The sequence below is a fragment of the Tsuneonella sediminis genome (assembly GCF_051912845.1).
Classification (GTDB): Bacteria; Pseudomonadota; Alphaproteobacteria; order Sphingomonadales; family Sphingomonadaceae; genus Tsuneonella; species Tsuneonella sediminis.
On record NZ_JBNCBU010000004.1, the window covers coordinates 1 to 57,671 of the forward strand.

Here is a 57,671-nt window from a genome sequence, read left to right on the forward strand (position 1 = left end):
TGAGCTCGAGCCCGAACGTCACGAACTGGCCGTCGAGCGTCCTCAGCTGCGTGTCGTAACCCGCAAGGTCGACCAGCGCCACCGAGCCCAGCAGGTCCGCCGGCACGTCGTCGCCGTAGTCCACCACCACCGACCCGGTCAGGTCGCTCGCGCTGCCCGTCCCGGTCACCTCCGCAGGATCGGTCTGCCCGTCGTCCGCGTTCGCCCCCGCAAGCCCGTCCTCGTCGACCGCAAGGCCCGTCGGCGTCCCCGCCACCGGCACCGAGTCCGGCTGCAGCGTCACGTTCACCGTCTTGGTCACGCTGTCGCCGTCCGCGTCGGTCACCGTGAACGTGAAGCTGTCGCTCGTGTTGCCGTCGCTCCCCGCCCCCGAGGCCGGCGTGTAGGTGAAGGTAGTGCCGTTCAGCACGACCGACCCTTGCGACGGCTGGGTGAAGGTGATCGAAGCCAGTCCGTCCGCGCCGGCATCGAACTGACCTGCCAGCGGAATATCGAACGCGGCGTTCTCCGATCCCTGCGTCGCGCTCACCGCGCTCGCGGTCGGCGTGTCATCGTCGAAGTCGATCGTGAGGATGCCGGTGTCGCTGTCGGCCGCCGGGTCGCTGTCGCTCACGGTGAAGGTGAGCGCGACCGAGACGTTGTTCTCGGTGTCGTCGCCCGCGTCGCCGTCGAGGGACGGATGCCTGATCGGGTTGACGAGCGTGACCGTATAGGCGCCTGAATTCACGTCGGTGATCGTGACGGTGAATAGGACCGTTCCCGCCCGCGCCTCGCCCGCCGCGACGGTCGCGGTCAGGGTGTGCGACATTTCGTCGTAGGTGAATTCGACCGCCTCGGTGCCGACCGTCCCGCTGCCCGCGGCCGATGCCAGCGTGAAGGTCAGCGGCGTGTCGTTCGCCCCCGCCTGAACCGCGAGCGAACCGGTCCATACCGCCTCGCTCGCAATACCCGCACCTGCTTCGCCGGTGTTCTGGTCGTCGTCGGTTCCCGCCGGGTTGCTCGCCGCGTTGCCGGCCGGCAGACCATCATCGTCGATGCGCGCGAACGCGTCGATCGCGACCGGGGCGGAATCGGGCTGAAGGGTGATCGAAACGGTCGCCGTTGCAGTGTCGCCATCCCCGTCGACCACGGTGAAAGTGAAGCTGTCGCCAACGCTGTCGCTGCCAGCGCCCGCGTTGGGCGTATAGGTGAAATGGCCCGCGCCGTCGTACGTGACCGTGCCCTGCGCGGGCTGGGTCCAGGTAACCTTGGAAAGGTCGACGCCGTCGGCGCCCGCCGCGTAGCTTCCCGTGATGTCCACCATGAACGCCGCGTTCTCGGTCGCCTGGGTGACCGACACCGCTGAAGCGGTGGGCGCGTCGTCGTCGAACGTGATCGCGAGCGTCGCGCTGGCGGTCGATCCGTCGCCGTCGGTGACGGTGAATGCGATCGAGGCGACCGCGTCGGCTCCGACCGGGTTTTCCTCGTTGGGGCCGCCCGCGTGAAGGACGTTGTTCACCAGGGTGACGAGGTATGTCCCCGTGTTGGCATCGGTAATCTGTACTGTGAACAGGGCCAGCCCGGCGCGGTCCTGCGCGGCGCCTCCCGCGTCCTGCGGGGCGACGGTTGCCGTGAGCGTGTCGCCCGAAACCGTATACTGCACGCGCTCGGTGCCGATGACTGCGAACGATCCGTCGACCCCCGCCGCGAAGGTGATCGTCGCCGGAGCGTCGCCACCGTCGGCGAAGGCCAGCGTGCCGGCGAATGTCGTCTCGTCGTTATCGGCGAGTGCATCTCCCGCATCGGTCGCCAGGTCGAACGTGGTCGAAGCCGGATTGCCGCCCGTGAGCCCATCGTCGTCGAGCGCCGCCTGGGCAGTGCCGCCGGTGGGCGCGTTGGCATCGGTGACCGTGAAGGTGATGGCGGCGCTCGCAGAATCGCCATCGCGGTCGGTGACGGTGAAGGTGGCGGTGGCGACCACGGGGTTTGCGAGCGGGTCCGCTGCCGTGAACGAGTAGGTGCCGTCCGCCTTGACCCGGATCGTTCCGACCGGGATCGTGTCGGTCGCGTCGAAAAGCGTCACGGCCTGGCTGAAACCGTCCGTGCCGAAAACGAGCGGGGTACCGTCGATCGCCGTCACCGTGGCGCCATCGGCGCCGGCGACGAAATCCAGCGTGCCGCTTACGGTAGACCCTTCGGCCAGGCTCCCGCCAGCTTCGTCGAGCGCCGAGGGCACGTCGTCGCTCACCGAGACGGAGAAAGTGCCCGTGGCGCTGTCCCCGTCGAGATCGGTCACGCGGAACGTCACCCCGGCCAGCGTGACGGAATCCTCGCTGCCCGCGACAGCGTGCTGGACTGGTTGCGACAGCTGCGTCGAATAGGTGTAGATCACCTGGCCCGGATTGGGACCTGCGGCCGCGCCAGTGACCGTTACGCGAATGACTTCCGCGCCGGCGCTGTCGCGGCCTATCAACGCCCCGCCCTCGATCGCAAAGGTGACAGGGTCCCCGTCCAGCGTTCGCAGCTGGCCATCGTATGCTGGATCGTCGAGCAGGACGATCGAGGCCGCGAGATCCACAGGCACGTCGCCGCCGAAATCGACGGTCACGGTACCGCTGTCGCCCGGGTTGTCCCCTGCTGCGGTCTCTGCCGGATCAGCCTGGAGCGGGACCGCATCCGCGTTCGCGCCCGGAAGGCCATCCTCGTCCACCGACAGGTTTGCCCCTTCGCCGACGACCGGCGACGAATCCGGAACGAGAACGATGGTAACGGTCGCTGTCGACACGTCGCCATCGCCGTCGGTGATCGAATAATCGAACGTGACCGGTCCGTTCTCGCCCGGTGCAGGAGCATAGGTAAACGTGCCGTCGCCGTTGTTGGAAAGGGTCCCCGTACCGCTGAGCGAACCCGGAACGAGCTGGACGGTCGATGGCTGGACACTGTCGGCGCCCGGAACGTCGTTGGCCAGCACGTTGACGGTGACCGGGGCGTTCTCGACCGCCTGAGTGGCCGAATCCGCCGCGGCCTGCGGGGTATCGTCGCGGATCGCGATCACAAACGTGCCCGGCGCGCTGTCGCCATCGACGTCGGTCACGACGACAGTGAACGTGGCGCTGGTGTTGTCTCCCGAGGTGTTGTCGGCAAGCGTGAACGAATAGGTCAGCACGCCCGTGGCCGGGTTGAAGGTGTTGACGGTCAGCGTGCCGACGCCGGGAATCGTGACGACCGCCCCAGGCGCGGCGGTTACGCCGTTGATCGTTGCGCTCAGGGGGCCGTCCCCCCCGGTGAACGTGATCGAGCCGCTAGTGGTTTCGGTGGGCGCCGCGGCGTTCGAGCCGGGAGCCTCGCCAGGCCGCGCGGGCAGACCCGCTTCGAATACCAGCGTGCCGGACTCGAACGATCCGGCGGGCGGAAGCGTCGTGATTGTCGGGCTGGCATCGGCGATGTTGATCGTGAGAGTCGCGGTCGAGGTCGATCCATCGGCGTCGGTCAGCGTGTAGGTAAACGCGTCCGCCACCCCGCCCGGAGTGCCCGCCGCGCGTGTATACACGTAGCTCCCGTCTGCCTTGATCAGCAGCGTGCCGTACTGCCCGCTCACCTGCAGGTTGCCGGATGCGTCGAAGGTCGTGTCCGTGTTGGCCGGAACGTTGTTGCTGGCGATTCGCGACACCGCCGCGCCATCAGCCCCGGGCGTGTCCGCGCCGCTCGGGCCGCTCGTCGTCCCTGCGGCGGTGACGACATTTCCGCTTTCGGCGGCATAGCTGCCTGCCGCGACCGCATCGGTGTCGTTACGCGCGATCGGGGCGTCGTCCGAGGCGCTGACCGTCAGGGTTGCCGTGGCCACGTCGCCGTCGGTGTCGGTGACGGACACCGTGAACTCGTCGGCCACCGTCCCGCCGACGAGGTTGTCGGTGAGCGTATAGGTAAAGCCGATCGTTCCTGCGACCGGATCGAAGCTGGTGATCAGAAGATCGCCGCGCGGACTGGAAATGACCTGGCCTACCCCGGTGAACGGCACGCCGTTGATAGTGATCGAGGCAACGCCGTCAGGGGACGCAAACACGATCGTGCCGCTGGTGATCTCGGTCGGCGCGGCGGCGTTCGTGCCCGCCGGTTCGCCGCCGCGCGCGGGGAGCCCGGACTCCGCAACGGTCGCAGTCGCCGATTGCGCGCCAACGGGCTGGTCGACGGTGATAATCGTAATCGTCGGCTCGCGGTCGGCGGCGGCGGGGATGATCTCGCGCTCTTCGGGCTGCGGGAAGTTCAGTTCGGTATAGGGCAGCAGATCGCCGAGGCCGTATGCCGCCTGGATCGGACCTACCGCGCTCGCGAAGTTTCCGCCCGAGCTTTGCGGGTTGCCCGCTGCGGGTTGCGGTTCGTTGCCGACGAGGAGCGCCGCAAGGTTGAGCGGCGGGATCGCAACGTCATCGATGACAAGCTGCGGGACGATGATCGCGCCATCGGGGATGACATAGCGCACCCCGTCAGCTCCAACGATGACCAGATCGCGCCCCTCGATCCGGATGTCGCCAAGCTCCGTGCCGGCGGGAAGCATGACGGTGCCCGCCTCATCGGGCGACAGGACCCGGGTTACCGCTACCTGCGAGCCCGCACCCGCCGGAGCCGCCGGGCCTGCATTCTGGCTGTCCTGCAGCTCGTTCGCATCGTGGGCGCCGAACTTTCCGGGTTCGCTGTTGTGCAGTTCCATTTCGTACCAACCTCGCGTTGCGGGCGCGTGTTCGCCACACGGCAAGATTGGCGGGATGCAAAGACCTGACGGGACGCGCGAGCGCCCGTTGACCCCTAAAGTCCAATCTTGCGGCCCTGGTTGCAGGTCGCTGGGGGGCGTTAATCCGCCTCACACTTGCGACGAGTCGTTCGTTAGATGAAACAGAACAGGAATCTTACATCCTTTCAAGGAAATTAACCATCGGTAGGGGGGCGGAGCCAAACACCTGCTTTTAATGGGGTTCTGCCGGTGAAACCGGGCGGCTTCCCAAAATGGGACGCATTCGGGATCGGTCGACGACGAGTGTCTTTGCCGGCCGGCATTGCATGAGGGGATCGTTCGTCCGACCTTGCGCACCGGCGCGCAATGCCAGGTACCGCGGGAGAAATGCGGCATGGACGAGAGCCGGTCCCGACGGGGGAAGACCGCAAGGCTGGTCGCCCTCGCCGCCATTGTCACGCTCGGGCTCGCATGGGCCGTTCACTATGGAAAAATCATGGTCGGGACGGAAAAGACCGGCGCCGGTTCGACCGTCATCGGGGCGGATCCTGCCTATCCGCTGAAGATCGCCCTGCCGCCTTCCGCCCCCCCTGCAAGGCCCCCGGAGATGGATAGCACCTTCGCTCCAACACCTGCACCGGAGGCTTCTCCCGCCAGGTCCGAAGAAACCGGCGCGGCGCCGCAGATATCCCGGATTCGCGAGCCATCGGTTTCCTCGGCTGGACAACCGGGGCAGGCGCGAATTCCACCCGGCTTCGACATCCGGAACTTCGGAAGCGGCGGCGCCGCCGAGGGCGGCATCGTAGCGCGGACGACGAAGCCGGTGTTCCTGGGCGGACGCTCGCTGGGCGCGATCGAACTCGCCGTGGGCCAGGGCGCCTCGATATCCGTGGACCGGCGCGCGTTGTCGGCGCTTCTTGCGGACCGGGCGCCGACGCTCAGCGCCGCGCTCGAGCGCGAGACATCGGATATGGTGACGCTCGATGCCCTGCGCACGCGCGACGTGGCAATACGGTACGACCCGCTTCGGGATGCATTGCTGATCGACACGCGCTCGTGAGCAAACGGTCCGGTCAGGCGCGCACGCGCAAGGGAAGGCTCGTATTTCCGGCCCTCCGCTCGACCGACACGCCGAACCGGTCGATGTACCCGCTCAGCCGTTCGTAGACCTCGTCGAGGTCGAGACCGAATTCCGCCAAGCTGTAGCGATGCGGCTTGCGCTTGAGCGCGCGGCTGCGTTCCACGTAGCGCTCCATCCCCGACACTGCGCTGTCCATCTCGAGGTCGAGGAAGCGATAGACACGTCCCATGGTCCCCCGCCAGTCGCGGTCCATGTCGTCGTAATGAACATCGATCATGCGCGAAGGGGGTATTGCCTTGCGGGCCTCCATCATCCGGGCTGTCATGACCTCGGTCTTCCGCAGCCATTCACGGCCGACGCCGACCGGGTCCGCGTGATCCGAATAGATGATCGTCTGGTTCCAGGCGAGCGACGCCGCGCTTCCGACCACCTGCTTGGGATCGCGATGGGTAAAGATCAGGCGCGCATCCGGGAAGACTTTCAGAAGCGCTGGAAGATCAAGCATGTGTTGCGGGGTCTTGAGAATCCATGGCCGCAACGAACTTTCCTGCTGCGACCATCCCGCGAGACGCAGGAGGTTGGCCATGTGCCGGTAGGCCGGCGTCGCGTCCTCCCCCTCGCACCAGCGGCCATAGCTCGGGACCGTCCATTGGGCCTCGTGCTTCATGCCCCACATGCTTGCGACGAGCAGGCCCAGTTCCTCCTCCGGCTCGTAAGGGCCGGTGGGGTGGATCGAAAGCGTTCTCGGGTTGGCAAGGCGCGCGACCTTCAGAATGCGGCGCGCGAGCTTGGGGCGGAAGTCCTCTGCGCGCCCGGCCAGCACCTCTTCGAACCCCGGTCGCGGCACCGGGCTGATCGTCTCGAAACTGCGCAGGTGCGCGAACCGGCGGTCGGCTGCGAGCAGGCGATGGAGGCGCGTGGTCCCCGATCGCATCGGTCCGACGATGACCACGGGATGGCGGATCGGCCGGGCCAGGATCTCGGGATGCCGGTCGAACCACATCTGCGCGTAGAGCCGGTCGCGCAGGACGTGGTGGAACTGCTTCTCCGCGGCAAGCATGCCCGCGTCGTTGAGCCGGGCCTCCTCACGGACCGCCTCGAGCAGGACCTCCATGGGCCGTTCGAACCACGGGTCGCCGAAATCGTCGAGTCCGGTCGCATCCCGCGCCTGGTCGAGCAGTTCGCCCCTGGTCAATTTCGCCGGGGCGATCGCGCCGACGCGCCTGCCGAAGCGCAGAACCCGATCGAGGATGTCGATGAACGGCGTGCGCCGCGGCGGGATGATGGTTGACTGTTCCAGTTTTGGCCCCTGACATGCGGTGCTTGCGCTTCACGGGATTACCTTTTGATAAGGCGCTGGTTCCCGGATTGCCCTTGCCACAACGGTCGGGCATAGGCCGCCGCCATGCACGACATCCGGCTCATTCGTGACGATCCTGCGGCTTTCGACGCCGCCCTTGCCCGCCGCGGCGTGGAGCCGGTGGCGGCTAAAATCCTCGCCCTCGACGAGACCCGCCGCGCGGCGGCCACCCGGGCGCAGGACCTGCTCGCCCGGCGCAACGACGCCTCGAAGGCGATCGGCGCGGCGATGGGCCGGGGCGAACGCGATGCTGCCGAGGCGCTCAAGGCGGAGGTGTCGCGGATCAAGGCCGACCTCCCCGCAATCGAGGAGGAGGAGCGCGCCGCCGCTCTCGCGCAGGACGACCTGCTCGCCGCCCTGCCGAACCTGCCCGCGCCCGACGTGCCCGACGGCGAAGACGAGGCAGGCAACCTCGAGGTTTCGATCTGGGGCGAACGCCGCGATTTCGCTTTCCAACCGCGCGAACACGCCGACATCGGCCCCGCGCTCGGCCTTGATTTCGAAACCGGAGCAGCGATCGCGGGCGCGCGGTTCACGTTCCTGCGGGGTCAGATGGCCCGGCTTCAGCGCGCGATCGCGCAGATGATGCTCGACGTGCAGACCGGCGAGCGCGGCTACATCGAATGCGCCACGCCCCTCCTGGTGCGCGAGGAGGCGATGTTCGGCACCGGACAGCTACCCAAGTTCGCCGAGGATTCGTTCGCGACTACCGACGGGCGCTGGCTCATCCCGACCAGCGAGGTCAGCCTGACGAACTCGGTGCGCGAGAAGATCGTCGATCTCGACGGGCCGCTGCGGCTGACCGCGCTTACCCCCTGCTTCCGCTCCGAGGCCGGATCAGCGGGACGCGATACGCGCGGCTACATCCGGCAGCACCAGTTCGACAAGGTCGAGCTCGTCTCGATCTGCAGGCCAGAGGACGCCGCGGAGGAGCACGACCACATGCTCCGCAGCGCGCAGGCGATCCTCGAACGGCTCGAACTGCCCTACCGCACGATGCTGCTGTGCGCGGGCGACATGGGCTTCGGCGCCAAGAAAACCTTCGACCTCGAGGCGTGGCTGCCCGGCCAGGGTGCCTACCGCGAGATCAGCTCGGTGAGCTGGTGCGGCGACTTCCAGGCCAGGCGGATGAATGCGCGCTACCGCGACGCCAACGGCAAGGCCGCGTTCGTTCACACGCTCAACGGATCGGGTCTCGCGGTGGGGCGCACGCTCGTCGCCGTGCTCGAGAACTACCAGCAGGAGGACGGCTCGGTGACCGTGCCCGACGCACTGCGGCCCTGGGCCGGAGGCCTCGACCGGCTGGAGCCCGCCGCCTGATGCGCATCCTCCTTACCAACGACGACGGCATCCACGCCCCCGGCCTCGAGGTCCTCGAGGAAATCGCCCGCGCATTCACCGACGACATCTGGATCTGCGCGCCGAGCGAGGAACAATCGGGCGCGGGCCACTCGCTCACCCTCACCCGTCCGGTGCGGCTGCGCAAGCACGGCGAGCGCCGCTTCTCGGTAACCGGCACGCCGACCGACGCGGTCACGCTGGGACTGCGGCGAGTCATCGACGGGGCGCCGGACGTGATCCTGTCGGGCGTCAACCGCGGCGCCAACCTCGGCGACGACGTCACGTACTCGGGCACCGTGTCGGCCGCGGTCGAAGGCGCGCTCGCCGGCATCCGCTCGATCGCGCTAAGCCAGGTCTATGCCGTGGAGGGCATGGGCGATGCCGTTCCGTTCGACGCCGCGCGGGCGTGGGGCGCGAAAGTGCTCGCGCCGCTGCTCGAAGCACCGCTTCCCAGGCGCACGCTCGTGAACGTCAATTTCCCGGCTATGGTAGCAGAAAAAGTAAAGGGAATCCGCGTCGTACGGCAGGGATTTCACGATTATTCGAGGGGCAGCGTGGTCGAGGGGCGCGACCCCCGCGGCTATCCGTACTACTGGTTCGGGCTCGAGGCGATCGAGCACACGCTCGACCATGGGACCGACCTCGAGGCGATCGACGACGGCTACGTATCGGTGACCCCGCTCCAGCTCGACCTCACGCACCATTCCTCCCTCGGCGCGCTGGCGGAGCGCTACGACTGATGGCGCGGCGGGTGGCACTCGCGCTGGCAGCGCTCGCGCTGGCGACCGGCGCAAGCGACCCGAAGACCGCCAGCGTTCATGTCGTGGACGAAGGGGAAACACTCACGGGGATAGCGGGGCGCGCGGACGTGCCCGCCTCGGTGATCGCCGAGGCCAACGGCCTGCGCGAACCCTACCACGTTCGGGCGGGCCAGAAACTCGTGATCCCGCGCCAGCGGATCCACACGGTCAAGGCCGGAGAGACGGGCTACGCCATCGCGAAAAAGCACGGCGTCCCGTTCGCCCAGGTCGCCATCGCAAACGGGCTCGACGACAAGGCGACCATACGCCCCGGTCAGAAGCTCATCATTCCCGCGGTCGTAGCTGCGCCCGACCCCACCACCCTGACGCCATCGCCCCCCGGGCAGCCCTATTTCCGGCGTCCGCACGACGGCAGGGTCCTGCTGGGCTTCGGGGTCCGGGCCGACGGGAAGGGGCATGACGGAATCGACTATGCCGCCGCCCCGCTCGACATGGTCCGCGCCGCCGCCAGCGGCACCGTCAGCGGCATCTCGCACTACCACCCGCGCCTTGGCCGGATGGTGACGATCGATCATGGTCAAGGCTGGAAGTCCGCTTACGGACATCTTGCGAGGATCACGGTGAAGATGGGAGACGTGGTCAAGACTGGAGAGCGCATCGGGCTCGCCGGCAGTCCGTCCGGCACCCGCGAGGCCGAGGTTCACTTCACCATCCGCCGCGACGAAAGGCCCGTCGATCCGGCAAGCGTTCTTGCGCGGTGACCCAGGGCGCGAAAGGACCGCGCCGCAATCGTGGCGGCTCGCGCTTTCAGCCGCTGCGCCGGGCGGTGAAGGTCCCGGTCTGGGCCGACCTGGGCATCCGCCTCGGTCTCGCGCTCGGGCTCGTGTTCCTCGTCGTACTGATCCACTGGTTTGACCGCGATGGGCTGGTCGACAACCTCGACGGGCATATAACCTTTCTCGACGTCGTCTACTTCACGATGATCTCGATAACGACCACCGGGTTCGGCGACATCGCGCCGATCTCCGACCGGGCGCGGCTGGTGGAAGCGGTGATCGTCACCCCGATCCGGTTTGCCGTGCTGTTCATTTTCGTGGGCGCGGCCTACGATTTCGTCATTCGCAGAAGCTGGGAGAAGTGGCGCATGAAGCGCATTCAGGAACGCCTGAAGGACCACATCGTGGTGCTCGGCTTCGGGATTTCCGGCTCGGAGGCGGTGCACGAACTGATCGAGCGCGGAACCGACCCGTCGTGCATCGTCGTGATGGACCCTTCGGCCGAACGGCTTGCCGAGGCCGAGGCGCTGGGCTGCAACGTGATCGAGGCCGATGCTTCGCGCGACGACAATCTCAATGCGGTCCGGATCACCGAGGCCGCGACCGTGCTCGTCTCGGCCGGGCGCGACGACAGTTCGATCCTCATCGTGCTCACCGTGCGCCACCTCGCCCCGAAGGTTCCCATCAGCGTGGTCGTCCGCGCCGCCGACAACGAGCTGCTCGCGCGCCAGGCGGGTGCCGACAACGTGATCAACCCCGTTCGCTTCACGGGTCTGCTGCTTGCCGGCAGCGCACAGGGCACCCACATCGCCGACTACATGGCAGACCTTGCATCGTATGGCGGGCGGGTTCAGCTCGTCGAACGTCAGGTCATGCCCGAGGAGATCGGCAAGTCGATCGACGAACTCGCCGGAGGCGGCAGGGGCCTCAGGGTTTACCGCGGCGACGTCGCGTGCGGCTATTGGGAATGCGGGCCCCTGCAGGAAGGGGACATCATCGTCGAAATCGTGCCGACCGCCGCGACCGAAAACTAGGCGAGCAGGAAAAAGACGAGCCCCATCGCCAGATAGGCGGTCAGCCAGTACCCCGCGTCGATCAGCGCGACCCGGGTCGGTACCCGGATATGGCTGAAACTGACCCACAGCGCGGGGATGACGAAGGCGACAGCCAGACCCCCGCTCATCATGAAATAGAGCCATGGCTTTGCCGCCAGCGTTGCCGCCCCCACCCGCGCGAACATGTGGCCCAGCATCGCCGCGGTGACCAGCAGAAGCACCGCCGACAGTACCGCGATCCGTTCGGGACGCGACCGGACCATGACCCGGTTGCCAACGACCTTGCGCTTCTTTTCCCGCCCGAACAGCGGCCCGAACCAGGCCAGCGCAAGACCTCCCGCGACGAAGGCGGCGACGAATACGGCTATCCAGTTGACCGGTCCCACGCGGGCGACCTCTCCCATGCGACGTGTTATCTTCGTGCGGTGTAGCGCAATCGGCGAATGAGGTGTAGGGGCGCGCCCGCCATGACCCCCTCAGCTACCGGCCCCGCCACCACCACGATCCCCGACCAGAAGAAGGTCGGGATGGTCAGCCTCGGCTGTCCCAAGGCGCTCGTCGATTCCGAGCGCATCCTGACCTCGCTTCGCGCCGACGGCTACGCGATGAGCGCCGATTACGCGGGAGCCGACGTGGTGCTGGTCAACACCTGCGGATTCCTCGACAGCGCCAAGGAGGAAAGCCTCGAGGCGATCGGCGAGGCGATCGCCGAGAACGGGCGGGTGATCGTAACCGGCTGCATGGGCGAGGAGGCCGACGTCATCCGCGCCCGTTTCCCGCAGGTCCTCGCGGTCACCGGCGCGCACCAGTACGAGGCTGTGGTGGAGGCGGTGCGCGAAGCTGCGCCGCCGAGCCAGGGACCGTTCGTCGACCTGGTTCCGCAGCCCGACGTCAAGCTGACCCCGCGTCACTACAGTTACCTCAAGATTTCCGAGGGCTGTAACCACTCCTGCGCGTTCTGCATCATTCCCCAACTGCGCGGCAGGCTCGCCAGCCGGCGGATCGACGCGGTGCTGCGCGAAGCGGAGAAGCTGGTCGCCGCCGGCACGAAGGAATTGCTGGTCATCAGCCAGGACACGAGCGCCTACGGTGTCGACACCCGGCACGAGCCGCGCAACTGGCATGGCCGCGAGGTGCGGGCCCACATGACCGATCTCGCGCGCGAACTCGGAACGCTGCGAACGCCCGAAGGCGAAATCCCCTGGACCCGGCTCCACTACGTCTATCCCTACCCGCACGTCGACGCGGTGATACCGCTGATGGCCGAGGGGCTGCTGACGCCCTATCTCGACATTCCGTTCCAGCATGCCAGCCCCAAGGTGCTGCGCGCCATGAAGCGTCCTGCGAACGAAGCGAGGGTGCTGGAACGCATCAAGGCATGGCGCGCGATCGCGCCCGACCTTACTATCCGCTCAAGTTTCGTCGTCGGCTTCCCCGGCGAAACCGAGGAGGATTTCACCTACCTGCTCGAATGGCTGGAGGAGGCCCAGCTTGACCGGGTGGGAGCGTTCCGCTTCGAACCCGTGGCCGGCGCACAGGCGAACGACCTGCCCGACCCGGTGCCGGAGGCGATCAAGGAAGAGCGCTACGCCCGCCTGATGGAAGTCACCGAACGCATCAGCGCCGCAAAGCTTGCCGCCAAGGTTGGTCGGACCCTTCCGGTGATCATCGACGAGATCGGCGAGCCGGACGAGGACGGCGATATCGGCGCGACCGCGCGTAGCCAGGCCGATGCCCCCGAGATCGACGGGCAGGTATTCCTGCGCAACGTTCCGTCATCGCTGAAGCAGGGCGATTTCGCGCAAGTTCTCGTCGAGGATGCCGATGCGCACGACCTCTACGGGGTCGTGACAGACTAGGCGCGCATAGTCCGCAGCGTCACGCTGCGCCGGGTAACCTCCATCGGCGCGATCGAGTGTTCCCAGCTTTCGCGCGCTTCGCCGGTGAGCAGGTAGAGCGAGCGCCGGGGCAATTTCGCGCGGCGCCGTTCGAAACCGCCGCCGGGCAACCTGCGGCGCAGCCGCAACACGGCGGGGGCCGACAGCGACAATCCCATGACCTCACCGTATTGCGGGCGGTCGCGATGCCAGCCGATTCCGGCGCCCGGATCGTACCGGATTACCAGCCCCTGGACGAATGGCGCCGGATCCCGGCCGACCTGAGGGGCCAGCTCGTCACGCAGGTCCCTGAGCCACCCCGGAAGTGGATCCGCCGGAACCGGGCGGGCACGCTGGTAGTCGTAGCCTGAACCAAAATTGGCCGTCAGTCTCTTGCCTTCCCACTGACCGAACTGGAACGGGGCGAGCGGCGCGGCATCGATCTCGGCTTCGATCGTTCGTTCCGTCACGGCGTCGATCGCGTTCTCGACGAACACGAGACCGGGAACCACCGGGGACGAGGCGAAGAGGCTCGGCTGGGCGACCATTCTGCCGGTGCATTTGGGGACGCCCGCCTCCTTCGCCAGCGCCAGCTCGCTTACGCCGGATCGGCGCTTTCCGCCGGCCCGGCCTGCTCGATCGCGCGCCCTTCCCCGTCGCGCAGGCGGCGCGGCTCGCGCACCGCGGTCGTCTCGATCAGGTCAAGTGCGCGCTGGGCCCGCTTGTAGCGGCGCGCATCGGCGAGCCATTGGGCGGCGCTCTCGGCGCCAGGCAGCTGCTCGACTTCGCCGATCGCCTTGTCGACCCGTCCGCTTTCCAGGAACATCCGTGCACGCTCGAGCCGCCGCGACGGTTGCGGCGAAGGAGTCGTCTCGCGGCGAATCACGAACAGGCTGGACAGCTCGTTCCTCAGCCGCGCGAAGGTGGGCTGCTTGCTGGTCGCCTTGAGTTCGGGCCCGAGCCCGTCGAGCCGGGCGAGGAGGACGTCGAGCGTGACCGGGTCGCGGGCGAACTCGATCACCGTCTGGACCGAATTGGGCTGGGCATCGCCGAAGCGCAGGCGGAGCTGGTCGCCGAGATAGCCGAGTTCGGCTCCCCGCTCGATCGCCCGTCGCGTCGCGAAGGCGATCAGGAGTCCTTCGGCCCGCGCCGCATTGCCCGCGGCGGCCTGTGCCTGGAGGTCGAGCCGGGCGATACGCTGCTCGGCGGCGGCAAGACGCTGGTCGATCCCGCCCTGGGTCTGTTCGACCCGTTCGACCGCGGCGGCAGCCCTGGCGGATTCGCTCGCGCTGGGGGTCGGGCTGGGCTCCGGCGCGGCACTTTCCAGCCCGACCGGATCGCCTGCGAAATCAATCTCGACGGGGTCGTCCTGTGCGAAAAAGCCCTTCCACGAAAGGTACCCGACCACCGATGCGCCCAGCAGGAACGACGCGAGCACCGCGAACAGGACCGGTTTGACGGATGGGCGGCCCCGCCCCGTGGACATTCTTTCTACCATTCGCTTCCCGTTTTCGGACCGGTCGTTCCGGCACGCCCCGGCCGGTCAATGGCACATGTCGGCGGCCAAGGCCAGAAGGGCGGAATCGGTCGTCTCGGCTGCGGTGCGGACCTCGCTCCACCCCGGCCCGGCCGCATGCGCGATGCGCACACCGAGTGCGGCGATGGCGATCCGTTCGCGGGCAATCGAGAGTCGTTCGCATTCGCGCGCGAAGTGCCGTGCCGCCTCGGCTGAATGGAGGAGCACCACGGCGCCCCTGCCCAGTGTGTCCACGGCCGCGTCGTCCAGAAGACAGGGCACGGCTCGATAGACGACCCGTTCGATCACCGTGACATCCGCGCCGGGGGCGAGGTCAACGCGCATTTCTCCGGCCAGACGCAGCAGCGTCGTCCCCCGTTCGGCCCGCTCGACGAGGCTCTGCAGCCCTCCCTGCCCGGTGCGAACGACACTGAACCCCGCTTCGCGCGCTGCGGCGGCCGTCCGCTCCCCCACTGCCCACACCGGCAGGTGGCGCACCGCGTCCAGACCCGAGCCGCCATGGCGAAATGCGTTCGCGCTGCCGACGAGCAGTGCATCGGCAGAAACCGGTCCATCCCCGTCCCACGGGACCGGCTCGATCGCGAACAATGGGGCCCCGACGGCTTCAAGGCCGCGCTCGCGCGCTGCTTCCAGCGTTTCCGAACACCCTGGCTCGGGCCGCAGGACGATCAAGGGCCGGCTCATGCGCTCCCGGCGAACAGCGCGCAGATGCCCGGCGTGGCGCGCGCCAACAGGTCCGCCGCGAGCCGGGGCGGCGCCTCGACATCTTCCGGCGTGAAGGTGGCGGTGCCTTCGACCTTCTCAGCCCCGTCGGCGCTGTAGAGCGCAGCGGTCAGCGCGATTGCCGCGCCCTGGTTGCGGGTGAGGACGGCGACGGGCGAATGGCACGTACCCCCCAGCGCGGCGAGCAACGCCCTCTCCGCTTCGACTGCCGCACGGCTGGGCGCGTGGTCGAGCGCGCGGAGGAAAGCCCGGCTCCGGTCGTCGTCGGAGCGGCACTCGATCGCGATCGCGCCCTGCGACGGCGCAGGAAGCCATTCGTCGAGTTCGAGCGGCGTGCCGACGCCCGTTTCGCCGAGCCGTTCCAGCCCTGCCGCGGCGAGCAGCGTGATGTCGGCTTCGCCCGCCGCCAGCTTGGCGATGCGGGTTGCGACGTTGCCGCGAAACGGCACGATGGTGACGTCGGGGCGGCGATGGAGCATCTGCGCGGCCCGCCGCGGCGCACTGGTTCCGACCCGCGCTCCGCGCGGTATCCCCGAAATGCTCGATGCGCCCACCAGCACGTCGCGCACGTCCGCCCGCGGAAGGACGGCAGCGACAACCAGCGATTGAGGACGGAGCGTCTCGACGTCCTTGAGCGAGTGGACTGCACCGTCGATTTGCCCCTCGTCAAGCCAGGCGTCGAGTTCCCTGGTCCAGAGCGCCTTGCCGCCAATCTCCGCAAGCGGACGATCCTGGATGCGATCGCCGCTGGCGATCACAGGGACCAGCTCGACATCGTCCTCGCGCCACCCGTGCGCGGCGCAGAGTCTGGCGCGCGCCTCGTTGGCCTGCGCCATGGCAAGCGGCGAACGGCGGGTGCCGAGGCGGAGTTTAGGGGCGGAAGTCATCGGGCGGCGCTTGCCGTAGCCAAGCAAATGCCTAAGGGAAAGCGCGATGGGCGTGGTCCTGGGCATTGAATCAAGCTGCGACGAAACCGCGGCCGCGCTCGTCGCCGGCGATCGCACGATCCTTGCGCAGCGCATTGCCAGCCAGGACGAAGCGCACGCGCCCTTTGGCGGTGTGGTGCCCGAAATCGCCGCGCGCGCGCACGTCGAACGCCTTGCCCCGATGATTGCCGCGGTACTCGGCGACGCGGGCGTCGCGCTGTCGGACCTGGATGCCGTGGCCGCCACCGCCGGCCCCGGCCTCATCGGCGGAGTCATGGTGGGCCTCGTCAGCGCAAAGGCTCTGGCGATGGCCGCCGATGTCCCTCTGCTCGCGATCAACCACCTCGAAGGGCACGCGCTTTCGCCGCGGCTGGCCGATCCGGCGCTCGAGTTTCCCTACGCGCTTCTGCTCGTCTCGGGCGGACATTGCCAGATCCTGCGTATCGACGGCGTAGGCCGCTATCGGCGGCTCGCGACGACCATCGACGACGCGCTTGGGGAAGCGTTCGACAAGACCGCCAAGATCCTCGGTCTCGGCTTTCCCGGGGGGCCGGCGGTCGAACGGCTTGCTCACAACGGTGACGCGGCCGCCGTTCCGCTGCCACGCCCCCTCTTCGGCAGCGCCGAGCCGCATTTCAGCTTCGCCGGGCTCAAGAGCGCGGTCGTGCGCGCGCACGAGAGCGGCCGATACGCGCCGGCGGACATCGCGGCGAGTTTCCAGCAGGCCGCGATCGACTGCATCGTCGATCGCCTGGAGCGGGCGCTCGACGGGATCGAGCCGGTCGGCTCGCTCGTCGTCGCGGGCGGGGTCGCCGCCAATGCGTCCGTCCGCGCGGCGCTCGAAACCGTGGCGGCCGGCCGTTCGCTCGCCTTCTCGGCGCCGCCGCCCTCGCTGTGCACCGACAACGCGGCGATGATCGCCTGGGCAGGCCACGAGCGGCTCGCGGTCGGCATGGCCGCCGATCCGCTCGACGTCGCGGCCCGGCCTCGCTGGCCGCTCGACCCGTCAGCCGAGCCGGTGCGCGGCGCGGGAGTGAAGGCATGAGGCTCGGCGTGCTGGGAGCCGGTGCGTGGGGCACTGCGCTTGCCCAGATGCTTGCCTCGGACGGCCGCGAGGTCCTGCTTTGGGCTCGCGAGGCCGAACTGGTCGAAGAGATAAATACGGCGCGCTCCAACAGCCTGTTCCTGCCCTCTGCGAAGCTCGCGCCCTCGATCCGCGCGACGGGCGACCTTGCCGACATGGCGCCGCTCGATGGCCTTCTCGTCGTGACCCCCGCCCAGCACATGGCGGCGGTGCTCGGAGCCATGCCGGCCCATCCGCGCGACCTCGTGCTCTGCTCCAAGGGGATCGAGGCGGGGACCGGACGTCTGATGAACCATGTAGCGCGCGAGGCCGCGCCGGCGTCCGAGATCGCGGTGCTGTCCGGACCGACGTTCGCGCACGAGGTTGCCGACGGCCTGCCGACCGCCGTGACGCTCGCCTGCGGCGGGGGCGAGGCGCAATGGGACCGCCTTTCGGAAGCGATCGCGCGGCCAGCCTTTCGTCCATACTATTCCGACGACGTCACTGGCGCGGAAATCGGCGGAGCGGTCAAGAATGTGCTGGCGATCGCCTGCGGGGTGGTCGACGGACTCCGGCTCGGCCAGAACGCCCGCGCCGCGCTGATCGCCCGAGGCTATGCCGAGATGATGCGTTTCGGCGAAGCGCTGGGCGCCGAGCGCGATACGCTGGCGGGCCTGTGCGGGCTTGGCGACCTCGTGCTCACCTGCACCTCGACCTCGAGCCGCAACTTCAGCCTCGGCAAGGCTTTGGGTGAAGGCGGCGACCCGGCGGCGCTGATGGCCGACCGGCGCACCGTGGCCGAGGGGGCACACACCGCCCCCATCCTGACCGAACTCGCCGCGCGGCACGGCGTCGCGATGCCCATCGTCACCGCCGTCTATCGCCTTCTGCACGGCGCTCCGGCGCGCGAGATCGTCGCCGAACTGCTTGCCCGCCCGCTTGCCGCGGAAAGCGACGCGTGAACCCCGCAGCTCCGCGGTCCGACCAGGGCGACATTGCCGCGCTCGCCAAGGGCGGCCGGACGAACTTCCTGGGCTTCCTCATTCGCCTCGCAGGGATGCTGCCATTCCTGTTCATCGCCGGCCGCCTATACGGTGCGGCAGCGCTGGGACGCTACGCCTCGGCGCTGGTCGTGGTCGAGATCATCGGCCTCGTGTGCTCGATGGGCGAGAAGCGTGGCCTAGCGCAGCGACTGACCGACGCGCCTGACGTCCATCCCGCCAACGTCGTGTTCGACGGTATGATCGTCGCCGTCCTTGCGGGGCTGGCTGCGGCGGCGTTCTTCTGGCTCGTGCCGGCGCCGATGTTCCCGAGCGGGCAGTACACCGACCTCGACCTTCTCATCGTGCTGGCGATCCCCGGCTACGCGCTGACCGAGATCGTACTGGCGGCGCAGGCCTATCGCTTCGACATCGGGACCACGGTGCGCGCGCGCTCGATCGTGTTGCCGTGGACCCTCTCGCTATCGGCGTTGGCGTTCTATTTCATCATTCCCGAATCGGGCCTTTCGATGGCCTATCTCGCGTCGATCTACGCGGGTCTGGCAACAGGCCTTTGGTCGTTCCTCAGGACCTATGGGCTGCCCCGGCATTGGCGTCCCGACCTCGGGACGATGAGCCGCCTGACCGTACGCGCGATGCCGCTGGCGACCGCTGACGCGATCGAGTGGGGCACGCGGCGGCTCGACATCTTCATCCTCGGCCTGTTCGCCGTGCCAAGCGCGGTGGGCGTGTATTACGTCGCCCAGCAGGTCGCCTCGTTGCCGCAGAAGCTCAAGACCAGTTTCGAGCCGATCCTCGGCCCGGTCATCACCCGCAACCTCAAGGACAAGAACTACCCCGCCATCGCACGGCAGGTGTGCCAGGTCGGATTCTGGATCGTCGCCGCGCAGGCGGGTATCGCCCTCGCGCTCGGCATTCCCGGCGAAGCCGTGATGGGTCTTGTGGGCCCCAATTTCGTCGGGGGTACCGGCGCTCTCGCGTTCCTGCTGGCGGCCGAAGTTGTCGCCGCGACCGCCGTCGTGTCGGAGGCAGCGTTGATCTACGTTGCGCGGGTCAGGAACCTCGTCATCTCGGTCGCCACGATCGCGCTTCAGGGTTTGCTCACGGTTGCCGCGATGATCGCGATCGATCGGCTGGGTCTTGGCGAGAACTACAAGGCGGCGGCGGCCGCGGCCGCCCTGATGCTCGCGCTGGGCACCGCTTCGATCGTCAAGTCCCGCCTTCTGTCAGGCATCCTCGGTGAACGGATCAACAACTGGCGCTGGGCGCTGGTCTGGGCCGCAGCGCCCGCGATTCTCGTGGGTTGGGTCGCGGTGCGCCTCCCGGAGTGGGCCGAGCTCGCGTTCGGAATTCCCGCGATACTGCTCGCCTACGGCGCGGTAATCTGGCGTTACGGCTTTGGACCCGAGGACCGCGTGCTGTTCCGCCGCAACCTCGAACACCCGCCCGAATCCTCCGCAACTCCCAACACGAAGGATCTCCGCTCATGAACGAATTCGTTTCCGCCAACTGGCCATTGATCGTGATCGGCGCGGTGATCGCGCTGGCCGTGCTGTGGTGGGTCCTGATGGCGACGCGCCGCACCCGGGTGGCTGTCGACCGCCGCGACACGCTCGACGAGGGCGCGGCGCGCGCCGCGCGAAACGAGGCGCTGATCGATGCCGCGCCAGCGGCGACGGGGTCGGCCGCACCCATTCCGCCCGCGACGCCCGCGGCAGTGGGAGGCGCAGGCGTGGCGGTAGCGACCGCCGCCGAGGACGCGCAGATGGCCGCTGCCGAGGGCGACGACCTCACCCGGATCAAGGGACTGGGACCCAAGCTCGCCGCCACGCTCGGCGATCTCGGCGTGACCCGGTTCGCGCAGATCGCCGCGTGGAGCGATGCCGACATCGATCGCATCGACGCCCGGCTGGGCCGGTTCCAGGGACGCATACGGCGCGATTCCTGGGTCGAGCAGGCAAGGCTTCTCGCCGCCGGCGATGTCGACGCGTTCCAGCAGCGGTTCGGTGCCCGCTAGTCGAGAGGGGAACCTTTCACCTTCGCATAAGTTAATCTCCGTCGATTTCTATCTCACGCGGAGGTTAGCCCATGTCCCAGCGCGTTCTTGTTGCCGAAGATGAGCTGATCATCGGATTCGACCTGCGCGATACGGTCGAGGAAGCGGGTTTCGAGGTCGAAGGGCCCTACGACACGACGCAATCGGCAATAGACGCGATCGACCGGCGCAGGCCCGACCTTGCGATCCTCGACATCAAGCTCGAGGACGGCGAAGTATATCCCCTCGCCGAAAAGCTGATGGCAGCGAACGTGCCGGTGATCTTTCACTCCGGCAACGTCGGGCCGGACGAGGTATCGGAGCGGTTCCCCAAGGCTCTGGCTCTGGCCAAGCCGTGCCCTCCCGACCGGATTATCGCAACCATGCAGGAAGCTCTCGCCGCCGCCTGACGGCAAGCCGCGCGAAGGGCGGGCTTGCGTAGCGCGCGTGTCGCTGCGAAGGCAGCGGGCATGACATCTTTCGACTGGCAGGATCCGCTCGCCCTCGACGCTCAGCTCAGTGAAGAGGAGCGCATGATCCGCGACGCCGCGCACGCGTTTGCGCAGGACGAACTCCAGCCGCGCGTGATCGAGGCCTTCGCCCATGAAATCGACGCGCCTGAGCTGTTCCCGCTGATGGGCCGTGCCGGCCTGCTCGGCGCGACGGTTCCCGAGGAGTATGGCGGCGCCGGGGCCAATTACGTGTCCTACGGCCTCATTGCGCGCGAGATCGAACGGGTCGATTCGGGGTACCGCTCGATGGCGAGCGTGCAGTCCAGCCTCGTGATGTACCCGATCCACGCCTACGGTTCGGAAGAGCAACGCCGGAAATATCTGCCCGGGCTCGCCAGCGGCGAGTTGATCGGCTGCTTCGGCCTGACCGAACCGGACGCCGGGTCGGATCCCGGGTCGATGCGCACCTACGCGAAGAAGGACGGCGACGGATATTCGCTGTCGGGCAGCAAGACCTGGATAAGCAACTCTCCCTTCGCCGACGTGTTCGTGGTCTGGGCGAAGAGCGAGGCGCACGGCGGCGCGATCCGGGGCTTCGTTCTCGAAAAGGGGATGACCGGGCTTTCCGCGCCCAAGATCGACAACAAGCTGTCGCTGCGTGCCAGCACCACCGGCATGATCGTGATGGACGAGGTGAAGGTCGGCGCCGACGCGCTGCTGCCCGAGGTCCAGGGGCTGAAAGGTCCGTTCGGCTGCCTCAACCGCGCGCGCTACGGCATTTCGTGGGGCGCGATGGGCGCGGCGGAATTCTGCCTCGAGGCGGCGCGCCAGTACGGCCTCGACCGCCAGCAATTCGGCGTCCCGCTGGCGTCGAAGCAGTTGTACCAGCTGAAGCTCGCCGACATGATGAGCGAGATCGCGCTCGGCCTCCACGCGAGCTTGCGCGTCGGCCGGCTGATGGACGCGCACGAGTTCGCGCCCGAGATGATCTCGATCGTGAAGCGCAACAATGTCGGCAAGGCGCTCGAAATTGCCCGCAAGGCGCGTGACATGCACGGCGGCAACGGGATCAGCGGCGAATACCAGGTTATCCGTCACATGGTGAACCTCGAGACGGTCAACACCTACGAGGGCACCCACGATGTCCACGCGCTGATCCTCGGCCGCGCGATCACCGGCATCCCGGCATTCTGACGCAGCGGCCCCCGATCCGCGGGGTTGGTTTCGCGTGCAACCGGCCGTAGGGAGAGGCCATGCGGCTCCACGCCTATTTTCGCAGTTCGACCAGCTACCGGCTGCGCATCGCGCTCAACCTCAAGGGGCTCGACTACCAGATCGAGCCGGTCAACCTGCTCAAGTCCGAGCAGCGCGACGAAGCCTACCGCGCGCGCAACCCGTTCGCCGGCGTACCGATGCTCGAGGCGGGCGGCCGCGACCGCGCGCAGTCGCTGGCAATCATCGAATGGTTGGACGAGGCCTATGCGGACCGGCCCCTGCTTCCCCCCGACGTCGAGGACCGCTTCACCGTACGCGAGCTCGCCTACGGCATCGCCAGCGAAATTCACGCCGTCAACAACCTGCCGGTTCTGAAGTACCTGAAGGACCCCCTCGGCCATTCGCAGGAAGAGATCGACGCGTGGTATCGCCACTGGCTGGCCAAGACGTTCGTTCCTGTCGAGCAGCGGCTCGACCAGATCGGAACGGGGCAATTCCTCCTCGATGCCCCGGGACTCTTCGAAGTCGTCCTGATCCCCCAGATGTACAACGCGCGCCGGTTCGAGTTCGACTTCACCGACTTTCCGCGAATGACTGCGATCGAAGCCGCGTGCCTTCCCCTGCCCGCGTTTGTGCGGGCCCATCCCGACAACCAGCCAGACACCCCCAAGGAAAGCTGATCCGACCATGAAACTCGCCAGCCTCAAGCACGGCCGCGACGGCAAGCTCGTCGTCGTATCGAAGGACCTCACCCGCTACTGCGCGGCCGACAACATCGTGCCCACGATGCAGGCCGCGCTCGACGACTGGGAGCGGGTGGCGCCGCACCTCGAAGCGCTTTACCGCGATGTCGAGCACCAGGCCGTCCCCTGCCAGCGGTTCCATGAACACGATGCGGCCTCGCCGCTCCCGCGCGCATTCCAGTGGGCCGACGGCAGCGCCTACATCAACCACGTCGAACTCGTCCGGAAGGCGCGCGGTGCCGAAGTGCCCGAGAGCTTCTATCACGACCCCCTGATGTACCAGGGCGGCAGCGACGGCTTCCTCGCCCCCCGCGATCCGATCCCGCTCAAGGACACGGCATGGGGCTGCGACATGGAGGGCGAGATCGCGTGCATCGTCGACGACGTCCCGATGGGCGTATCGAGCGAGGAAGCCGCGGGTCACATCAAGTTGCTGATGCTGGTCAACGACGTATCGCTGCGCGGCCTGATTCCGGACGAGCTGGCCAAGGGTTTCGGATTCTTCCAGTCAAAGCCGGCGAGCGCGTTCTCTCCAGTCGCCGTGACGCCCGACGAACTGGGTGATGCGTGGTCGAACAGCCTCATTCACCTGCCGCTGATGGTCGATTACAACGGCGAGCCGTTCGGCCGCGCCAACGCCGCGCAGGAAGCGACTTTCACCCTCGCCGACCTCGTCGCACACGCGGCGAAGACCCGCGACCTGTGTGCCGGGACGATCATCGGATCGGGCACGGTCAGCAACAAGGGCGCCGATGGTGGCGCGGGCAAGCCGGTCAGCGAGGGTGGTGCCGGCTACTCGTGCATCGCGGAAATCCGCATGATCGAGACGATCGCCGGCGGGCAGCCCAAGACGCGCTTCATGCAGCCGGGTGACACCGTCTCGATCGAGATGCGCGATGCCGGGGGCCATTCGGTGTTCGGCAAGATCGAACAGGAAGTCGTCGCCGCCTGACGCTCCAAGGCGGCGCTTGCATCGCGAAGTTTTCGAACACATGGTATCTCCCTTGCAAGGGGAGAGACAAGCATGGCCGATCCGTTCGATCTATCCGGCAAAGTCGCCGTCGTAACCGGTTCGTCCCGCGGCATAGGCCGGTCGATCGCCGAGCACCTCGCCCGGCGCGGCGCAAGGGTCGTCATCTCGAGCCGCAAGCAGGACGCCTGCGAAGACGTGGCCCGGGCGATCAACGACGAATGCGGCAACGGATCGGCGATGGCCATCGCCGCGAGCATCTCTTCGAAGGACGCCCTCCGGCAACTTGTCGAGCGGACCCGCGAAGCGTTCGGCCCGGTCGACATCCTGGTCTGCAACGCGGCCTCGAACCCGCATTACGGGTCGCTCGACACGATCGAGGACGGGATGTTCGAGAAGACGCTGGCGAACAATGTCCTGTCCAACCACTGGCTGATCCAGATGGTCCTGCCCGACATGCGCGCGAAGAAAGACGGCGCGATCGTAGTCGTCAGTTCGATCGGAGGCTTGCGCGGCTCGACCGTGCTTGGCGCCTACACCATTTCCAAGGCCGCCGACATCCAGCTCGTGCGCAACTACGCGGTCGAGAACGGCAGGCACGGCATCCGCGTCAACGGCATCGCGCCCGGCCTGGTCAGAACAGATTTCGCTCGTGCGCTCTACGAGAATCCCGAGGCGGAAAAAGCCGCCGTCGCGCGCACGCCGATGGGCCGACTGGGGGAACCCGACGATATCGCCGGCCTGGCGGTCTTCCTCTCGAGTCCCGCGGCCAGCTGGATGACCGGGCAGACGGTGGTGGTGGACGGCGGGACCACCGTCTGAGTCTTGTCGCCTTTCCAAAAACGGGTATGCTCGAATCGGCGAGACCCGTTAAGGCGTCCGCGCGGGAGGGACACCGATGGCGTGGGATTTCGAGACCGACCCCGATTTCCAGGCAAAACTCGACTGGATGGCCGAATTCATCGACGAGAAGGTCGAGCCGCTCGGCCATCTCGGGATTCATCCCTATGACGTGAAGAACCCGCGCCGCAACGCGCTCGTGCGCCCGCTGCAGCAGGAGGTCAGGGAAAAGGGCCTGTGGGCCTGTCACCTCGGCCCGGACCTGGGCGGACAGGGGTACGGCCAGGTCAAGCTCGGTCTCATGAACGAACTGATCGGGGGGGCGGCCTTCGCGCCGATCGTATTCGGTTGCCAGGCGCCCGACACCGGCAACGCCGAGATCATCGCGCACTACGGCACGCCCGAGCAGAAGGAGCAATATCTCCAGCCGCTGCTCGACAACCGGATCGTCAGCGCGTTCTCCATGACCGAACCGCAGGGCGGGTCGGACCCGACGAATTTCGTCACCCGCGCGACACAGGACGGCAACCACTGGAAGATTAACGGCGAGAAGTGGTTCTCGACCAACGGCAAATGGGCCGACTTCCTGATCGTCATGGCGGTGACCGATCCCGAGGCGCCGCGGCACGAGCGGATGAGCATGTTTATCGTTCCCGTGGACACCCCCGGCGTCGAGATCGTCCGTAACGTCGGCGTCTACGGGCAAGCGGACGGAAGCGAGAGCTACGTCCGCTATACCGACGTGCGCGTCCCCGCCGACCACCTGCTCGGAAAGCGCGGCGGGGCCTTCGCCATCTCGCAGACGCGGCTGGGCGGCGGGCGCGTTCACCACGCGATGCGCACGGTGGGCAACTGTCGCAAACTGCTCGAAGGGATGAGCCGCCGCGCGGTCAGCCGCACCACGCGCACGGGTACCCTGGCGGATTTCCAGGCCGTCCAGTTCGACATTGCCGACAGCTACATCGAACTCGAGCAGTTCAAGCTGTTCGTGCTCAAGACCGCGTGGGCGATCGACAAGCACAACGACTATCGCAAGGTCCGCAAGGACATCGCCGCGATCAAGGCACTGATGCCCAAGGTTTACGCCGACATCGCCAAACGTTGCATCCACATTCACGGCTCGCTCGGCGTGTCGAACGAGATGCCGTTCGTCGGCGGGCTGATCGCGGCGATGGTCATGGGCATCGCCGACGGTCCGACCGAGGTGCACAAGGTGACCGTGGCGAAGCAGCACCTCAAGGCGTACCGCGACGTCAAGGACCCCGTCTTTCCGGACTACTCGCTGCTCAGCCGCCGGGCTCTTGCGCAGGAGCTTTACCCCGATCCGGTGGGCGAGATCGCCGATGCGGCGGAGGCGGTCGCTTGATCCCGCCCGACGCGCCCAAGCTCGGCCTCGGCACGCGCATCGGCTACGGCGCCGGGTCGATGGCCAACGGCATCAAGTCGGCCGCGTTCTCGAGCTACCTGATGCTGTATTTCAATCAGGTAGTGGGCGTGCCGGCCGCGATCGTCGGCACCGCACTCGCCATGACCCTGCTGGTCGATGCCGTCGTCGACCCGTTTCTGGGCCGGTGGGCCGACGTCACCCGGTCGCGGTGGGGTCGGCGGCACCCGTTCATGTACGCGGCCGCGCTGCCGACGACTGTATTCTTCTTCCTTACATGGTTTCCGCCCGACGGGCTCAGCCATGTCCAGCTGGGCTGGTGGATCTTCGGACTCGCCGCAGCGACCCGCGCCTCGATCAGCGCCTTCGAGATCAACGCCGCGGCGATGAATCCGGAACTTACTCCGGTCTATACCGAGCGCACGAGGCTGTTTTCGCTGCGCTACTGGTTCGGATATGCCGGTGCCTATGGCTTCACCTCGTTCAGCCTGGCGTTCATTTTCGTCGAGAGCGAGGCCTTCCCGCGAGGCCAGCTCAACCCGGAAAGCTACGTCGGCTTCGCCTCACTCGGCGCCGCGCTGATCTTCGTGGCGATCGTCGTGTGCGCCGCTTCCACCCACAACCGGATTCCCTATATGCGGCAGGCGGCCGGACAGGCGGGCGATCCGCGAATGCCGCTATCGCAGCATCTGCGCGAAATGTTCGCGGCGTTCCGCAACCGGGGCTTCCTGGCGATCTTCGGCTTCGGCGTGTTCAAATACACGGCGATCGGGCTCTACAGCGCCACGACCCTTTATTTCGGCACCTACCTCTTCAAGCTCAATACGGCCCAGTTGGCCCTTCTCACGCTAGACAGCTTCGTCGCCGCCACGCTCGCCGCACCGCTCGCTCCGGTCATGTCTAACTGGCTCGGCAAGCGCGCCAGCTCGATGATCTTCGCAGTGCTCGGGGTCTCGATCGGCCTGACCCCGCTGCTCCTTTCGTATCTCGACCTGTTCTTCGTTCCGGGCGACGCGCTCCTGGTCCCGGTCCTGTTCCTGATCGGCGCGGTCTACGGGTCGATGGTCGCCATCTCGCTGATCAACACCAGCTCGATGCTCGCCGACGTCGTGGAGGACAGCGAGGTCGAGACGGGCACCCATTCGGCGGGCACGTTCTTTTCCGCGTCCAGCTTCATGCAGCAGTGTTCGAACGCGCTCGGGATCTTTGCCGCAGGACAGGTGCTCGCCGCATCGTCGTTTCCGGAAAAGGCCGATCCGGCGACGCTCGATCCCGCAGTGGTCGACAGTCTCCTGATCCACTATATCCCGACGTCGATCGGTCTGTGGACGATCGGCGCACTGATCCTGATGTTCTACCCGATCACGCGCGCCCGCCACGAGCGCAACGTGGAAATCCTGCGCGCCCGCGAGGCCGAGGCGCGCGAACAGCAGCAGCGCGACGCCCCGCTGGGCGCCCCGGCGCGATGAACCACTGAGGAGAAAGATGATGGCGACCCTGGCCGAACCGAAGGAAGCGAGCGCCGACGAGGCCTTTCGCGAAGAAGTGCGCGCGTTCCTTGCCGGGAACTTCCCGCCCGAGCTCAAGGGAAAAGGGAACGCGCTGGCCAGCGTGGAAGGCCCGACCAAGGAGACCGATCTCCAGAAGAAATGGCGCGAAGCCATGGGCAGCCGCGGCTGGGGCACGCCCACCTGGCCGAAGGAATACGGCGGCGGCGGCCTGTCGAAGAAGCAGGCGCGCATCCTCCAGGAGGAAATGGCCAGGGCGGGCGCTTACAACCCGATCGGCGGCATGGGGGTGATGATGTTCGGCCCTACCCTGCTCGAGTACGGGAGCGAGGAGCAGAAGAAGGAGCACATCCCGCCGATCTGCCGCGGCGAGATTCGCTGGTGCCAGGGTTACTCCGAACCCAACGCGGGGTCCGACCTCGCCAACCTGCAGACCTTCGCCGAGGACAAGGGGGATCACTACCTCGTCAACGGCCAGAAGACCTGGACCAGCGGCGGCCAGTGGGCCGACAAGTGCTTCGCGATCGTCCGCACCGACAGGAGCGACAAGCACAAGGGCATCAGCTTCATGCTGATCGACATGGATTCGCCCGGCGTCGAAGTGCGCCCGATCCAGATGATCAGCGGCATGAGCCCGTTCTGCGAAACGTTCTTCACCGACGTGAAGGTGCCAAAGACTAACCTCGTCGGCGAGGAAGGCCAGGGCTGGACGATCGGCAAGCGATTGCTCCAGCATGAGCGGACCAACCTGTCGGGCGGCGGCGGCCTCGCCTCGCTGATGGGATCGAGCCTTGCCGACATGGCGAAGAAATACCTCGAGACCGACGGCGAAGGCCGGATCGTCGATGCGATCCTGCGCGACCGGATCGCCGATTTCGAGATCCGCTGGCAGTCGTTCCTGCTGACCGCGCGCCGCGCGGTCGAGGAAAGCAAGGCCGCCGGCGGGGTCAGCGAGATCAGCTCGGTGCTGAAGAAGCTCGGCACCAAGCTCGGCCAGGAACGCGCAGAGCTGACGATCGAGATCATGGGCATGCAGGGTCTCGGCTGGGAAGGCGAAGGCTTTACCGACGCCGAGCTTGCCGGCGTGCGCGCCTGGCTCTTCGGCAAGGCGACGACGATCTACGGCGGGTCGACCGAGATCCAGAACAACATCATCGCCAAGCGCGTGCTCGGCATGCTGGACCACCAGTAAGGCCGGCAGGACAAGGGAGCGAGAAACATGGCTGTCCTCAACGAAGAACAGGAAATGCTGCGCGACATGGCGCGCGACTGGGCGACCAACGAGAGTCCGGTGGCCGCGTTCCGCAAGGTCCGCGCCGACAAGCCCGCCGAAGGGTATTCCCCGCAGGCGTTCCAGACGATGGCGCAGATGGGCTGGACCGGTATCGTCATTCCCGAGGAATACGGCGGAAGCGATTTCGGCTGGATGAGCGCGGGTCTCGTGGTCGAGGAACTCGGCAAGACCCTCACCGCCAGCCCCTTGGTCGCGACGACCCTGGCAGCAAGCGCGATCGTGATCGGCGGGTCCGACGAGCAGAAGGCGAAGTGGCTGCCGAAACTGGCGAGCGGCGAAGTCGTCGGCACGCTCGCCATCGACGAATCCGCGCGCCACGATGGCAAGATCTCGGCCAAGGTCGACGGCGGCAAGCTGTCGGGCACCAAGGCCTTCGTCCACGAAGCGCACGGTGCCTCGCTGTTCGTGGTGGCGGCATCGGACGGGCTCTACCTCGTCGAGAATGGCGACGGCGTTTCGCTGTCCGACCGCAAGCTGACCGACCAGCGCAGCCACGCCCAGGTGACGTTCGACGGTGCCGCGGCGGACAGGCTGGCTGGCGGCGGCGAGGACCTTCTCGACAAGGTCCTCGACCGGGCGCGCATCCTGACTGCGGCAGAGATGCTTGGCATGGCGCAGCAGGTATTCGACGTGACGCTCGATTACCTGAAGCAGCGCGTCCAGTTCAACCAGGTGCTCGCCAGCTTCCAGGCGCTGCAACACCGGATGGCGGACCTGTTCGGCGATCTGGCGATGATGCGCAGCGCGGTCGAGGGTGGTTTGGACGCGCTCGATTCCGGGTTCGGCGTGCCCCGCGCCGCCGCGATCGCCAAGGCCGAAGCCAACCGCGTGCTGCATGTGATGAGCCGCGAGGGCATCCAGCTCCACGGCGGCATCGGCATGACCGATGAATACGACATCGGCTTCTACCTCAAGCGCGCCCGCGTGCTCGAGGCAAGCTGGGGTTCGAGCGGGTTCCTCAGGGACCGCTTCGCCCGGCTGGCGGGCTACTGAATTCGGTAGAACCCATACAGGACAGCGCCCTCGCCGATCCCGGCGAGGGCGACTCGTTCGTTCGCCACGCGCGGTTCGTGCAGGGGAACCTGCGGCGCAACTACACCGCGAACATGATCCACGGCATCCTCGGGATGACCGGGTTCCGGCTGATCTATGCGCCCACGATCATCCCTGCCTACCTGCTGGCCATCACCGGCAGCCCCGCCGCCGTCGGTCTGGGCACCGCCCTGCTCCAGCTCGGCGCCACGGTCTCGCCGATTCTCAGCGGCGCGAGGATCGAGCACCGCAGCCATATCCTGCCCTATTCGATCAGGGTGGGATCGATGATGCGGGTCGCCATCCTTGGCCTCGCAATTGCCGGCTGGACGCTGACGGGCAGCGCGCTCGTGTGGGTAACGCTCGGCCTGTTCCTGTTCCTCGGGTTCTTCAACGGCGCGCAGCGGGTCGCATTCCAGATGCTCATGGCCAAGGTCATCCCCATCGACCGGCGCGGGCGGCTGCAGGGCTATCGCAACCTGGCGGGAGGGCTGATCGCCGCCGCGCTCGCGTGGGTCGCGGGGCATTATTTCATCGCGGGCGAGTGGCTCGGCAATGGCTACGCGACGACGTTTCTGTTCGCGTTCGTCCTGACCAGCGCGGGGTTGCTTGTGCTCCAGACGATGATCCGCGAACCCGCTGCACCGGCCTCCCGTCCGGTCATCCCTCTGCGCGAACGTATCCGGCAATTCCCGCAGCTGCTCGAGGACAAGGACTTTGCCCGGTTCATCGGCGCGCAGGCGCTGGCGACCGCCATCCGGATCGGCGGGCCGTTCTGGACGGTCTACGCCGGGCAGAGGCTGGGCTTAAGCGGCGCGCTGATCGGCGGGCTGAGCCTCGCGTTTCTCGGGGCGGACACCATTTCCAACCTGCTGTGGGGCGGGATGGGAGACCGCCTGGGCTTTCGCATAGTGTACATCCTCTCGCTCGTGTCGGTGATCGCAGGCGTGGGTCTGCTGACGGTCTCGGCCACGGCCGCGCCGATCTATCTGGCGTTCGTCCTTCTCGGGGCCGGAGGCTCGGGCTGGATGCTGGCCTCGACGACCATGGTGCTCGAATTCGGCGCGCACGAGGACATTCCGATGCGGCTGGCGTTCGTGACCACCGCCGAAGGCTTCGTCGCCGCCGCCGGCCCGGTGCTGGCGGGACTGCTGGTAGCGGTCGCGGGCTTCACGCCGCTGTTCACGCTGGTGCTTTTGGCACTGGTCGCCGCGCTCGGGCTGATGACCTTCGCGGTGCGCGAGCCGCGAACGAGGTAGAACTTTGGTTAGGGTCCAAGGGTTTGGTCGTTGCACAATTCCAACATCGCAACATTATTACCCGCACACCGAGAGAAAATCGCCCATATCAGCTTGACAGCAGGGCCTCGTTGACATTCAATTTCGAGAAACGGGTATCCCGCCTCAAAGGGCGGCATCAGACAAGTCCGTGTCACAGGAGAGGAAACCGATGACCAAGACAGCTTTGCGTCACACCTGCGCCTGCCTCGCGCTCAGCGCCGGCATGGTGGGCATACCGGCCGTTGCGCAGACGGCCGAAGACGGCCAGGTGGACGAACGCCAGATCGTCGTTACCGGCACCCTCATCCGCGGCACTCCGGAAGATGCCGCGCTTCCCGTCGACGTCAGCACGGCGGAAGAACTGACCGCCGCGGGCGTGACCAACCCGCTCGAATTCATCAAGGACCTGCCCTCCAGCGGCGCGGTTCTGGGCGATTCCAACCAGTTCTCGACCGCCAGCCAGGGTTTCCAGGGCAACGGGTCGATCAACCTCAGGAACCTCGGCGCACAGCGTACGCTGGTGCTGTTCAACGGCCGCCGCTTCATTCCCGCGCCGGGTGACGGGTTTGCCGATACGAACCTGATCCCGCTGTTCGCGCTCGACCGGATCGAAATCCTCAAGGACGGCGCGGCCGCGACCTACGGCTCAGACGCGATCGGCGGCGTCGCCAACTTCATCACCAAGAGCCGGTTCGACGGCATCCAGCTCAACGGCGACTACAAGTTCGTCGACGGGTCGGACGACGATTACAACGCCAGCATTCTCGTCGGAAAGAACTTCGGCGGGTTCAACATCCTCGCCGGGTTCGGCTGGCAGCACCGCAGCGAACTGCAGGCCCGCAAGCGCGACTTCATCACCGACGTGCCCTACCAGGTGAACCCGTCGGGCTGGTCGACCCTGGGCAATCCCGGCAGCTACCTGCCGCGCGCGGGTGCGACGCCGGTGTCGGGTGTGACGCTTGACGGCAACCAGCTCAACATCTGCAATACGCTCGGCGGTTTCCAGTCCACGACCGGACCAAACGGCACAGGCAGCCCGATTTGCCGTTTCACCTTCGTCCCGTTCGACAACCTCGTCGAGAAGACCAATCGCTACCAGGCTTACCTGCAGGCCGACGCCGAGCTGTCGGACAACCTGCGGTGGCACGCCGAGGCGCTCTGGGCGCATTCGCTGCTCCCGCGGCTGCGTTATTCGCCGTCGTTCCCGCCAACCCAGGGGCCGCGTGGCCCCGGCAGCGTGGGCGCATTCACCGTGCCGAGGGCCAACCCGGGATTCCAGGGCTTCATCAACCAGAGCTATCCGGCAGGCAGCGCGGCCTTCAACACGGTCAACAATCTCGCCACGAACGCCCTCATCATCCTGTTCCGCCCGTTCGGCGTGGGCGGCAATCCGGCGACCGACGAACTGGGTAGCCAGTTCGGGCGCGCCGAGGACGATGCATGGCGCATCTCATCGGGCTTCGATTACGACTTCAGCGACACGTTCCGCGCCAGCCTGTTCGGAACCTACCAGCGCCACTGGCGCGAGGCGTGGGTGACCGACGCAGTCGGCGGGCGGCTCCAGCGCGCGCTCGACGGGTTCGGCGGCCCCAACTGCACCGGCACAACCCCGGGTGCCAACGGGTGCCTGTGGTTCAACCCCTTCATCAACACCGCGCCGCGAGCACGCGTCACCGGGGTCGCCAACCCGGGCTTCATTTCCTCGGCACAGAACAGCCCGGAGGTCGTGAACTGGATCTACATCCCCAACGGCACGATCCAGATGGAAGAGAACGTCATCTTCGACCTGATCTTCTCGGGCGAGACCGGCCTCGATCTCGGCGGCGGGCCGGTCGCCTACGCGTTCGGCGCCCAGCACCGGCATTCGTACTTCACCTCGAAGCCGTTGAATGCGCTCAACGACCGCAACCAGAATCCGTGCCCGATCGAGGGCGACCGGTCGTGCCTCAGCCGGCCGGGCGCCGACATCGGCCCGTTCATCTTCCTCGGGCAATCGACGCAGGTCGCGCTCACGCAGAACGTCAAGGCGCTGTTTGCCGAAGTCAACGTGCCGATCGGCACGCGGCTCGAGGTGAACGGCGCGGTCCGGTTCGAGGATTACGGCGGATCGGTCGGATCGACGATCAATCCCAAGGGCTCGTTCCGCTTCGAGGCGACCGACTTCCTGACCTTCCGCGGGTCGATCGGCACGACGTTCCGCGGGCCGACCGCGGCGCAGGTGTCGCCGACTTCGGTCACAACGCTCGCGGGCATCCAGGCCGCGGCGAACAACTTCAAGTCGGTCGACCTGTTCGGCAACAACGTCGATCTCGGGCCGGAAACCGCGTTCACCTACAACATCGGCGCGGTGATCAAGACGGGCGGCTTCACCAGCTCGGTCGACTTCTGGTCGTACGATTTCGATGACCGGATCACGACCACGCCGGGCCAGGCGATCGCCTCGTCGGTCGGCAACAACCAGACCAACGGGACTACGCCGGTCAACTGTTCGAGCCCGCTGGCCAACCTGATCACCTTTGCCGGCAATGCCTGTATCCAGGGCGTGACGGTCGGCAACGACATCGCCCGCGTGCGGACCGACTGGGTGAACGGGCCCAAGGTGAAGACGCAGGGTATCGACGCCGCGATCGACTACCGGATGCCGATCGGCGCCGAGGTCGAAGCGAGCATCGGCGCGCAGGGCACCTACATCACGAAGTACGACGTGGACGATTTCATCTTCCGCGGCGTGAACCTGCAGCCCGGCTATTCGGCGCTGGGCTTCAGCAACTACTTCCGCGATCCGGGCACCGTCTCGAAGCTGCGGGCCAACGCCTATGCCGGGCTGGAAGTCGGGCCGGCGAGCCTGAGGGCGGTGTACAAGTACATCAAGGGCGTGACCGACGATCGCTGCCCCGCCCTACCCGCCCCTTGCGCCACGACGCCTGATGGCTTCTCGACCAACTTTGGCCGGGAAATCCGCGACTACCACCAGCTCGACCTGTTCGCGAACTACAAGCTGCAACTCGGCCGGTCTGATGCCATGCTGCGCGCGGGCATCGAGAACGTGTTCGACCGCGATCCTTCGGCGGCGCGTCTGGAGGCGGGATACGATCCGTTCACGGGCAATCCCTATGGCCGGATGTACACGCTGGGCATCACCTTCGATTACTGATCGAAGTCGGGGAAACGGGCATCGGGGGCCGTGCGGGAAACCGCCCGGCCCCTTTCGCTTGGTCCAAATCAAGAATTCGGTGGATCAGCCGAGTTCGGGCGGGTCGGTGAACACCCCGGCGCACAGCGTCCAGGCATAAAGCCGGACCGCGCTTTCCTCATCGGGCTGGCGGGCCGCCCAGGCGCGCGCCTCATAGGCACCGTTCAGCGCCGGCATGATCAACTGGCTCGCGACCATCGGGTCGACCGCGCGCACGCTGCCTTCCGCGATACCGTCAGCGATCATGCCCGCAAAGCGATTGGCGAGCCGGTTCGACCGCACGACGACGCTGCCACGCTCGTCGCTCGGCAGGGCCTGGAGCGCGGCGGTGCGCAACAGCGGCATCGCGTCGTTGAACTGAAGGTCGATCAGTTCGGCGAGCGCGCTGGCGATCCGGCTCCAGCCGCTTGCGTCGAGTTCGCGTGCGGCGATCTGCGCGGCAGACAGGCGGTCGTAGCTTTTCTGGAAGCACTCGAAGACGAGGTCGTCCTTCGCGTCGTGATGGTGGTAGAAGCTGCCCTTGGTAACGTTGAGCGCCGCAGCGATCCGGTTGACCGAAGCGCCGCGATAGCCGCGCTGATTTATCATCACCGTCGCGGATCGCAGGAACGCGTCGGCAATCTCGGCGTCGCCGTCAGCCTTGCTGCGCCATGCTTCGTTCGCCAGCGGCAGCGGCGACCAGTCGCCGGGCCGTGCAGCGAGCCCCTGGGCGAAGATGTCGAACATGCGGTCTTCGAGCCGGTCGAAATCGCGGATCGAGTAGCGCAGCGACCAGACTGGCCACCAGAACATCGTCTCGAGCAGGATATGGGCCCGCGCCGTGTCAAGCGCGCGCCGGGTTCCGGTGCGTCCGTCTCCGAAAAAGCCGCGCACGCAATCGACGATCCGGCCGTACTGGTCGAGAAGCGGGGTCTGAGCCTCCTCATCCAGCGTGCGGATTTCGCTCAGCGCAGTGATGAGCCCCTTTTCACCCAGCCGTATGCGGCGTCGCAGTTCGACGTGGGCGGCGATGAACGCGCGCAGGCGATCGGCCGGATCTGCATGGCTGGCCGCGTCGTTCGCGGCTTCCTCGAGCCAGTCGAGCGTCGCTGCGAACACAGCGACGACCAGCTTGTCCTTGCGGTCGAAGTAATAGGTGATGCTTGTCGCGTTGAGGCCGACAGAACGGGCCAGTTCGGCGAATGTCGTGCCCTTGACGCCAAGATCGTTGATCAGCGCGGACGCCGCGTGGATCACGTCCTCGCGCCGGCGCCCGAAGCGCGCGGTTTCGCCGCTCCTCGATTGCCTCGACCCGCCCATCGCGGCCCTGCTATCCGCCTTCCACGGGATTGTCGAATAACGACTTCAGGTCCTTCTTGAGGATCTTGCCGTTTGCGTTGCGCGGCAGTGTTTCTTCGCTGAACAGGATACGCACCGGGACCTTGAACTTCGCCAGGCGCTCGGCAACCCATGCCTGCAGTTCGGCTTCGCTGGCCTGCATCCCGGGTGCGAGGTGGACCACTGCGGCGGGCTCCTCGCCGAGGGTATGGTGCGGAATTCCCACGAGCGCGGCGTCGGTGACGGCCGGATGATCGTAAAGAACGTTCTCGACCTCGGACGAGTAGATGTTCTCCCCCCCGCGCAGGATCATGTCCTTCGCCCGGTCGACGATGTAGCAGAAACCTTCTTCATCGAGTCGGGCGAGGTCGCCGGTGCGTACCCACCCGTCCACGAAGGTCTCGGCGGTGGCCTCGGGCTTGTTCCAGTATCCCTTCACCACCATCGGGCCGCGGGCCCAGAGTTCGCCGACCTCTCCCACCGGCATCTCGCGGGTCCCGTCCTCGCTCATGATCTTGAGGTCCGCCACCGCGACCGGCGGGCCGCAACTCGTAGGCCGGTTGAGGTAGTCCTCGCTCGAATGGCCGGTGACCGTCGCCATCGTCTCGGTCATGCCCCAGCCGTTGCCCGGCAGCGCGCCAAAGACCTCGCGGATCTTGCGGACCAGTTCGGGAGCCGACGGTGCCCCGCCATAAGCGATCGCCTCGAGGCTGGAGAGGTCGTACTTGTCGCGGTCAGGGTGCTCGATCAGCTGCCAGGCGATCGTCGGCACGCCGCCGGTAGCGTTGACCTTCTCGCGCTCGATGATTTCGAACGCGTTCACCGGGTCCCACCGCCGCATGAAGATCGCGGTGTTCCCCGCCGCGACCATGCCCATCAGCCCTGCCGAACACGCGGTGACGTGAAACAGCGGAATGACGGTGAGGGTGGTCTTGTGCGCCGGTTCGGGCGGCTGTTCGCCCCGGCGCAGGGCTGCCACGCAGGCGTTGTAGCCGCTCGAGAAAATGTTGGTGACGAGGTTGCGGTGGGTGCCGAGCGCGCCCTTGGGATTGCCGGTCGTGCCGCTCGTGTAGAAGATCGTCGCGTCGTCATCGGGCGCGATCTCCGCGGGCGGGATCTCGGCATCGGGCAGGCCGCCCCAGGTGGGCGGAGTGCCGATCACGCTTTCGAGATGCTCTGCCGGTCCCTCCAGTGCGCCGGACGCGCGCGAAACGAACGCGTGTCGAAGCGAGGGTATGTCGGCAAGGTGCGGCGCGACGCGCTCCCACCGCTCGTCGTCGCAGATCAGTAGCTTGGTCCCTGAATCGCGGAGGCCGTAGGCCAGTTCGCCGCCCGTCCACCACGCATTGAGCGGAACGCAGATCGCTCCGATCGTGACGCTGGCGAAGAAGGCAACCGGCCATTCGGGCAGGTTGCGCATGGCGAGAGCAACGCGGTCCCCCTTCCCCACCCCGCGCTGGCGCAACTCGCCCGCCAGTTTCGCCACGGCGCGGTGAAAGGCGCCGAAAGTAACCCGCTCGTCCTCGTAGATGAAAGCCTCGCGCGTCCCGTGCATGCGGGCCACCATCATCAGAGCGCGCAGGTTCGGCGGCGCGTTCTTCCACACCCGGGTAGGCACTCCGCGGATGTCGATCGTTTCCATCTCGAACCGCTCGCCAGGCGCGGTCAGCCGCGCCTGCGCCTCGCTTCGCGAGATTGCCGGCCAGCCGGCCGGGGGCGTCCAGCCGATCGCTTCGGCCAGGTTCGCTTCACCCATTGCACGCCCTCTTCCCAGTTCCGTTTTCGAAGTGCAGTTTACGGGTTCGCAGACCATGCGCAAGCGCCGTTTCGGGCAAATGGTATGGTCTGGGACGCACGATCGAGGTTGCCGTTCGCGGAAAGCCGGGTATGGCTGGACACAACCTGCTTCGGCGACCTTGGGAGAGAATCGCTCCATGCTCGATACGACACAATCCGCCGCATGCGGCTTCGATGCCGACCGGCTCGCCCGCATCGAGCCATTCCTGCGCAGCGCCTATGTCGACGGCGGCCGCCTGCCGATGGCGCAGCTGATCGTCGCGCGCGACGGAACGCCGGTCTACTCGATGCGCTGCGGCACGATGGGCGAAGGACGCGAAGACGTGCGCGAGGACGCGCTGTACCGGATCGCCAGCATGACCAAGCCGGTCACCTCGATCGCATTCATGCAGCTGGTCGAACAGTGCAAGGTCGCGCTCGAGGACCCTGTGACGAAGGTCTTTCCCGAATTCGCCGATCTCTCTGTGTTCGCCGGAGGGGGGAGCGGACAGGTGCCGTTCCATCCTGGCAAGCCCGCCGGACCGATGCGGTTCGTCGACCTCCTGACGCACATGTCGGGCTTTACCTACGGCTTGCAGAACCGCACGAACGTCGATGCGGCCTACCGTGAAAGCAACTTCGATTTCGCGCGCGCGCACCTCGATTCCGACCAGTTCGTCGCGCGGCTCGCGAAGCTTCCCCTCGAGTTCTCTCCGGGTGATCGGTGGAACTACTCGGTATCGACCGACGTGCTGGGCATCGCGGTCGAACGACTGAGCGGAATGCGGCTGGGCGAGTATTTCCGCCAGCACATCTTCGAACCGTTGGGCATGAGAGATACCGCGTTCGGCGTTGCGGAAGGACAGGCGGACCGGCTCGTCGATGCCTACCAGTACGTGCCAGGCAAGCCCGCCCGTCTCATCGACGCCGGCCCCACCAGCAAGCTTGCCATCCCGGCAAAGTTCGACAGCGGCGGCGGTGGGCTGGTCGGCACCGCGGCGGATTACCAACGGTTCGTGACGATGCTGGTGAACGGCGGCGAGTTCGACGGCGCGCGGATCGTCAGCCCCAAGACGCTGCACCTGATGATCGCCAACCACCTTCCCGGCGGGCAGGACCTGACCCAGCTGTCGCAGAGCCTGTTTTCCGAAAGCCAGAACGCCGGCGTCGGCTTCGGCCTCGGCTTTGCGACCGTGATCGATCCGGCGAAGACGCTGATGCCCGCAAGCCGGGGCGAGTTCTACTGGGGCGGCGCCTACTCGACCGCGTTCTTCGTCGACCCGGTCGAGGGAATCACGATGGTGTTCATGACGCAGGTCTACCCGTCGAGCGCCTATCCCATCCGTCGCCAGTTGAAGACCCTGATCTATTCCGCGCTGACCGACAGCCGCGCCTGAGGAGCCTGCCCATGTCCGACCCCATCTCATCCCACCGCGACGGCGAAGTCCTGGTCATCGTTTCGGACAACCCGCCGGTCAACGCGCTCGGTCAGGCCGTGCGCGCCGGCCTCAAGCGCGAGATCGAGGCGGGTCTTGCCGACGACGCAGTCAAGGCAATGGTCATCCGCTGCGACGGGCGCACGTTCTTTGCGGGCGCCGACATCACCGAGTTCGGCAAGCCACCGCAAGGACCGAGCCTGCCGGAGACGCTCGATGCGATGGAGGCGAGCGGCAAGCCGGTCGTCGCCGCGATCCACGGCACCGCGCTGGGTGGCGGATGCGAGGTCGCGCTCGCCTGCCATTACCGCGTCGCGGTTCCCAGCGCGAAGCTGGGACTGCCCGAGGTCAAGCTCGGCCTGATCCCCGGTGCCGCGGGCACCCAGCGGCTGCCGCGCCTCGTCGGCGCCGAAGCCGCACTGCCGATGGTCGTTGGCGGCGATCCGATAAGCGCGAAGAAGGCGAAAGGCATCGGCCTTGTCGACGAGATTGTCGGCGAGGATAGCCTCGAGGTTGACGCGATCGCCTTCGCGCGCAGCAAGATCGGCCAGCCGGTCCCGCGCGCCAGCGAGGGCACCGCCAACCAGGACGGCGTGAAGAACCCCGGCATCTTCGACGAATTCCGCCACAAGATGGCGCGCAAGATCCGCGGCTTCGACGCGCCCAACGCGGGCATCGAGGCGGTGAAGGCGGCAGGCGAACTGCCCTATGCGGAAGGGGTGAAGAAGGAGCGCGAGCTGTTCATGAAGCTCATGACCGGCACCCAGTCGGCCGCGATGCGCCACTATTTCTTCGCCGAGCGGGCGGCGAACAAGATCGACGACGTGCCCGCCGACACCCCGCTGATCCCGATACGGAAGGTCGGTGTGATCGGCGCCGGCACGATGGGCGGCGGCATCTCGATGAACTTTCTGTCCGCAGGCATCCCGGTAACCATTCTCGAGATGCAGCAGGACGCCCTCGATCGGGGCACCGGCACGATGCGCAAGAACTACGAGAACACCGCCAAGCGCGGCCGCATGACCGAAGAACAGGTCGAGCAGGCGATGGGCCTGCTTACACCCACGCTCGAATACGCCGACCTCGCCGATTGCGACCTCGTGATCGAGGCCGTTTACGAGAACATGGACGTCAAGAAGCAGGTCTTCGCAAAGCTCGACGAAGTGGTGAAACAGGGCGCGATCCTCGCTTCGAACACCAGCTATCTCAACGTCGACGAGATCGCGACCGCGACCAAGCGGCCGGGCTACGTCATCGGCCTGCACTTCTTCTCGCCGGCCAACGTCATGAAGCTGCTCGAGATCGTGCGCGGCGAGAAGACCCGCGACGATGTTCTGGCCACTTCGATGAAGCTCGCCAAAAAGATCGGCAAAGTTGCCGTCGTCTCCGGCGTGTGTCCGGGGTTCATCGGCAATCGGATGCTCAGCCCGCGCCAGCAGCAGGCCAACGCCTTGCTGATGGAGGGCGCGAACTACTGGGAAATCGACGACGTCCTGCTCGAATTCGGCTTCCCGATGGGCCCGTTCCAGATGGGCGACCTCGCCGGCACGGACATCGGCTGGCATCGCGACCCGTCGAGGATAGAGACGATCCGCGATGCACTGTGCGCAGCGGGCCGCTTCGGGCAGAAGGCGGGCAAGGGCTATTACGACTATGACGCCTCGCGCAACCGCACCCCGTCGGACGAGACCAGGAAGATCATCGCCGACTTCGCCGCGAAGGAAGGCAAGCCGCAGCGCGAAATCTCGAAGGACGAGATTCGGGAGCGGCTGCTCTACCCGATGGTCAACGAAGGAGCGAAGATCCTCGACGAGAAGATGGCCCAGCGCGCGAGCGACATCGATGTCGTGTGGATCAACGGCTACGGCTGGCCGCTTTACACTGGTGGTCCGATGTTCTGGGCCGATACGGTCGGTCTCGACACCGTCGTCGCGGGTCTCGAGAAACACGGCCTGCCGGTGAGCGACTACCTGCGCCGAAAGGCCGAAGCGGGCGAGAAGTTCAACCGCTGAGCGGACACTTTCCTACTGCCCGGACGATATGCGATGGCGGGCCGATGACGCCCGCCCCCGCTTCCCGCTCCCCCTTTCGTGAAGCGTGCGCGGGGCGCGGGACATTTCTTCGCCAGGACAGTGTGACAGGTGTGACATGGTTCAGCTGACCCGCGTCGAACCTGACGACATGACACCCGTCATCGTCGGCGTCGGCCAGGTCGTCGAGCGAATCGGCGAGCCGGATTACCGCGCGCGCAACGCTGCGGATCTCGCTGCCTGGGCGGCCGAAAGAGCCTTGGCCGACTCACAAGCGACGACCGACCTCAAGCCGCTGATCTCCGTGGTCAGTGCCATTCGGACGTTCGAGGATTCCGGGGCTGCGCCGTCTCCGTTCGGCAAGCCCGACAAGTTCCCGCGTGCGGTCGCCCGGCGTGCCGGTCTGACCCCCAAGCATGCCGTGCTCGAGGCCGTCGGTGGCCAGTCGCCGGTCACCGCGCTGGTTGAAATGGCAGAGCGGGTTGCGCGCGGCGAGATTGCTGCGGGGATGGTTTTCGGCGCCGAAGCGATCTCGACGACCCGCCACCTCGTCGGCCTCGGCGAGACTCGCGATTGGGCCGAGCACGACGAGGGCGAGGTCGACGATCGCGGCTCGGCGCGGATGCTGACCAGACAGGGCATTGTCCACGGGATCGTCAGCGCGCCCATCGCCTATGCGTTGCAGGAGAACGCTCGCCGCGCCCGGCTGGGCATGGGCCGCGAGGGATATCGGCTGGCGATGGGCGAGCTGTTCGCGCCGTTCAGTGCGGTCGCCGCCCGCAACCCCTATTCGTGCGCGGCGAGCGACCCCCTCACCGCCGAAGAGATCGCTACGATAACTCCGAAAAACCGGATGATCGCCGACCCCTTCCCGCTCAAGGTCGTCGCTCGCGACCAGGTCAACATGGGCGCCGCGCTGCTGGTCATGTCGGCGAAGGCCGCACGCGAAGCAGGAGTGCCGCGGGACAAGTGGGTCTACATCCACGGCGCAGCGCAGGCGGCGGAGCCCGACATCCTCGAACGTGCCGATCCCGGGGCCTACCCCGCTGCCGCCGCCGCGCTCGACGCGGCGCTGGACGCGGCCGGCAAGTCGATCGACGACATGGCCTCGCTCGATTTCTATTCGTGCTTTCCCATCGCCGTATTCTCGACCGCGATCGACCACCTCGACCTTTCGGCGGAGGACCCGCGCGGGCTGACGGTAACCGGGGGCCTTCCCTACTTCGGCGGCGCCGGCAATGGATACTCGAGCCATGCCGTGGCCAGCATGGTCAACCGGCTGCGCGGCTCGCCCGGCTCCTACGGCCTCGTGGGCGCCAACGGCGGTTTCCAGAGCAAGTACGCCGCTCTGGTCCTCTCGTCCCTGCCCGCTCCATTCCCCGGCTGGAGCGAGGCGACCCGCGCCGCGGAAAGCGCGCCCGAAGTCGCCGGACTCGTCGAGGGAGCGGGCCGGATCGAGACCTATACCGTGGTCCACGGCCGCGAGGGTCCGGTTTACGCGATTGCGGTTGGGGCGCTGCCCGATGGACGCCGGTTCATCGCCCGCACTGACGAACCCGCCACGGTCGCCTCGATGGCCGCGACCGATCCGCTGGGTGCACAGGTCCTGCTCGCCAACGACGGCGAACGCAACGCGTTCACACTCGCGCGCTGAGTCGCTAGGCTCCGTTGCGCAAGGAGAAAGAGATGAGCGACGTAGCCGTTCACCCCCACGACGCCGAACGGATACCCCGCCCCGCTGCGGCCGGTTCGGGCACCAACTGCTCCTCCGAACAATACGAGGCGATGTACGCACGCAGCATCGCGGACAGCGACGCCTTCTGGCTTGAGCAGGCCGCCCGGCTCGACTGGTCGCAGGCCCCGACGAAGGCCGGAGAGTGGAGCTTCGATCCGGTCGACATCAAGTGGTTCGCCGACGGCCAGCTCAACGTCTGTCACAACGCTGTCGATCGCCACGTGGCGGCGGGCAACGGCGAGCGGCTCGCGCTGATCTTCGAGCCGGACGATCCAGCCGGCGAAGTCCGCCGCATCACCTATGCCGAGTTGCAGGCCGAAGTGATCCGCATGGCGAACAGTCTGAAGAAGATGGGCGTCGCCAAGAGCGACCGGGTCACTATCTACATGCCGATGGTGCCCGAAGGCGCCTTCGCGATGCTCGCCTGCGCGCGGATCGGCGCAGTACACTCGGTCATCTTCGGCGGCTTCAGCCCCGAGGCGATCGCGGGCCGGATCGAGGACTGCGCGAGCGACTGGGTGATCTGCGCCGACGAAGGCTGGCGAGGCGGGAAAACGATCCCGCTCAAGGCCAACGTCGACGCCGCGCTCGAAAAAGTCGGCGTGAAGGCCGTTCTCGTCATCCGCCACACCGGCGGCGAAGTCGCGATGACCGCGGGCCGCGATCACTGGTATCACGAACTGTCGGACGGAGTGCCCGCCGACTGCCCGTGCGAGCCGATGGCCGCCGAAGACCCGCTGTTCATCCTCTACACCAGCGGTTCCACCGGCAAACCCAAAGGCGTGCTCCACACCACCGGAGGCTATGCGGTGTGGACCGAGACGACATTCCGCTACGTGTTCGACTACCGGCCGGGCGAGGTGTTCTGGTGCACCGCCGACATCGGCTGGGTCACCGGGCACAGCTACGTCGTCTACGGCCCCTTACAGAACGGCGCGACCGCGCTGATGTTCGAAGGGGTGCCCAACTGGCCCGGCCACGACCGGTTCTGGGCGACGATCGCCAAGCACAAGGTCGCGATATTCTACACCGCACCCACCGCAATACGCGCGCTGATGCGCGAAGGGAAAGCTCCGGTCGAGCGGCACGACCTGTCATCGCTGCGCCTGCTGGGAACCGTTGGCGAGCCGATCAATCCGGAAGCCTGGCGCTGGTATTCGGACACGGTCGGCAAGGGCAGGCTGCCGGTCGTCGACACGTGGTGGCAGACCGAGACCGGCGGGGTGATGATCACCACGCTGCCCGGCGCGCACGACATGAAGCCGGGCAGCGCGGGCAAGCCATTCTTCGGCGTCTGCCCCCAGCTGGTCGACGCCGATGGCGAGGTGCTCGACGGTGCGTCCGAGGGCAACCTGTGCATCACCCGTTCGTGGCCCGGGCAGTCGCGCACCGTCTACGGCGATCACGAGCGCTTCGTGCAAACCTATTTCAGCACTTACAAGGGCAAGTACTTCACCGGCGACGGCTGCCGCCGCGATGCCGACGGGTATTACTGGATCACCGGCCGCGTGGACGACGTCATCAACGTGTCCGGCCACCGGATGGGCACCGCAGAGGTCGAGAGCGCACTGGTCCTCCATGACCAGGTGGCCGAGGCCGCAGTCGTCGGCTTCCCGCACGACATCAAGGGTCAGGGTATCTACTGCTACGTCACGCTGATGGAGGGAGTGGAACCTTCCGACGATCTCGTGACAGCGTTGCGCCAGCAGGTCCGCAAGGAGATCGGACCGATCGCCTCTCCCGACCACCTTCACTTTACCCCGGCCCTGCCCAAGACGCGCTCGGGCAAGATCATGCGCCGCATCCTGCGCAAGATCGCCGAGAACGAGACCGGCTCGCTGGGCGACACCTCGACCCTCGCCGATCCATCTGTGGTCGACACGCTGATCGAGGGGCGGCTGAACCGCTAGGGCGCGGGATGCGCATCGAGCCAGCGGGCAAGGTCGCCGATCACGGCGTCCTTCTCGGGCTCGTTGTAGATTTCGTGGAACAGGCCGGGATAGGTGATCACCGTCTTGTCGTGCGCGCCGATGATCTCGACCACGGGCCGCACGTCGCTCCACCTGACCAGCGCATCGGATTCGCCGTGCTGGACCAGGAGGGGCACCTTCATCGAAGTCGCCCTGTCGCGGTAGCCTGAGACGGAGGTGAACATCTCGTGTGCCGTTCGCGCAGCGACCCTGCCCGTGGTGACGAGCGGGTCGGCCGCGTAAGCCTCCACGACGGCCGGATCGCGGCTCACCGCCTCTGGCGGCAGAGCAATCATCCCGGTGTTCGGCGCGATCCGGGACAGCAGCGACAGTACCGCGCGCTGCAGCGCCGGCAGGCGTCCGCCGATCAGCGGACCCGACAGGACCAGGCCCGAAAGGTCCTGCGGCCAGTTCAGCGCGTAACCGAACGCGACGTTGCCGCCCATCGAATGGCCCAGCATCTTCACCGGCATTCCGTCATGCAGCGCGCGGACGCAGCGGACGAACACGTGGAAGTCGTCGATCACCCATCGCATCCGGTCGACCAGCGCGCGTGTCCCTTCCGACTTGCCGTGGCCTCGATGGTCGAGCGCGTAGAGCGCGAAACCGAGCGGCACGAGACGCTCGACGAGGTTGCCGTAGCGCCCGCCGTGCTCGGCATAGCCGTGGGAAATGACGATCACGTCCGGCGGCTCGCTCTCGGGCAGCCATCCCTGCGCGTGGAGCGCAAGTGCGCCGTGCCCCTCGAGCGTCCATTCGACGTGGCGCATGGTGCTTCTCCCTCAGGTCACCGCCGCGCGGACCGTGAACTCGGGGCGGTCCCAGGCAGCCTCGTCCATCACCGAGGTTATCACGGCGACGGCCTCCTCAATCTCGGCAAACAAAGTGTAGAGCGGGGTCAGTCCGAAGCGCAGCACATCGGGCGCGCGGAAATCCCCCACCACGCCGCGCGCGATGAGCGCCTGCACGATGGGATAGGCCTGGGGGTGGGCGTAAGAGATCTGGCTGCCCCGCTCCGCCGGATCGGACGGACTGACGAGGGTGAAGCCGTGCCGCCCGCAGACCGGCTCCATCGCCTGCGCGAACAGTTCGCCCATGGCGACCGACTTCGCCCGCATCTCGGCCATGTCCGCCTCGAGCATCAGGTCGACGCCCACTTCGAGCGCGGCGAGGCCAAGGATCGGCGGCGTACCCACGAGAAACCGGGTGATACCGGGCGCGGGCGTATATGCGTCTTCGAAGTCGAACGGGCGAGCGTGGCCGAACCAGCCCGACAAGGCTGGCATCGCCCGTTCCTGATGCCGTCTTGCGGCGAAGATATATCCGGGTGCCCCCGGTCCCCCGTTCAGGAACTTGTAGCCGCAGCCGACCGCGAAGTCGGCGCCAGCGCCATTCAGATCGACCGGGATCGCCCCCGCACTGTGGCTGAGGTCCCAGATCACGACCGCACCTTTCGCGTGCGCCGCGGCGGTCGTCGCGGCCATGTCGCGGACGCGGCCCGTACGGTAGTGAACTTGGGTGAGCAGGATGGCGGCGGTGTCGTTATCGATGGCGTCGAGCAACGCCTCGCCCTCGACCAGCTTCGCCGTCACGCGCCGCCCCGTCAGCGCCTCGAGCCCCTGCATCATGTAGACGTCGGTCGGAAAGTTGCCGCGTTCCGACAGGATCGTCGAACGTCCCGGATTGACCGAAAGCGCCGCGCACAGCGCCTTGAACACGTTGACCGAGGTGGAATCGCAGGCAACGACCTCGCCCTCGTCCGCACCGATGATCTTCGATATCTTGTCGCCGATCCGCTGGGGAGCATCGACCCATCCAGCGGAATTCCACGAACCTATAAGGCTCTGGCCCCATTCCTCCTGAACCAGTTCGACGATCCGGGGTGCTGTTGCTTTTGGCAGGCATCCGAGCGAATTGCCGTCGAGGTAGATCTTCCCTTCCGGCAGCACGAACCGCTCGCGAAATTTGCGCAAGCTATCGGCAGCGTCGAGCGCGGCGGCGTCCATCAGTACAGCTTGACCTCGATCAAACGCGGCCCCGCCTCGCCGTTTGCGTCGATCAGCGCCCGGGCCAGACCCTCCGCCGTGTCGACCTGCACCCCCGGCACGCCCATCGACTTGCCCATCGCCAGCCAGTCGATCGTCGGGCGGTCGATGTCGATCATCGTCAGCGCTTCGGCGCTGGGCCGGTCGCCAGCACCCATGTTGGAATATTCGGCCTTGAGAATGTTGTAGGTATTGTTGGCGAACACCACTGTCGTCACCGGCAACTGTTCGCGCGCCTGGGTCCAGAGCGCCTGGATCGTGTACATCGCGCTGCCGTCGCCGACGAGACAGATCGTCCGCCGGTCGGGACACGCGAGCGCCGCCCCGGTTGCCACCGGCGGCGAATAGCCGATCGACCCGCCAAGATTGTTGATCATATCGTGCGGCGCAGCGCCGAGCGTATAGCTCATCGATTCGCGCCCGCTGGTCAGGCTCTCGTCGACAACGATGGCGTTCTCGGGAAGGCCGGTACAGAGCGCATGCGCAATCGATATCGGATCGAGCGCGCCGGTGGGCATGACCTTCTCGGCCGCCTGCTGGTAGGCCGCCTGCGCGTTGCCGAGGCCCAGTTCTTCCACCAGCATCTCGAGCGCGACCGTGGAATCTTCGTCGGCTTCGCTCAGCGTGTGCACTTGCGTGCCCGGCTCCTTCAGAAGGCTCGGGAGCCCGGGATAGCTGAAGAACGCCACGGGCTCCTTCGTTTCGAGCAGCACCAGGTGCCTGGTGCCCTTCAGGAAGTTGACCGCGGGCGCGACCGAATAGGGAATCCGCTCGAGCGGCACCCGCCCCGCCCCGCGCTCGATGCGATTGGTGAAGAACTGGCTGGCGAGCCGGCAGCCGGTGCCGGCGGAGACCTTCCCAGCCAACTCCAGGGGCTCGACCCGGCAGGCCTTGTTGGCGAGGATCAGCATCGTTGGCTCGCCCGAGCGGAGAACCTTCGCGACTTCGCGGATACGGTCCGGATCGGGCGCCTTGCGCGCGGTCGGAGCCGGGGGCGGCACGACCACATCGCCCGCGTCCTGCCACGCGGTGTCGCCCGGCAGGATCAGCGTCGCGATCTTTCCCGGGTGCTCGCTCGCCCTGGCGATGGCGGCGGCGGTATCCCATGCGATCGTCGCCGCGCTGTCGCCGCGCCTGACCCAGTGCGACAGCGGCCGGGCGAGACCCTCGATATCGCTGGTCAGCGGTGCATCGTACTTGAGGTGCTTGGTCGCGTGCTCGCCGACGACGTTGACCACGCCGGACGAGGCGCGGCGCGCGTTGTGGATGTTGGCAAGGCCGTTCGAGAGGCCGGGGCCGAGGTGCAGCAAGGTCGCCGCCGGCTTGTCGGCCATGCGGTAATATCCGTCGGCAGCCCCAGTGCACACGCCTTCGAACAGGCACAGCACGCCGCGCATCCGCGGGTCACCCAGCGCGGCGAGAAAGTGCATTTCCGATGTGCCGGGATTGGCGAAACAGACGTCGACGCCGTGGTCGACAAGAGTGGAAACTAGGCTCTGCGCGCCGTTCATGGACAGTTTTCGATCCTCTCAGCTTCTGCCGGCCCGGTTAACGAGGGCGGGAGGCAAAGCGAAGAGCTAATCCGGCAGTTCTCCAATAGCCACCCGTCGCTGATCGCGGTCCACGGTGAAGCCCGGGTGCATCGCGCCGTCCGGAGGCCGATAGGCAAAGCCGGGAGTGCCGGAATAGCTCCACGCGCCTTCGTCCATCGGTTCGCCGTCAAGCCGCAGCCAGGTGCCGTCCCTGGGAAAACGCGCGAACCGGTCGGCCCGCCTGCGCGACAGCTGCGCCACATGATTTTCGATATCGGTGTCGCGCGCTGCCCAGTCGACCCAGCCGATCTCGTTGTCCTGGCAGTAGGCGTTGTTGTTGCCGCGCTGGGTGCGCCCGAATTCGTCGCCCGCGGTCAACATGATCGTGCCGGTCGAGGCGAACAAGGTGCCGAGTATCGCGCGCATCGTCGCGCCCCGCGCCTCAATGATCGCAGGATCGTCGGTCGGCCCCTCGGCGCCGTGATTGTACGAGTAGTTCGCACCGTGGCCGTCCCGATTGCCCTCGCCGTTCGAGTCGTTGTGCCGGTCGTTGAACATCACGCAGTCCGCGAGCGTGAAACCGTCGTGCGCGGCGACGAAATTGACGCTGCGACAGTCTTTCCCGAACAGGTCGTCCGACCCGGCGAGCCGGTGCGCCAGTGCGCTGTGGGACCCTTCGGCGTTCCAGTACCGGCGAACGTCGTCGCGGAAACGATCATTCCATTCGAGCCACGCCGAAGGGAAGTTGCCGAGCTGGTAGCCGCCCGGTCCGATGTCCCAAGGCTCGGCTATGAAGACACGGTCATGAAGCCACTCGTCCTCCGCCATCGCGGCGAAGATCGGCGCGCCCGGATCGAACCCCGGTGATCGGGCCATGATCGGTGCAAGATCGAAACGGAACCCGTCGATCCCGCAACGCGCGACGAAGTGCCGCATCGTGTCGAGCGCCAGTTCGCGGACCCACTCCTGCCCGAAGTCGACCGTATTGCCGCAACCACTGTCGTTGACGAGATGTCCGTCCGACGAACGCGCATAGGCACTGTCGTCGAGCCCGCGCAGGCTAACGATGTTCCCGCCCGCATCGCCCTCGCCGGTGTGATTGAACACGAGGTCGAGCAGTACGCCGATGCCCGCGCCGTGCAGCGTCTCGACCGTCCGGGCCAGTTCGCGCACCCCGCCCGGGCACAGACCCGGATCGAGCGCCATGAAGGCGATCGGGTTGTAGCCCCAGGCGTTGACCAGTCCGAGCGGGCCGAGATGCGCTTCGTTCATCCACGCAATCACCGGCATCAGCTCGACCGCGGTCACGCCGATCTTCTTCAGATGCGCAACGACTGCAGGATGCCCGAGCGCGGCGACGGTTCCGCGCACGTCTTCCGGCACGTCGGGATGCAGCATCGTGAAGGCCCGGACGTTGAGCTCGTAAATCAGTCCGCCCCGGCGAAACAACGGGGCCCTCTTTGGGAAATGCTCGTACTCGCGCATCACTATCGCGCGCGGAACGAGGTGCGCGGTATCGGCCCCGCGCTGGGTGAGCGCCCTGTCAGCAGTGAAGCGCCGGTCGAGCTGGGTCGCGTGCGGATCGACCAGCAGCTTGGCCTCGTCGAACCACAGTCCCTGGCCCGGATCCCATTTCCCCAGCGCGCGGTAACCGTAAGCGCGCCCGGTGAGATCATCCGGAATTTCGACCACCCAGTGCTCCAGTCCATCGCGCGCCATCACGATCCGCTCCTCTCCCCCCCGTGCATCGAACAGGCAGAGGAAGACCCCTTCAGCGCGTGGCGAGCGCACCTTGAACCGGGTCGTGCCGCCCCCAACGACGGCACCCATGTCGGCGCTCAAGTAACGACGTCCGGTCCGGCGCGGCCCGTGATGGCGGCGATCCCAGCGATTTCCTCTGCAGCCGCCGCAAGGCCTGCCAGCATGCGCGTGGTTTCCGCGTCGATGGTGCCGTCCGCCGGCTCGTAGCGCTCGAGGTAGAGCCGGATCGTCGCCCCTGCGGTGCCGGTTCCCGAAAGGCGCAGAATCAGCCGCGATCCCCCTGCAAAGGTCACGCGAAGACCCTGGTTCTCGCTGATCGAGCCGTCGACGGGGTCGGTGTAGGAAAAGCTGTCCGCACTCGCGACGGTCATTTCCCCGATCCGCAGGCCAGGCAGGCCAGCCAGCCGCTCCTCCACGCGGTTCATCACTTCCATGGCCTTGCCTGCGTCGAGACCTTCGTAGTCATGCCTCGCGTAATAGTTCCGGCCGAAGCGCGCCCAATGTTCCTGCGCGATTTGCTGCACGCTCTTGCCTGTCGCCGCGAGGATGTTGAGCCACAGGAGGACGGCCCACAAGCCGTCCTTCTCGCGGACATGGTTGCTTCCTGTCCCCGCGCTTTCCTCGCCGCAGATCGTCGCAAGCCCGGCATCCAGCAGGGTGCCGAAGAACTTCCATCCCGTCGGCGTCTCCCAGGCTTTGATCCCGAGCGCCTCGGCCACCCGATCCGCCGCCGCGCTCGTCGGCATGGAACGAGCGATACCCTTGACACCGTTCGCGTAGCCGGGCGCGAGATGCGCGTTTGCGGCCAGCATCGCCAGCGAGTCCGAAGGCGTGATGAAAATGCCGCGCCCGATGATGAGGTTGCGGTCCCCGTCGCCGTCGCTCGCCGCACCGAGGTCGGGCGCGCCTTCGCTCATCATCGTGTCGTACAGCGCCTTGGCATGAACGAGATTGGGGTCGGGGTGATGGCCGCCGAAATCCTCGAGCGGGGTACCGTTGCGCACCGTGCCCGCCGGAAATCCCAAGCGGTTTTCGAGGATCTCGCGGGCGTAGGGGCCGGTCACCGCGTGCATCGCGTCGAATGCCACCGTCAGGCCGCCGGCCACCCTTTCGCGGATCAGCGCGAAATCGAACAGCGTCTCCATGAGGTCGGCGTAGTCGGAGACCGGGTCGATCACCTCGACCTTCGCGTCGCCGACCATCGTGGCACCGGCCGCATCCAGATCGATGTCAGGCGCATCGATCGCCAGCCAGCGGTTGATCTCCTGCGTGCGGGCGTAAATCGCCTCGGTCACGGATTCGGGAGCGGGACCGCCGTTGGCTATGTTGTACTTGATGCCGAAGTCCGCCTGCGGCCCACCGGGGTTGTGGCTGGCCGACAGGATAAGCCCGCCGCTCGCGCCGTGCTTACGGATTGCGTGGCTCGCGGCCGGGGTCGAAAGGATTCCGCCTCGTCCCACCAGCACCCGCGCGTAGCCGTTCGCGGCGGCGATGCGGATCGCCTGCTGGATAACCGTGCGGTTGTAATACCGCCCATCGCCTCCGATCACGAGCGTCGCATCCGGTGGGCGGTCGACCACGTCGAACACGCTCTGCACGAAGTTCTCGGCATAGTTGGGTTGCGCGAACACCTTGACTTTCTTGCGCAAGCCCGACGTTCCGGGCTTCTGCCCCTCGAAGGGAGTGGTTGGATGGGGCGTGGTGATCATTCGGTGGTCCCGGTGAGCTGGCGATAGAGGGCTGCGTAGGCCGCGCCGCTCGCGGCCCAGGAAAAATCTGCTTTCATGCCGTTCTTCTGCAAACGCCGCCATTCCCCGGCCCGGGCGTAAAGCTCAACCGCCCGGCTGATCGTTGCGGACAGGGCGTGATAGTCGACAGCATTCATCTGGATGCCCGTGGCGACCCCCGCCGCGAGCGCGGCGGGGTTGGCGTCGATAACCGTATCGGCCAGGCCCCCGGTGCGCGAGACGATGGGTACGCAACCATAGGCCAGTCCGTATAGCTGGGTCAGCCCGCATGGCTCGAACCGGCTCGGCACGAGGATCGCGTCACCTCCGCCCTGCATCCGGTGCGAGAGTGCCTCGTCATAGCCAATGCGCACTCCTATGCGCCCCGGATGGCGCGCCGCCGCTTCGTGCAGGCCGGCCTCGATCGCTTCATCTCCCGATCCCAGCAGAGCCAGCCTGCCCCCGATCCCGACGAGATGATCGAGAACCTCTATCAGCACGTCCATGCCCTTTTGCCAGGTCAGCCGGCTGACGACGACGAAGAGCGGGCCGTCGCCCTTCTCAAGCCCGAAATTCTTTTCGAGCGCGCGCTTGTTGCGCCTGCGTCGGGCGAGCTGACCGGCTCCGTATGTCTGGGCCAGATGCGGATCGGTTGCCGGCGACCACTCGCGCTCGTCGATGCCGTTCAGTATCCCGAACACACGATTGGACCTGGCGAGGATCACCCCCTCGAGCCCCATCCCGAACTCGGGTGCGCGGATCTCGCGCGCGTAGGTCGGGCTGACCGTGGTGATCGCGTCGGCAAGCTGCATGCCGGCCTTGAGGAAGCCGACACCGCCATAGCTTTCGACTCCCTCGACCGACCACGCTTCCCGGGGAATATCCAGCCGGGAGAAGACCTCAGCGGGAAAGAACCCCTGAAAGGCCATGTTGTGGATCGTAACGACGGTCGGAATGCGTCGTGCGCCGCTTGGAGGAGCGAAGCGCATGTATGCGGGCGTCATCGCCGCTTGCCAGTCGTGCGCATGGACGAGATCGAATCCTGACGCCCTTACCGCCGCGCCGGCGACATCCGCGGCGGCGCGGGAAAGCGCGGCGAACCGGCGCCAGTTATCGTCCCAGTCGCGCCCGCCGGCGTCGGCATAAGGGCTTCCGGGCCGATCGAAGAAGCCCGGCGCGTCGAGAACGAGAAGGGGATGCCCATTGACCTCCGCTGCCAGGAGCCGTGCGGGTTCGCCGAGTAGCGATTCCCACGCATGGACCGCCTTCGCCTTGCCGATCCGCGCCATGACCGCCGGGTAACCCGGCACCATGGTCGTGATGCCGATACCGTGCGAAGCAAGTGCGCCTGGAAGCGCGCCGGCGACATCCGCGAGGCCGCCGGTCTTGACCAGCGGCACCGCCTCCGATGCGACAGATAGGACCCTTAGCTTCAAGCCAGCCGTGCCATCATGTCGCGGGTGACCAGCACCACCCCCCCCTCGCTTACGCGGAACCGCCGGGCATCGAGTTCGGGGTCCTCTCCGATGACCATGCCTTCAGGGATCCGCACCCCCGAATCCACGATCACGCGCCTGAGCCGGGCGCCGCGCCCGACATTGCAGTATGGCAGGATGACCGCTTCGTGCGCGCTCGAATAGCTGCCCATCTTGACCCCCGTGAACAGCAGGCTGCGGCTCACCTCGGCTCCCGATACGATACAGTCGCCCGATACCAGCGAGGTGATCGCGCAGCCGCGGCGACCGTCCTCGTCGTGGACGAACTTGGCGGGAGCGGCGACCACCGCGTCGGTCCAGATCGGCCATTCGCGATCGTAGAGATTGAGCTTGGGCACGGTGTCGGTGAGGTCGAGGTTCGCTTCGAAATAGGCATCGACGGTGCCTACGTCGCGCCAGTATTCCTCGATCTCCTCGGCGGCTCGGATGCAACTGTCGGTGAAACGGTGCGCGACGGCCTTGCCGTGCTTGACGATGTAGGGGATGAGGTCGCCGCCGAAGTCGTGCTTCGAGGCCCGATCGTCGGCGTCGCGGCGCAGTTGCTCGAACAGGAACTCGGTCTCGAACACGTAGATCCCCATGCTGGCAAGCGCCATGCTCTCGTTGCCGGGGATGCCGGGCGGGTCCTTCGGCTTCTCGACGAACGCCGTGATCCTGTCCGTTTCATCGACGTGCATTACACCGAACCCGGTCGCCTCCATCCGCGGCACGACGAGGCATCCGACCGTGACGTCGGCGCCTGAGTTGACGTGCTGCTGGAGCATCAACTCGTAGTCCATCTTGTAGATGTGATCGCCGGCGAGGATGACCATGTACCTGGGCGCATGACTCTCGATGATATCGATGTTCTGGAAGACGGCATCGGCGGTGCCTTCGTACCACTGGCTTTCCGACACGCGCTGACTGGCGGGGAGGATATCGAAACTCTCGTTCCGTTCCGGGCGCATGAAATTCCACGCGCGCTGCATGTGCCGGATGAGGCTGTGCGCCTTGTACTGGGTAGCGACACCGATCCGGCGGATGCCCGAATTGATCGCGTTCGAAAGCGCGAAATCGATGATCCTGCTTTTGCCGCCGAAATAGACGGCGGGCTTCGCCCGCCGGTCGGTCAGTTCCATCAAGCGGCTGCCGCGCCCGCCCGCCAGCACATAGGCCATCGCATCGCGCGCGAGCGGCTTGTTGGTCCCGGTGTCCCGGCCAGAATCCTGCATCATTCTCTCCCTTGAGCTGTCATCCCTCGAACCGCAGCATCACGGTCGCGAGCGGCGGGAGGCTGACAAGGGCCCCGCCCGCTTCCGCAACGACCTCTCCCATATTTCCCATCCCGGTACCGCCATAGATCACCGCGTCGCTGTTCAGGATCTCGCTCCACCGCCCGTCTTTCGGCAAGGGTATGCGGTACGCGTCATGCGGCGTCGGGGTCATGTTGGCGATCATCGCTACCGGCCGTGCGCCGGGCGCCTTGCGCAACCAGGCAAACACCGAGTTTGCAGCATCGTCGCCGACCAGCCATTCGAACCCCTCCGCCTCGCAGTCCCTTGCGTGGAGTGCGCTTTCCGAACGGTAGAGCCGGTTCAGGTCGCCGACCAGCCGCCGTACCCCGGCATGAGCAGGAGCTTCGCACAGGTCCCAGTCGAGCGCGCGGCCCTCGCTCCACTCGCGGCGCTGCGCGAACTCCTGGCCCATGAACAGCAGCTTCTTGCCGGGATGCGCCCACATCAGCGCATAGAAGGCGCGGAGCGAAGCGAACTTCTGCCAGTCGTCCCCGCTCATCTTGGTCAATAGACTGCCCTTGCCGTGAACGACTTCGTCGTGGCTGAGCGGCAGGACGAAGTTCTCGCTGAAGGCATAGTGCAGCCCGAACGTGATCTCGTCGTGATGATAGCGGCGGTGAACGGGATCGCGGCCCATGTAGGTCAGGGTGTCGTGCATGAATCCCATGTTCCACTTGAACCCGAACCCGAGCGCGGTACGCGGCGCATCGTCGAACGCAGGCGCGGACACACCGGGCCATGCGGTCGATTCTTCCGCGATCGTCATTACTCCGTCATGCTGGCCGTACAGGGCGCGATTGGTCGCGCGCAGGAATTCGGCGGCTTCCCAGTTTTCGCGCCCGCCTTCGTGGTTGGGTATCCACTCGCCCGCTGGCCGGCTGTAGTCGCGATAGAGCATCGAGGCGACGGCATCGACGCGCAGACCGTCGACGTGGTACTTCTCGGCCCAGAACAGCGCGTTGTTGACAAGGAAACTGCGCACCTCGCGCCGACCGAAGTTGTAAATCGCGGTGTTCCAGTCGGGATGAAACCCCAGCCTGGGATCCTCGTGCTCGTAGAGCGCGGTCCCATCGAAACGGGCAAGACCATGCTCGTCAGTCGGGAAATGCGCCGGTACCCAGTCGATGAGCACGCCGATCCCCGCGCGGTGCGCACCGTCGACGAAGCGGGCGAAACCTTCGATTTCGCCGAAGCGGGCCGAAGGAGCGTAAAGTCCGGTGGCCTGATAGCCCCAGCTCGGATCGTAGGGATGCTCGCTCACCGGCAGGAATTCGATGTGCGTGAACCCCAGCTCGACAACGTACGGAATCAGGCGCCTGGCCATCTCGTCCCACGTCAGGAACCAGTCTTCACCATCGCGCTGCCACGATCCCGGATGAACTTCGTAGATCGATATCGCTTCCCGCCGCGGATCGACCGACGCCCAGTGCGCCCGGTGGTCCCCGTCGCCCCATTCCTCCTTGCCCGGGCGAGCCACGATCGAGGCGGTCTTCGGGCGAATCTCCGATGCGAAGGCGAAGGGATCGGCCTTGAGCGGCTGCACCATCCCGTCAGGTCCGAGGATCCGATACTTGTAGGGCCGGCCTTCGCCGATGTCCGGAACGAAGATTTCCCACACGCCGGTGTCTCGCCGCAAGCGCATGACGTGGCGCGTACCGTCCCAGTCGTTGAAGTCACCCACGAGGCTGACCAGCCGGGCGTTCGGCGCCCAGACCGCGAAGTGCACGCCCGTGCAGCCCTGATGTTCTATCGGGTGCGCGCCCATCTTGTCGAACAGGCGAAAATGGGTGCCCTCGGCAACCAGGAGGTCATCGAGCGGTCCAAGCACTGGCCCGAAACTGTAGGGATCGGTCACCCACCATTCGTGTTCGCCCGCCTGGCAGCGATACCTGACCGGTTGCGGCTCGCCGCGCAGCCTTCCTTCGAACAGGCCGCGAGGATCGACGCGCTTCATCGGGCCGAGCCGACCGCCCTCGAGCGTGTGGGCCACAGCCGTTTCCGCCCCGGGCAACAACGCGCGAGCGAAGGTCCCGGCAGGCCCTTCGTGCGGACCGAGTAGCGAGAAGGGATCGGCGTGCTCGCCCGCCAGCAGCGCCTCGATCGCTTCGCGCGGAGGGGTCAAGTCACTTTCCAGATTTCGCGGGCATATTCGGCAATCGTCCTGTCCGATGAGAACCAGCCGACATTGGCGATGTTCCTGATGGCACTGGTGCGCCAGGCGGCCCGGTCTTTCCAGTGGTCGTCCACCCTGCGCTGCGCGGCGGCGTAGGAATCGAAGTCTGCGGCAAGCATGAACCAGTCGGATTCCAGCAGCCCGTCCATTAGTCCGGCGAAACGTTTCGGGTCGTCGGGGCTGAATACCCCGCTGGCAATCGAGTGCACCGCCTGGCTCAACTCGCCCGATCCCTCGATCAGGCTGCGCGGATCGTATCCCGACGCGCGCCTGGCTGCGACCTCGTCGGCGGTGAGGCCAAAGATGAACATCGCGTCCTCGCCCACCCGTTCAAGGATCTCGATGTTCGCGCCGTCGAGCGTTCCGATCGTGAGCGCGCCGTTCAGCGCGAACTTCATGTTTCCGGTGCCCGACGCCTCCATGCCCGCCGTGCTGATCTGCTCGGACAGGTCGGCTGCCGGAATGATCCGTTCGGCCTGGCTGACGTTGTAGTTGGGGACGAACACGACTTTCAGCAGGTCGCCGATCGCGGGGTCGCCGTTGACCCGCCGCGCAATGTCGTTGGCAAGCTTTATGATGAGCTTGGCGTTGTGATAGCTCGAGGCGGCCTTTCCGCCGAAGATCTTCACACGCGGCACCCAGTCGCGTTCGGGATGGCTGCGGATCTGATCGTAGAGCGCCACCGTCTCGATCAGGTTGAGAAGCTGCCGCTTATATTCGTGGATGCGTTTGACCTGCACGTCGAACATCGCGTCTGGGCTGACCGCGATCCCGGTCAGATCCCTGAGATAGCCCGCAAAGTCCTCCTTGTTCGCCCGCTTGACCGCGTCGAGCCGTTCGCCCAGCGCGGCATCGCCTGCGTGCGCATTCAGCGCCTCGAGCTTTTCCGCATCGTCGAGGAACCCGTCGCCGATCGTCTCGCGGAGCAGCGCGGTCAGCCCGGGATTGCATTGCTGCAGCCAGCGGCGCGGCGTGACCCCGTTGGTCTTGTTGTTGATCCTGTCGGGGTAGAGCGAATGGAGGTCCCTGAAGACGGTTTCCTTCATCAACTCGGTGTGCAGCGCGGCAACGCCGTTGACGCTGTGAGAACCCGCAAAAGCCAGGTTGGCCATTCGCACGCGCCGCTCGCCGTGCTCGTCGATCAGCGAGATCGCGGCGACCGCTTCGGGTGACAGGCCCGCCTCGCGCGCTTCTTTCAGAACCACGGCGTTGATCGCATAAACGATCTGCATATGGCGCGGCAG

Annotated in this window: 43 protein-coding genes (1 of these 43 running past the window's edge); 25 read left to right on the top strand and 18 right to left on the bottom strand. The window is 66.6% G+C overall.

The features are described from left to right. A partial coding sequence (locus ACPV3N_RS12940) for a beta strand repeat-containing protein (protein WP_440118434.1) occupies window positions 1–4,687 on the bottom strand: 4,687 nt, incomplete at its 3' end. 415 nt (window positions 4,688–5,102) lie between these two features. Here ACPV3N_RS12940 and ACPV3N_RS12945 point away from each other — a divergent pair. Then, window positions 5,103–5,768, top strand: coding sequence for a hypothetical protein (locus ACPV3N_RS12945; protein WP_440118436.1), 666 nt, complete (start codon window positions 5,103–5,105; stop codon window positions 5,766–5,768). A gap of 13 nt (window positions 5,769–5,781) precedes the next feature. On the opposite strand, the gene ACPV3N_RS12950 is transcribed toward ACPV3N_RS12945, so the two are convergent. Next, the gene (locus ACPV3N_RS12950; RefSeq protein ID WP_440118438.1) at window positions 5,782–6,984 is read right to left on the bottom strand and encodes a sulfotransferase family protein; all 1,203 of its coding nucleotides are present in this window, start codon (window positions 6,982–6,984) and stop codon (window positions 5,782–5,784) included. Window positions 6,985–7,194: 210 nt separating this feature from the next. On the opposite strand from ACPV3N_RS12950, the gene serS reads away from it, so the two are divergent. From serS to ACPV3N_RS12970, 4 genes are read left to right on the top strand one after another with little or no spacing between them, the layout of a single operon-like run. Continuing rightward, window positions 7,195–8,469, top strand: a complete 1,275-nt coding sequence (gene serS, locus ACPV3N_RS12955; RefSeq protein WP_440118440.1) for a serine--tRNA ligase — start codon at window positions 7,195–7,197, stop codon at window positions 8,467–8,469. Beyond that, the gene (gene surE / locus ACPV3N_RS12960) at window positions 8,469–9,230 is read left to right on the top strand and encodes a 5'/3'-nucleotidase SurE (RefSeq protein WP_440118442.1); all 762 of its coding nucleotides are present in this window, start codon (window positions 8,469–8,471) and stop codon (window positions 9,228–9,230) included. Before serS ends, surE begins: the two co-directional genes overlap by 1 nt. Beyond that, on the top strand, window positions 9,230–10,012 hold the full coding sequence (locus ACPV3N_RS12965; RefSeq protein WP_440118444.1) for a LysM peptidoglycan-binding domain-containing protein: 783 nt from the start codon (window positions 9,230–9,232) through the stop codon (window positions 10,010–10,012). The genes surE and ACPV3N_RS12965 overlap by 1 nt, the downstream gene beginning before the upstream one ends. After that, complete coding sequence (locus tag ACPV3N_RS12970) at window positions 10,009–11,061, top strand: potassium channel family protein (RefSeq protein WP_440118446.1); 1,053 nt, start codon at window positions 10,009–10,011, stop codon at window positions 11,059–11,061. The genes ACPV3N_RS12965 and ACPV3N_RS12970 overlap by 4 nt, the downstream gene beginning before the upstream one ends. Here ACPV3N_RS12970 and ACPV3N_RS12975 read toward each other — a convergent pair. Then, window positions 11,058–11,486 carry a DUF1761 domain-containing protein gene (locus tag ACPV3N_RS12975; RefSeq protein WP_440118448.1) on the bottom strand — a complete coding sequence of 143 codons (429 nt, stop codon included), beginning with the start codon at window positions 11,484–11,486 and terminating at the stop codon, window positions 11,058–11,060. The two genes, ACPV3N_RS12970 and ACPV3N_RS12975, sit on opposite strands and share 4 nt — an antisense overlap. A 63-nt stretch (window positions 11,487–11,549) precedes the next feature. On the opposite strand from ACPV3N_RS12975, the gene rimO reads away from it, so the two are divergent. Next, window positions 11,550–12,941: a 30S ribosomal protein S12 methylthiotransferase RimO gene (gene rimO / locus ACPV3N_RS12980; RefSeq protein ID WP_440118450.1), complete on the top strand. Its 1,392-nt coding sequence runs from the start codon at window positions 11,550–11,552 to the stop codon at window positions 12,939–12,941. Here rimO and ACPV3N_RS12985 read toward each other — a convergent pair. Genes ACPV3N_RS12985 through hemC form a run of 4 tightly spaced genes read right to left on the bottom strand, consistent with a single transcriptional unit; the run spans window position 12,938 to window position 16,106 of the window. Then, on the bottom strand, window positions 12,938–13,507 hold the full coding sequence (locus ACPV3N_RS12985) for an alpha-ketoglutarate-dependent dioxygenase AlkB (RefSeq protein ID WP_440118452.1): 570 nt from the start codon (window positions 13,505–13,507) through the stop codon (window positions 12,938–12,940). The genes rimO and ACPV3N_RS12985 overlap by 4 nt on opposite strands. Before the next feature lie 50 nt (window positions 13,508–13,557). Next, the gene (locus ACPV3N_RS12990) at window positions 13,558–14,445 is read right to left on the bottom strand and encodes a mitofilin family membrane protein (protein WP_440118454.1); all 888 of its coding nucleotides are present in this window, start codon (window positions 14,443–14,445) and stop codon (window positions 13,558–13,560) included. 57 nt (window positions 14,446–14,502) lie between these two features. Further along, window positions 14,503–15,180 (bottom strand): uroporphyrinogen-III synthase, encoded by a 678-nt coding sequence (locus ACPV3N_RS12995; RefSeq protein WP_440118456.1) that lies wholly within the window; start codon window positions 15,178–15,180, stop codon window positions 14,503–14,505. Beyond that, window positions 15,177–16,106, bottom strand: a complete 930-nt coding sequence (gene hemC / locus ACPV3N_RS13000; protein WP_440118458.1) for a hydroxymethylbilane synthase — start codon at window positions 16,104–16,106, stop codon at window positions 15,177–15,179. Before hemC ends, ACPV3N_RS12995 begins: the two co-directional genes overlap by 4 nt. Window positions 16,107–16,152: 46 nt before the next feature. Here hemC and tsaD point away from each other — a divergent pair, with 46 nt between their 5' ends. From tsaD to ACPV3N_RS13075, 15 genes are all read left to right on the top strand, one after another. Beyond that, window positions 16,153–17,190 (top strand): tRNA (adenosine(37)-N6)-threonylcarbamoyltransferase complex transferase subunit TsaD, encoded by a 1,038-nt coding sequence (gene tsaD / locus ACPV3N_RS13005; RefSeq protein ID WP_440118460.1) that lies wholly within the window; start codon window positions 16,153–16,155, stop codon window positions 17,188–17,190. Then, window positions 17,187–18,170, top strand: coding sequence for an NAD(P)H-dependent glycerol-3-phosphate dehydrogenase (locus ACPV3N_RS13010; protein WP_440118462.1), 984 nt, complete (start codon window positions 17,187–17,189; stop codon window positions 18,168–18,170). The genes tsaD and ACPV3N_RS13010 overlap by 4 nt, the downstream gene beginning before the upstream one ends. After that, window positions 18,167–19,699, top strand: coding sequence for a lipopolysaccharide biosynthesis protein (locus tag ACPV3N_RS13015; RefSeq protein ID WP_440118464.1), 1,533 nt, complete (start codon window positions 18,167–18,169; stop codon window positions 19,697–19,699). Before ACPV3N_RS13010 ends, ACPV3N_RS13015 begins: the two co-directional genes overlap by 4 nt. Further along, entirely contained in the window at window positions 19,696–20,226 is a 531-nt protein-coding gene (locus tag ACPV3N_RS13020) for a helix-hairpin-helix domain-containing protein (protein ID WP_440118466.1), read from the top strand. The genes ACPV3N_RS13015 and ACPV3N_RS13020 overlap by 4 nt, the downstream gene beginning before the upstream one ends. A 71-nt stretch (window positions 20,227–20,297) precedes the next feature. Then, entirely contained in the window at window positions 20,298–20,654 is a 357-nt protein-coding gene (locus ACPV3N_RS13025; RefSeq protein WP_440118468.1) for a response regulator, read from the top strand. Between the two features lie 60 nt (window positions 20,655–20,714). Beyond that, on the top strand, window positions 20,715–21,890 hold the full coding sequence (locus tag ACPV3N_RS13030) for an acyl-CoA dehydrogenase (RefSeq protein ID WP_440118470.1): 1,176 nt from the start codon (window positions 20,715–20,717) through the stop codon (window positions 21,888–21,890). 59 nt (window positions 21,891–21,949) lie between these two features. Next, a complete protein-coding gene (gene maiA / locus ACPV3N_RS13035) occupies window positions 21,950–22,591 on the top strand; it encodes a maleylacetoacetate isomerase (RefSeq protein ID WP_440118472.1) in 642 nt (213 codons plus the stop codon). A 7-nt stretch (window positions 22,592–22,598) separates the two neighbouring features. Then, on the top strand, window positions 22,599–23,606 hold the full coding sequence (locus ACPV3N_RS13040; protein ID WP_440118474.1) for a fumarylacetoacetate hydrolase family protein: 1,008 nt from the start codon (window positions 22,599–22,601) through the stop codon (window positions 23,604–23,606). A 72-nt stretch (window positions 23,607–23,678) separates the two neighbouring features. Beyond that, a complete protein-coding gene (locus ACPV3N_RS13045; protein WP_440118476.1) occupies window positions 23,679–24,446 on the top strand; it encodes an SDR family NAD(P)-dependent oxidoreductase in 768 nt (255 codons plus the stop codon). 76 nt (window positions 24,447–24,522) lie between these two features. Further along, window positions 24,523–25,830, top strand: coding sequence for an acyl-CoA dehydrogenase family protein (locus tag ACPV3N_RS13050; protein ID WP_440118478.1), 1,308 nt, complete (start codon window positions 24,523–24,525; stop codon window positions 25,828–25,830). Continuing rightward, on the top strand, window positions 25,827–27,317 hold the full coding sequence (locus tag ACPV3N_RS13055; protein WP_440118480.1) for an MFS transporter: 1,491 nt from the start codon (window positions 25,827–25,829) through the stop codon (window positions 27,315–27,317). The genes ACPV3N_RS13050 and ACPV3N_RS13055 overlap by 4 nt, the downstream gene beginning before the upstream one ends. 19 nt (window positions 27,318–27,336) lie before the next feature. Continuing rightward, window positions 27,337–28,548, top strand: a complete 1,212-nt coding sequence (locus ACPV3N_RS13060) for an acyl-CoA dehydrogenase family protein (protein WP_440118482.1) — start codon at window positions 27,337–27,339, stop codon at window positions 28,546–28,548. A 27-nt stretch (window positions 28,549–28,575) separates the two neighbouring features. Further along, complete coding sequence (locus tag ACPV3N_RS13065) at window positions 28,576–29,643, top strand: acyl-CoA dehydrogenase family protein (RefSeq protein ID WP_440118484.1); 1,068 nt, start codon at window positions 28,576–28,578, stop codon at window positions 29,641–29,643. 77 nt (window positions 29,644–29,720) lie between these two features. After that, window positions 29,721–30,941, top strand: coding sequence for an MFS transporter (locus ACPV3N_RS13070; protein WP_440118486.1), 1,221 nt, complete (start codon window positions 29,721–29,723; stop codon window positions 30,939–30,941). Window positions 30,942–31,131: 190 nt separating this feature from the next. Continuing rightward, a complete protein-coding gene (locus ACPV3N_RS13075; protein ID WP_440118488.1) occupies window positions 31,132–34,116 on the top strand; it encodes a TonB-dependent receptor domain-containing protein in 2,985 nt (994 codons plus the stop codon). A gap of 84 nt (window positions 34,117–34,200) precedes the next feature. On the opposite strand, the gene ACPV3N_RS13080 is transcribed toward ACPV3N_RS13075, so the two are convergent. Further along, window positions 34,201–35,454, bottom strand: a complete 1,254-nt coding sequence (locus tag ACPV3N_RS13080; protein ID WP_440118490.1) for a TetR/AcrR family transcriptional regulator — start codon at window positions 35,452–35,454, stop codon at window positions 34,201–34,203. Between the two features lie 10 nt (window positions 35,455–35,464). After that, on the bottom strand, window positions 35,465–37,228 hold the full coding sequence (locus ACPV3N_RS13085; protein ID WP_440118492.1) for a class I adenylate-forming enzyme family protein: 1,764 nt from the start codon (window positions 37,226–37,228) through the stop codon (window positions 35,465–35,467). Window positions 37,229–37,406: 178 nt separating this feature from the next. On the opposite strand from ACPV3N_RS13085, the gene ACPV3N_RS13090 reads away from it, so the two are divergent. The 4 genes from ACPV3N_RS13090 to acs all read left to right on the top strand — a co-directional run bounded on the left by ACPV3N_RS13090 (window position 37,407) and on the right by acs (window position 44,359). Then, a complete protein-coding gene (locus ACPV3N_RS13090; protein WP_440118494.1) occupies window positions 37,407–38,645 on the top strand; it encodes a serine hydrolase domain-containing protein in 1,239 nt (412 codons plus the stop codon). Between the two features lie 11 nt (window positions 38,646–38,656). Beyond that, complete coding sequence (locus ACPV3N_RS13095) at window positions 38,657–40,696, top strand: 3-hydroxyacyl-CoA dehydrogenase NAD-binding domain-containing protein (RefSeq protein WP_440118496.1); 2,040 nt, start codon at window positions 38,657–38,659, stop codon at window positions 40,694–40,696. A 136-nt stretch (window positions 40,697–40,832) separates the two neighbouring features. Then, entirely contained in the window at window positions 40,833–42,368 is a 1,536-nt protein-coding gene (locus ACPV3N_RS13100; protein ID WP_440118498.1) for a TLP1 C-terminal extension domain-containing protein, read from the top strand. Between the two features lie 32 nt (window positions 42,369–42,400). Next, window positions 42,401–44,359, top strand: coding sequence for an acetate--CoA ligase (gene acs / locus ACPV3N_RS13105; RefSeq protein ID WP_440118500.1), 1,959 nt, complete (start codon window positions 42,401–42,403; stop codon window positions 44,357–44,359). Here acs and ACPV3N_RS13110 read toward each other — a convergent pair. The 9 genes from ACPV3N_RS13110 to ACPV3N_RS13150 all read right to left on the bottom strand — a co-directional run. Then, window positions 44,356–45,189, bottom strand: a complete 834-nt coding sequence (locus ACPV3N_RS13110) for an alpha/beta hydrolase (protein ID WP_440118502.1) — start codon at window positions 45,187–45,189, stop codon at window positions 44,356–44,358. The genes acs and ACPV3N_RS13110 overlap by 4 nt on opposite strands. A 12-nt stretch (window positions 45,190–45,201) precedes the next feature. Beyond that, window positions 45,202–46,425 carry a kynureninase gene (gene kynU / locus ACPV3N_RS13115; RefSeq protein ID WP_440118504.1) on the bottom strand — a complete coding sequence of 408 codons (1,224 nt, stop codon included), beginning with the start codon at window positions 46,423–46,425 and terminating at the stop codon, window positions 45,202–45,204. Beyond that, on the bottom strand, window positions 46,425–47,975 hold the full coding sequence (locus tag ACPV3N_RS13120; RefSeq protein ID WP_440118506.1) for an acetolactate synthase large subunit: 1,551 nt from the start codon (window positions 47,973–47,975) through the stop codon (window positions 46,425–46,427). Before ACPV3N_RS13120 ends, kynU begins: the two co-directional genes overlap by 1 nt. Window positions 47,976–48,041: 66 nt before the next feature. After that, window positions 48,042–49,826 (bottom strand): glycogen debranching protein GlgX, encoded by a 1,785-nt coding sequence (gene glgX, locus ACPV3N_RS13125; protein ID WP_440118508.1) that lies wholly within the window; start codon window positions 49,824–49,826, stop codon window positions 48,042–48,044. Window positions 49,827–49,834: 8 nt separating this feature from the next. Next, a complete protein-coding gene (locus ACPV3N_RS13130; RefSeq protein ID WP_440118510.1) occupies window positions 49,835–51,466 on the bottom strand; it encodes an alpha-D-glucose phosphate-specific phosphoglucomutase in 1,632 nt (543 codons plus the stop codon). Further along, the gene (gene glgA / locus ACPV3N_RS13135) at window positions 51,463–52,920 is read right to left on the bottom strand and encodes a glycogen synthase GlgA (protein WP_440118512.1); all 1,458 of its coding nucleotides are present in this window, start codon (window positions 52,918–52,920) and stop codon (window positions 51,463–51,465) included. Before glgA ends, ACPV3N_RS13130 begins: the two co-directional genes overlap by 4 nt. Next, a complete protein-coding gene (gene glgC / locus ACPV3N_RS13140; protein WP_440118514.1) occupies window positions 52,917–54,191 on the bottom strand; it encodes a glucose-1-phosphate adenylyltransferase in 1,275 nt (424 codons plus the stop codon). The genes glgA and glgC overlap by 4 nt, the downstream gene beginning before the upstream one ends. Window positions 54,192–54,210: 19 nt before the next feature. Then, window positions 54,211–56,376, bottom strand: a complete 2,166-nt coding sequence (gene glgB / locus ACPV3N_RS13145) for a 1,4-alpha-glucan branching protein GlgB (RefSeq protein ID WP_440118516.1) — start codon at window positions 56,374–56,376, stop codon at window positions 54,211–54,213. Continuing rightward, on the bottom strand, window positions 56,373–57,671 hold the 3' portion of the coding sequence (locus ACPV3N_RS13150) for a glycogen/starch/alpha-glucan phosphorylase (protein ID WP_440118518.1). It continues 1,083 nt past the right edge of the window; the window shows 1,299 of its 2,382 coding nt (coding positions 1,084–2,382); the start codon falls outside the window, past its right edge — the gene reads right to left on this strand; it ends in the stop codon at window positions 56,373–56,375. Before ACPV3N_RS13150 ends, glgB begins: the two co-directional genes overlap by 4 nt.

What these genes read in the sequence shown, in the direction of transcription:
- glgX (WP_440118508.1), bottom strand. Translation starts at nt 49,826, where the DNA reads ATGGGTGCCGTCGTTGGGGGCGGCACGACCCGGTTCAAGGTGCGCTCG.
- ACPV3N_RS13120 (WP_440118506.1), bottom strand. Translation starts at nt 47,975, where the DNA reads ATGAACGGCGCGCAGAGCCTAGTTTCCACTCTTGTCGACCACGGCGTC.
- hemC (WP_440118458.1), bottom strand. Translation starts at nt 16,106, where the DNA reads ATGACTTCCGCCCCTAAACTCCGCCTCGGCACCCGCCGTTCGCCGCTT.
- ACPV3N_RS12985 (WP_440118452.1), bottom strand. Translation starts at nt 13,507, where the DNA reads ATGGTCGCCCAGCCGAGCCTCTTCGCCTCGTCCCCGGTGGTTCCCGGT.
- ACPV3N_RS13010 (WP_440118462.1), top strand. Translation starts at nt 17,187, where the DNA reads ATGAGGCTCGGCGTGCTGGGAGCCGGTGCGTGGGGCACTGCGCTTGCC.
- ACPV3N_RS13075 (WP_440118488.1), top strand. Translation starts at nt 31,132, where the DNA reads ATGACCAAGACAGCTTTGCGTCACACCTGCGCCTGCCTCGCGCTCAGC.
- ACPV3N_RS12945 (WP_440118436.1), top strand. Translation starts at nt 5,103, where the DNA reads ATGGACGAGAGCCGGTCCCGACGGGGGAAGACCGCAAGGCTGGTCGCC.
- ACPV3N_RS13065 (WP_440118484.1), top strand. Translation starts at nt 28,576, where the DNA reads ATGGCTGTCCTCAACGAAGAACAGGAAATGCTGCGCGACATGGCGCGC.
- ACPV3N_RS13100 (WP_440118498.1), top strand. Translation starts at nt 40,833, where the DNA reads ATGGTTCAGCTGACCCGCGTCGAACCTGACGACATGACACCCGTCATC.
- ACPV3N_RS13085 (WP_440118492.1), bottom strand. Translation starts at nt 37,228, where the DNA reads ATGGGTGAAGCGAACCTGGCCGAAGCGATCGGCTGGACGCCCCCGGCC.
- acs (WP_440118500.1), top strand. Translation starts at nt 42,401, where the DNA reads ATGAGCGACGTAGCCGTTCACCCCCACGACGCCGAACGGATACCCCGC.
- glgC (WP_440118514.1), bottom strand. Translation starts at nt 54,191, where the DNA reads ATGCAGGATTCTGGCCGGGACACCGGGACCAACAAGCCGCTCGCGCGC.
- maiA (WP_440118472.1), top strand. Translation starts at nt 21,950, where the DNA reads ATGCGGCTCCACGCCTATTTTCGCAGTTCGACCAGCTACCGGCTGCGC.
- ACPV3N_RS12995 (WP_440118456.1), bottom strand. Translation starts at nt 15,180, where the DNA reads ATGAGCCGGCCCTTGATCGTCCTGCGGCCCGAGCCAGGGTGTTCGGAA.
- ACPV3N_RS13130 (WP_440118510.1), bottom strand. Translation starts at nt 51,466, where the DNA reads ATGATCACCACGCCCCATCCAACCACTCCCTTCGAGGGGCAGAAGCCC.
- surE (WP_440118442.1), top strand. Translation starts at nt 8,469, where the DNA reads ATGCGCATCCTCCTTACCAACGACGACGGCATCCACGCCCCCGGCCTC.
- ACPV3N_RS13060 (WP_440118482.1), top strand. Translation starts at nt 27,337, where the DNA reads ATGGCGACCCTGGCCGAACCGAAGGAAGCGAGCGCCGACGAGGCCTTT.
- ACPV3N_RS13030 (WP_440118470.1), top strand. Translation starts at nt 20,715, where the DNA reads ATGACATCTTTCGACTGGCAGGATCCGCTCGCCCTCGACGCTCAGCTC.
- ACPV3N_RS13020 (WP_440118466.1), top strand. Translation starts at nt 19,696, where the DNA reads ATGAACGAATTCGTTTCCGCCAACTGGCCATTGATCGTGATCGGCGCG.
- ACPV3N_RS13045 (WP_440118476.1), top strand. Translation starts at nt 23,679, where the DNA reads ATGGCCGATCCGTTCGATCTATCCGGCAAAGTCGCCGTCGTAACCGGT.
- ACPV3N_RS13050 (WP_440118478.1), top strand. Translation starts at nt 24,523, where the DNA reads ATGGCGTGGGATTTCGAGACCGACCCCGATTTCCAGGCAAAACTCGAC.
- ACPV3N_RS13080 (WP_440118490.1), bottom strand. Translation starts at nt 35,454, where the DNA reads ATGGGCGGGTCGAGGCAATCGAGGAGCGGCGAAACCGCGCGCTTCGGG.
- ACPV3N_RS13040 (WP_440118474.1), top strand. Translation starts at nt 22,599, where the DNA reads ATGAAACTCGCCAGCCTCAAGCACGGCCGCGACGGCAAGCTCGTCGTC.
- ACPV3N_RS12975 (WP_440118448.1), bottom strand. Translation starts at nt 11,486, where the DNA reads ATGGGAGAGGTCGCCCGCGTGGGACCGGTCAACTGGATAGCCGTATTC.
- serS (WP_440118440.1), top strand. Translation starts at nt 7,195, where the DNA reads ATGCACGACATCCGGCTCATTCGTGACGATCCTGCGGCTTTCGACGCC.
- ACPV3N_RS12965 (WP_440118444.1), top strand. Translation starts at nt 9,230, where the DNA reads ATGGCGCGGCGGGTGGCACTCGCGCTGGCAGCGCTCGCGCTGGCGACC.
- ACPV3N_RS13090 (WP_440118494.1), top strand. Translation starts at nt 37,407, where the DNA reads ATGCTCGATACGACACAATCCGCCGCATGCGGCTTCGATGCCGACCGG.
- ACPV3N_RS13095 (WP_440118496.1), top strand. Translation starts at nt 38,657, where the DNA reads ATGTCCGACCCCATCTCATCCCACCGCGACGGCGAAGTCCTGGTCATC.
- rimO (WP_440118450.1), top strand. Translation starts at nt 11,550, where the DNA reads ATGACCCCCTCAGCTACCGGCCCCGCCACCACCACGATCCCCGACCAG.
- ACPV3N_RS13110 (WP_440118502.1), bottom strand. Translation starts at nt 45,189, where the DNA reads ATGCGCCACGTCGAATGGACGCTCGAGGGGCACGGCGCACTTGCGCTC.
- ACPV3N_RS12990 (WP_440118454.1), bottom strand. Translation starts at nt 14,445, where the DNA reads ATGTCCACGGGGCGGGGCCGCCCATCCGTCAAACCGGTCCTGTTCGCG.
- kynU (WP_440118504.1), bottom strand. Translation starts at nt 46,425, where the DNA reads ATGGACGCCGCCGCGCTCGACGCTGCCGATAGCTTGCGCAAATTTCGC.
- ACPV3N_RS13025 (WP_440118468.1), top strand. Translation starts at nt 20,298, where the DNA reads ATGTCCCAGCGCGTTCTTGTTGCCGAAGATGAGCTGATCATCGGATTC.
- tsaD (WP_440118460.1), top strand. Translation starts at nt 16,153, where the DNA reads ATGGGCGTGGTCCTGGGCATTGAATCAAGCTGCGACGAAACCGCGGCC.